Consider the following 48,482-nt stretch of genomic DNA (forward strand, 5'->3'; position numbering starts at 1 on the left):
CGCTACCTGGTCCGATAGTAGAACCTGCATCAAGTCCTGCCCCAAAAAGTGAAACTCTTTACCGGGCAGACGGAACTCCTGTCATTTTACAGGCGGCGCCCACTACGTCTGCTGCTATTGCTTCATCCCCTAGCTCAGTTCCTAAGAAAAGATCGATTCGTAGAAATATGGAAAAAGAAAGGGGGGCGTATTTCATTCAACCTTTTTTGGGTGTTTTATTACCTTCTTCTGATATTAGTTTTTCTGGTTTACCAGACCCCGCAGAAATTGAAATAAGCGTGGGACATTCAATTGGATTAAGTTTTGGTCGAAGATGGGATAATTTAGAAGGAGAGTTACATTTTGGTTATGCAAATTGTAGATTTTCAAATCTAGTTTCTTCAAGGGGACCGACTACATTTAAAAGTGATGGGCAACTTGATTTTTTTCAAATAGGTACTCGTATCGGATACGCTATTCCTTTCGGGGATAAAGGCTGGTTTCGAACTGCTGGTGGCTTTGGGTTAGCAAACCGTAGGGATGCCATTAACATAGATGCAACGAATCAATCTTATATTAATTCCGAAACTGCATTCACTTACGACCTTCTTCTTAGCCTTGGTTATGAAGTAGGTATGGGGCTTGATGCATTTCTTGCTTATCGATTGCTCGGAGTTTCAGAAAACGGTAATTTTGATAGTGTGGCAATGCACCTTTTTCAGGTGGGTTTGGGCGCAAATTTCTAGGCTTTTTCACTTTTCTGATTCATTGCCTTGACCATTGTCCAATCTAGGGGTTGCTTATCTCTTTTCACATGAGCAAAAAAGCCGAAGATACCCCGATGATGAAGCAGTACCGCGAGGCCCGAGAGAGCCTGGAGGAGGATACTCTGCTATTTTTTCGCTTGGGTGACTTTTATGAAATGTTTGAAAAAGACGCCGAGCGGGGCGCTGCCTTACTGGGGATTACCCTGACGAAGCGACATGATATGCCGATGGCTGGTTTTCCCTATCATTCGGCAGATGGCTATCTGACTAAGCTGCTGAAGGGAGGCCATAAGGTTGCCATTTGTGAGCAGTTGGAAACTCCTCAAACTGGTAAATTGGTCAAGCGGGGAATTACCCGAATTCTCACCCCGGGAACAGTGCTGGAAGATCAGCAGTTGGATGCGGGACATAACCACTTTCTTCTTGCGGTTGATTTTGACAAGCAGGGTGCCCGTGCTTCCTGGCTTGATTTATCAACCGGGAAATTCGTTCTTGCTCAAAGCGATCGGCCACATGACTTCCTCTCCATTCTAAGTGCATTGGCACCGCGCGAGATTTTGGTCCCGGAGGGAATGAAAAAAAGAGTACAGAACTTAGACGATGGTGGATTACTGGTGCAGGAACTAGATCGATTATTTACCGGTGTTACCCGAACGGAAAGACCCGATTTTGATTTTGAACATCGTTCGGGTGCGAGAGAGGTAATGGAAAGCCTGGGGGTGATGAACTTGGAAGGATTTGGGATTGGATTAGACCATTTGGCCCTAGGGGTGGCCGGCGCTCTTTTGATCTATGCCCAGGATGTATTGAAGGGGAAACCCGGTAATTTACGAAAAATTGAAGAATACCGGACTGGGGAGTCTCTCCTATTAGACCCTGCAACCCAAAGGAATTTAGAAGTTTTTAAAACAGCGGCACAAACCCGCAAGGGATCGCTCCTGGACGCAATGGATCAAACCGTTACCTCTGCCGGTTCGCGACTTTTGGAGAACTATCTTGCGAGTCCAGAGCGCGACTTGGTTGAGATTTATCGTCGTCAATCCTGCGTGGGAGAATTTGCACAGGCTCCGTCAGCAGTGGAGGAGGTTTCTTCAATCCTCAAGTCGGGAAGTGATTTGGAGCGAATCCTAGGTCGTCTACGTAATCGATTGGTTCGGCCACGGGAACTCGGTGGATTACGCTCGACGATTCGGGGATTACCCGGAGTTTCCCGTTGTTTGCTTGCATTGGGGGAACGCTTTCCGGCCATTTTTGAAATCGCACAACGGGTTCAAACTTTTGAGGAATTATGCGCCGTGTTAGATCGTGCCTTGGAGGAGGAGCTGCCTGCGGATATTAAAGTGGATGTAAAAGGCGAGGGCGGTCGGGTCATTCGGGTTGGATATGACAGCGAGTTTGATCAATTACGAGAACTCGGCAGTGGGGGTAAGCGCTGGATTCTTGAACTGGAAGCTTCCGAGCGAGAGAAAACAGGAATTACTAATTTAAAGGTTAAGTATAACGGTGCATTTGGATATTTTATTGAGGTAACAAAGGCAAACCTTCATCTCGTCCCTGCGCATTATGTGCGTAAGCAAACCATGACCAATGCGGAACGCTACTACACGGAAGAATTGCGACAAAAGGAGAAGGAAATTGTCAATGCCGAGGAGCGGGCTGTGGCAAAGGAACAGGAACTTTTTCTAAGTGTGGTGGAACTGGCGTTACAACAGGCAGATGCACTTACCCAAACCGCTCATGTACTTGCCGAGATTGATTTGTTTTCCTCCTGGGGAGCAATCATGCGGGATCGGGATTATTGTATGCCTGAATTTGTGGAGTGTTCCCAGGAACTTGAAATCGTGCAGGGCAGACATCCAGTGGTAGAGTTGGTCCTTAAGCAGGAAAGCCTGGGATTGGCAGGAACCCATGCCTTTGTACCCAATGATTGTCTGCTCTCTTCCGGGCAGGAACAAATTGCTTTGATTACCGGTCCCAACATGGCGGGTAAATCAACTTATATTCGGCAGGTTGCATTAATTACTCTGATGGCACAAGTGGGCTGTTCAGTTCCTGCCACGAGTTGCCGTCTTGGTTTGGTGGATCGAATCTTTTCACGGGTGGGTGCTGGGGATGAACTTGCCCGAGGAAATTCCACATTTATGGTGGAGATGAATGAGACTGCCAATATTCTTAATAACTGTACCTCTTCGAGTTTAATTATTTTGGATGAGATCGGCCGGGGTACCAGTACCTATGACGGACTGAGTATTGCCTGGGCAGTGGTGGAGCATCTTCACGGACAGGGCAGTGATGGGCCGAAGACACTTTTTGCCACTCACTACCATGAACTGACTCGTTTGGCTCATTCTCTCCCCCGCCTCCGGAATTTCTCAGTCGCGGTCAAGGAATGGAATGATGAAATTATATTTGTACGTCAGGTTACGCCGGGCGCATCGGGTCGATCATTTGGGATTCAAGTTGCCCGGCTTGCCGGTTTACCGGACGGTGTGGTGAATCGGGCAAAACAAATTCTTTCCACTCTTGAACAAGGCGATTCTGCCCCGTTACCCACCTCTGACTCTCCTCCAGCGGATATTCAACTAGTGGAAGATCCAAAGGAACCTCAGTCCCCTTCAGGTGAACCGCTTTCATCCAGTAAAAAAGAAAAAAAAGTAAAGTCCGAACCTTCCCAGTTGGAGTTATTTTAAAAGTCGGTGAGATTACTGAACTCAGAAGTGTTGGGAGAAGGTGGCGTGCCCATAATTCTCATGCATGGACTACTCGGATCATCTAGGAATTGGCGTTCTGTGGCAAAGGAACTTACCAATGGTTCCGCGTTGCATTGCTTAGATCTTAGAAATCATGGAAATTCCTTTCATGACGAGGATGCCTCTATTCGGGCGATGTCAGATGATTTGCTTCATTATATTAAACACCATCATTTTTCTGAAGTAATTCTTTGCGGACATAGCTTGGGAGGAAAGGTGGCCATGCATTTTGCATGTGGTCATTCCTCGCTTGTTACGAAATTAATCATCGCAGATATTGCCCCCCGATCTTACCCGCCCGAGCACCATATTCCGACGCTCGATTCTTTACTTGGCCTTGATTTATCCTCTCTCTCTTCAAGAAAAGAAGCAGACGAGCTTTTATCTTCATCCATTTCGCATTGGGGTTTTCGTCAGTTCTTACTGACCAACCTTGTTCAGGAAGGGGAGGGGTTTCGATGGAAAGCAAATATTCAGGTATTACGAAACTCGATTACGGAACTCTCTTCAAATCCTCTCCTTGCACAGGATCGATATGATCGACCCACATTATTTATTCGCGGTGGGAAGTCTGGCTATTTACGCACCGAGCATATCCCCGAAGCCAAGCAGTATTTTCCCCATTCCCAGTTTGAAGTTCTTCCCCTTGCGGGGCATGATGTTCATGTGGAGGACAGACCGGGTTTTCTTGCCGCGTTTCAAAATTTTTTGTTTAGCGCTTAAATCGGATATCTAAGGGATCGAGGTGGGAGGCTCCATGGGAGGGTAGGAACGAATGAAAGTGCGGTTTTGTGTTCCATTCCTTTTCATATATTTGAGCGATTGAATCCGCCCGTTTTTGGGAAAAGCGAGTGGTCGTCCATGCTAATACTGCTCCCCCAAAACCACCACCCGTTAGCCTTGCACCATGCACCTCTTCTTCCTTGTCCAGTAAATCGACGAGGAAATCAAGTTCGGGAAGGCTGTTTTCAAAAAGATTGGCTGAACTGTGGTGCGATGCAGTTAACAATTTTCCGAGTTGATCGATACTATTTCCATTTTGTAAACCCTGGGTAAATTGGTTCACTCGTTCCTGTTCGGCAACCACATGGCGGGCCCGCTTTTTTAAATTTTCGGCCATTTCAGTCTGTTCGAGCAATGTAGTGCTACAATGTGCCAAGCAACTCAGGCTCGAATCTTGTTTTTGAAGTATTGAAAGTGCATCCATACATTCCTGATTCCTCGTGCCATAAAGCGAATCAACCAAGTCATGTTTAATTCCGCTGTCAAAGATCCAAAAACTGGTATCCTTTGGAAGGGACAGGGTGGAGAAGTTTTCATTGGAACAATCAATTCGTACCAACTGATCTAACTCTCCGAATGCAGAGGTTCCCTGATCTAACATACCACAAGGTAATCCCACCCATTCATTTTCTGCCCGCCTTCCAATTGTGACCAGTTCCTTTTTTGTGACCTGCTTACTGGCCAATTGAAGAAGGCACTGTGCGGTAGCGAGTTCCACTGCGGCACTTGAACTCAATCCTGCCGACATGGGCAGGTCAGTGCTAAGGATCAAAGAAAACCCATGCGTGGGTGCGAATTCCATATCCTGAAGAACCTGTACTACACCGAGGCAATAATTCGCCCAACTTTGTTTCCCGGATTGTTTTTCAAGTTGATTGATCGAGCCGGATATTTGGCTTCCCTTAAAACTCTCGCTAAACAAATGAAAGGAGGAATCTTTTGTAGGTTGAGCAATTGCATAAATTCCTGCATTGATTGCCGTTCCTAAAACCAACCCACCGTTATAATCTAAATGATTTCCCAAAAATTCAATTCGGCCCGGTGCGAATGCTGCAACTGCGTCATTCATTGATTCCGTCATTAATCTTTTTGCTTCCTCGATTGTAAGGTTTTTCATTTTTTTGTTTAGCTAATTACCCAAAAAAAACTCACGGTTTCCCGTGAGTTTTAAAAGGGGTATATTGGTAAAGCAATTAGATAGCTGCTTTGAGCTTTGCGCCTGGCTTGAACTTAACAGACTTGGATGCCTTGATCTTGATCTTTTCACCAGTTTGTGGATTGATGCCTGCACGAGCAGCACGCTTCACAATTGAAAAAGTACCAAAACCGATTATTTGAACACCTTTTTCTTTGTCTTTTTTCACACCAGCTGTGATGCAGTCAATCACTGTATTTAATGCAGTATCAGCAGCTGCTTTAGTTGTGTCCTTGCCTAACTTTTTTTGTATGGCTTCGATTAATTGTCCTTTATTCATTTATTTTCCTTTTGTTGGAAGTATTGTTAGATGAGTTATACAACCTAATTGCTCTGTGTTTTCGAGCACGTGGTCAAACTTTTTTTACAAAAAACCTTACTTTTTCAACGATTTAGCCTTTTTTTGTGTCAAAATTGGCTTCATCACTCGGTTTTAGCATTCCTTGGGCACCATAAACTGCAACCTCCAGTAATTCTTTTAACGCCTCCGTTTTGGAAATATCCTCTTCGTGGGATCGTTGTTCAGCTCGCTTGATCAGTTGACGGGCCATTTGCCTGGCCATGGTTTGCTCCGCACCTAAATTCACAAATATTTGGGCGATCTGTTGGGTTTCGTCTTCTTGATTCATAGCGGTTGAATTCTTCCTTCGCTGATTCCCTCCAATGTTAAGCCTTCACCTTCCAATGAATCGATTCCATTCTCATGAATCAGTGCCATGCCGATGGGTTTTTCTCCGTCCTGTACAATGAGACTCTTTAAAATTCCACATTTTTTCCCATCGGCAAATAACGAGGTTGGAAGACTTGGTAATTTCTGACCATTCCATAAAACGGGGACGGTCAATCTCCTTACCCTTCCCATTGCATGGATTCTCGCCATTACTTCCTGTCCCAGGTAGCAACCCTTATTAAAATCGATCGCATCCACTTCTAATCTTCCTTCCTGGGGAAGTTCATCGGGACCGATTTCATTTGGAATCGAGGCTAGGCCAAAACGAATCCTTTGTTTTTCAAGACATTCCCATGTGGCTTCTCTCGGCATCCATCCATCGGGCATTGTATCTGAAATGGGTCGCAAAAGAGAGTATGCACACGGGCTAATCGCAAAATCTTCAAAAAGGTATCCGTTATCGAATTGTACAAAATTTCCTTTTTCCGGTCTGTTTACTTCTTTAAATAGCGCAGATAACTCTTCTTTACTACCCCAAACGGTAATGAGTTCCCAGTCATTAGACTCGTTCGAAAATTCAACTTCATCCGCCACGATATTTTCTTCAAGTAGAGAATTTATTTCTGTTCCCTCGCAGCCCCGACTAACAAGAAGAAATTCTTCCTCTCCCAGCCGGAAGAAGAAAGAATCTGCCAGGACACGACCGCGGGTAGATAACCGTAAGCCGTATCGAATTTCACCCTTGGATAGCCTTTTGAAATTGATGGTCCATTGGCTTTGTAAATAGTCTTCCGCATCCTCTTCCCTTACCCGAATTACTCCTTTGGGGTATGTTTTGTAAAAAAAAGTGTTCATAAAGTGGTTAATTCTAAAAGTTTAGCTTGTTCATGCAAGCTCCTCATTTATGGTTCTTCTCTGTGGATAAAGTAACAAATCTAAGAATTACCAACTCTGAAGCTCTGCCAGCTCCGATTGAATTGTGCGAATCAATTCCTCGTACGCCCGAACAAAATTCATTTGTTCGCCAATCAAGGGAGGATCTTCATCGATTAATTAAAGGAGAGGATCGACGGTTACTCGCCGTGGTGGGTCCCTGCTCAATTCATGACCTCGCGTCCTGTCGAGAATATGCAGACCACTTTGCCAAGCTCGCAGGCGAACTGAAGGATCGCTTACTTTTAGTCATGAGGGTCTATTTCGAAAAACCCCGTACCACTGTGGGTTGGAAGGGGCTCATCATGGATCCGAAGTTAAATGGGACTTGTGATATTCCGGAAGGACTGCGCATCGCCAGACAATTCCTGGGTGAAGTTTTAGATATGGGAATTCCCACTGCTACTGAGTTGCTCGATCCAATCACTCCCCAATACATTGCAGACTCGCTTTGCTGGTCTGCGATTGGTGCCCGAACTTCTGAGTCTCAGACTCATCGTCAAATGGCATCCGGCTTATCAATGCCGGTTGGCTTTAAGAATGCCACTGCTGGAGATCTGAAAGCGGCGGTGAATGGAATTATTGCGGCCACGAAGAGCCAGACCTTTTTGGGGATTACGGAAGATGGACGAGCCTCCGCGGTAACTACCGGGGGAAACCCGGACTGCCAACTCATCCTCCGTGGGGGAACGAATGGCCCCAATTACCAAGCCGAACATGTACAGGCTGCAGAGGACGCTCTGCGTTCTGCAAATGCACCGGTTTCAATCATGGTGGACTGTAGTCATGCAAACAGTGAAAAAGATCCATCTCGACAACCCATTGTACTTGATCATGTTCTTGCCCAGGTCAAAAACGGAGCAGACTCGATTCACGCGGTGATGATCGAAAGTCATCTCAATGGAGGTGCCCAGGCCTTTCCACGCCCATTGGACGAACTTGAGTACGGAGTTTCCATTACCGACGGATGTATTGACTGGTCGAGTACTGAGGCTTGCCTTCGACGAGCTGCCGATGTAATTGATAAGGCACGATTTTCGTAAAACCTTCTTTTTATCAATCCCCTCAATAATTTAAAATTATGAATGACAAAGCACCTATCCGTGTCGCGGTAACCGGAGCTGCCGGTCAAATCGGTTACTCTCTTCTTTTTCGTATCGCCTCCGGAGCCGTTTTTGGTCCCGATCAACCAGTTGCACTCAACCTGATTGAGATTGAACCTGGAATGAAAGCCCTGGAAGGCGTGTGTATGGAATTGGATGACTGTGCCTTTCCATTACTTCAGGATATCCGTCCCACCTGTGACCTGAACGAAGGTTTTGGCGGTGCTAATTGGTCCCTTCTTGTGGGAAGTGTACCCCGTAAAGCGGGAATGGAACGCGGCGACCTCCTTGGCATTAATGGAAAGATTTTCACCGGACAGGGACAGGCGATCCAGGCCAATGCCGCATCTGATGCCCGTGTCTTAGTAGTAGGGAACCCATGCAACACCAATTGCCTGATTGCAATGAACAATGCACCAGACGTGCCCAAGGACCGCTGGTTTGCAATGACCCGCCTAGACGAAAATCGTGCCGCTGCACAACTGGCGGCAAAAGCGGGCGTGCAAGTATCAGAAGTTTCCAATGTCACAATCTGGGGAAATCATTCGGCCACGCAGTATCCTGATTATTACAATGCTCAAATTAGTGGAAAATCGGCTCATGAAGTTATTGCAGATGATACCTGGGCCCATGTTGACTTTATTCCCACAGTACAACAGCGCGGTGCTGCGATCATCCAGGCCAGGGGTGCATCCTCAGCTGCTTCGGCCGCTAATGCAGCCATAGACACAGTTCGTTCACTCATCACACCTACACCAGAAGGGAATTGGAACAGTGTATGTGTGGCGTCCGATGGAAGTTACGACACTAAGGAAGGCTTGATTACTTCATTTCCGATTCGTTCCGACGGGGAGAAGTGGGAAATTGTTCAGGATTTACCGATCAATGAATTCGCCCGTGGCAAAATTGATGCCTCGGTGAATGAATTGGATGAAGAGCGTACCTTGGTCAGCGATTTGCTACCGGGCTAAGTTCTGCGTAATCCTGAATGAAGTGGTTTTCGAATCACTTTTCAAGTCGATGTTCGTACATTCGAACATCATGGTATTTTCCAAATTTGTACCCTCCTTCATGGAGCAAGCCGGCCACCTGGAAGCCTAATTTTTCATGCAGTCTTTCGGAGCCGGGATTGGGTAGAACGACCAGTCCATATGCCCGATGGACATCGTCCACCTGTTTCAATTCTTGCAGAAGGGCCGCGTAGACCTTTTCCCCGATTCCCTTTCCCACTTGATCTGGGCGAAGGTAAATGCTGGTCATTACTGAAGGCGCATAAGCGGGGCGCAGGTGGAAGCGCAGACTTGCGGCGTAGCCCACCACTTCATTCTCACGCTCTGCCACCATCAATTGATATCGTCCATCCTCAGTAAACTGGGTAAACCAGGTTTTTCTATTTTCGAGTGACATTTCAACCATTTCAAAAGTAACCACCGACTCCATAATGTAGTAGTTTATAATGTCCCGCAAGGCGGGCATATCGGACTCTCGTCCTCTGCGTATAATGGCCATGAAAGGATAAAATAAAAATGGTACCCGGAGAGGGGGTCGAACCCTCACTTCCTTGCGGAAACTGGATTTTGAATCCAGCGCGTCTACCAATTCCGCCATCCGGGCAACTTAGTTATTAAAATGATCGCAACTTAAGTTTTTTGCAAGAACCGAGTTTTACGAATGTGTTCATCCGTCTTCCGACTGGCTTGATCTTGTAACAGGCTTGAAAGGCACCCTGTTTTTTATGACATTGCTAATGCTAATATATTGAGAAGTTAACCTGAAATATTAAAACCCCCAATGTTTCCGAAATTCCTCCATTTTTATAATGGCATGCAAACTCTTATTTCGGTTATACTTAATTTGTGTCTAAAATAAAGTTAATAGAGACCTTAAAGGATTTAAAAGAAAACAGGCGGTTGAGCTCAGAGTCAGAAGAAATTCTAGCTCCTTTTATTGGTCAATCTTTCACGCTGAGTTTTCGATTTTTGAGTTCTTCCCGATCTTTTACTAATCGTCACGATCCTCGGTATTCAAATGGGCAAACCCTAATCGGAGAATTTATAAATTCTAATTTGGAGTGTTCCATTATTTTTTCGCCCGATAAGAATTTATGGGTGGATGGGTTGGATGAAAAGGAAGAGTTCGACTGCGATGTTGTTGTACTCGAGTTGGATAATTTATATCAGCGGGTCCTTTTTGGTCAGTTGTTCAACGAAAAACCAGCTGATTTAACCGATATTGAGGCTGGATCTTTGCCTGAACATTCTTCGATTGGAAATGAAAACCAGCTGATTGATGAATCTAACCTGGATGCGGTTACCGAGGCAGAGACTCTCGTAGAAAATAAGAAAACTGATGGCACTATTGAATCGGTTGATAAGAACGAGACAGTTAGTGATGAAAATTTACCCCCCCCCATATCAGATCTAAAAACCCACGAGGTTGATATTGCTGAAGTTGAAAAAGAGGCTCAAAAAGTTGAATCAGTTGGGGAAGGAAATATTGATTCCCCCATTCCTAAAACTCCCGAAAATAAAGAAGATAGGAAGGAGGTCCAATCTGAGGAGCAGATACAGGTAGATCCTTTGCCAGTTCTTTTAAATCAACCGGTTGATGGAGAAGTACAACCGCCCCCTCTCCCCGGACTTCCGTCAGCAAAAATACAGCGGGAATATGACTATTTTGAAGTGGAACGAATTCGAAATAAACGCTACGAGCATGGTGCTGATTCTCTTACTCCCGAGGAAGAGGAAATTCTTACTCATGACCGTGTCCAAAATGCCAGCTCGCGAAAGAAAAATCTTGTCGAAAGTCAAAATGTCCTGAACAAGGGGGCTCGCCTATTTTTTGGGATCGTTTTTATTTTTGTCAGTCTGAGTTCGTTTTCATCTGACTCGGTTTTTGTGGGCCTTATCCTGTTGGGAGTTTCAGGATATTTATTGAAACCTTTTGTTTCAGATTTAGATTAACTTTAATATCGATGTATTGAACAGTCGTATTTTCGAGGGTCTAGAAAACCTCATGCAAATGAATTAGTAGGAGTACTAGACTCGATACCACTTTTTACGACGTTTGCGGTCCGTTAATTTATTGGCTTCTTTGTCGCCGACGAACACTTCCTTCTTGGGATCCCAAGTTAGCTCACGGCGCAGTTCGTAGCCAATATTGCAGAGTTGGCAAAGAGTCGCGGTTCGGTGACCGGCTTCCACATGTGCCACCGGTAATTCACCGGAGTGAATACAGTCGAGCCAATCATCGTGATGGTTCTTCGGTTGGCGAAGACTAACCGTTGTCTTGAAGTCCTTGATCAAATGTTCGGGATCTGATTTCCAGGGTCCACGGTCCACCCAGATGGTGCCTTCCGTTCCGTAAAAAATGGTCCCACTTTTCCAGTCGGGGGTATTGCCATGAATCACCTCGACCCCATTGGCGTAAATCATTTTAAGGTCCCTAGTACCTTCCTTCGGTGGAATGATTTTTACAGGACCTGTATTATCGGCATCCATGGCCCATTGTCCAATATCGAAGTGATGAGCCCCCATGTCCGCCAGTCCACCATTGCAGTATTCGCGGTATCTTCTCCATGCAGGGAAGTGGTTATGGACATCATCGGGGCAAAGAATTTTGTTATATCCACGAGTGGGGGCGGGTCCTTGCCATGCATCCCAGTCGATTCCATCAGGGATGGGCTCAGTGGGAAGGTTACAGGGGACAGGCGGATTACCCACACAGACACGAATTTTCTTCAGTTCCCCAATCGCTCCACTCCGGATCATTTCTACAGTGCGGCGAAATTTTCCTCCGTACTGTGTCCGTTGTTGGCTGCCAGTTTGGAAAACAATTTTATTTTCTTTAACCGCTTGTGCCATGGCACGACCTTCTTTAATCGTTAGGGAAATCGGTTTTTCACAGTACACATGCTTTTTCGCCCGGGCCGCACGTATGGTTGCTTCACCATGCCAGTGATCCGGTGTTGCAATAAGGACGGCATCGAGAGATTTGTCTTCGAGTAGCTCCAGATAATCATTGGTAATTGTTAATCCCTTCCAGTTTTTACTGGGGGTATTTTTGGAATACTGTTTTTCGATCAGATCCTTGGTGTGCTTAGTGCGAATATCAGCAATCTCAGCAAATCCAGTAATTTGAGCCCGTGGATTACGAACTAGGAAATTAGCATGGCCACGACCCATTTTCCCGGGGCCTATAATGGCTATGTTGATACGGTTATTAGGAGATGATTCTCCTTTAGCCGACCAAATGTGTGAGGGTAAAATAAAGGGAGCGGAAGCGAGCGATGCCTTTTTAAGGAAAGATCTTCGAGTAGTCATAAGCGGGTTCAGTTGTGATTTAATAAATTATTGGATTCGTAATGAAGTAAATGGTGAAAACAGAACCAAGAATTTTAATGATTTCCGCCTAGGTCAACCTTAAGGAATAAATTCCTTCGCAATTTTATTTACAGGTCTTCGAAAAGAATTTCATCTGCGTCTTTCCACAATTGCTCGATCGCATAATTATCTCTTTGTTCCTGGGAAAAGATATGCACCACAAAATCAATGGCATCAATAACCAGCCACCCACTTGGTTGAAATCGATCTTTGGAAAATAATTCAACCTTGTTCTCCTTGAGAGTTTTCTCCACATTATCGCGGAGTGCTTTGATGTGCGGATTCGAATTACCGGTCGCGATAATAAAGCAGTCAGTCAATGTAGACTTCGCTCCAAAGTAGAGAAGTTTTAAATCTTCCCCTTTTTTATCGAGCAGTGCATCACAGGAAATTTTTAGATTTGAAAGCAATTCAGCTTTTTCTTTGGGGATAACAGTGGTCATTTGTAAATTGATTTATGAATGGTTGGGGTTTTGATTAATAAATGGACAGGCGGCGGGCGGAATTAAGTGATCTACTGACCTGCCTGCTTTAAGACGTTTTCTAATTTCAGTGGAGGAGCAGTCAATCAATTCGTTCTTTACGAGTTGGTAGGACAGTTGAGGAATAGCGGGTGGGGTTACTTCTTGCCCATTTCTCGAAAATACAAGGAATTGACAATGCTCGGCCAATTCTTGGTGGAATTTCCACTCTTGTAAGCGATTAAACTGATCGGCTCCCAATAATAGTAATATAGTAGAGTCTGGATATTGGAGCTGCACCTCTTTTACTGTTTCGTAGGTGTAGCATGTTTTCTGTTTCTCAATTTCTAATTTACAAATTTCGAACCCGGGGTTCTCTTGGGCGATTTTTTCCAAGATTTTCAAGCGCGTTTTGGTTGAGAAATATGGTTTTTCGGTACGAAGAGGGGCATGGAAAGCGGGACAAAGGAGGAGAGTGTCAAGCTGAGCCAATTCGATGGCCTGTTGCGCAAGAGAAATATGACCGATATGAATGGGATCAAAAGATCCGCCAAAAAAACCGATTCGCGGAGGGGATGATATCGTGGATACTGACATCTTTTCATTATAAGGATCGACCCTCTGACTTATCGAAAAGCGTAAACATTTGTCCTTTTCTAAAGTAGGTAACTTGTCCGGAAGAGGAGACTACAAGTGCCAATGAATCAGTTACATGAGTAATTGCCGCAGCAGCTGCGTGTCGGGTACCCAATCCACCTGGTAACACGATATCATTTGCTTTTGCCTGAATTAAGCATCCCGCTGATTCGACTACACCATTTCCCCGAACAATAAAGGCACCATCAATAAGCGCTAATTCCTTTATGGTTTCATCCATAAAAGGATTAAGGATACTACGATCCTCTTCATCATAGCCATAAAATGGGTTTAGGATTAAGGGCTTAGAGCGTTTATTTACTTCCTTGTGGTCGCCTAGTATAAACATTGCACCAATCGCCTTTCCTTCGCGTCCGGTGGAGGCAAGATCGGTGGCAATGGCAGTAATTCTTTCCAGGGCCTCCGCGGAAACATCGGGCGGAAGCATTTCTTCACCATGTCCAATAACCGATTCAAATTCTTCATCCACATCGACTACTAAAACGGTGTCTAGTTGTCCGCTGTTTGGAATTCCTCCAATACAACAAACCCGATCTTGAAAACCGAAAATATCCCGTGTGAGTCCAAGCAGTATGGCCGCTCTGAGTTGAGATAATCGGGCCCGTGAAAGGGCTCGAACCGCCAATATTGCATCGGCGCGATGGTGAGCACGGTCGTCCTCGGATACATCCTGTCCGGCAAGGACCACATTAAATCCAGAAAAGGTCATCCGTGGAGCCAGACTGGGTGGGAAAACATCGGCAAAAATAAGAATGGTTGAACATTCTGCCGCTTTCGCAATCTTGGCTGCTTCATCGGTAAGCAGTTTGTTGAACTTGGTTCTCCTTCTTGCCGGACGGTCATCAGTCCCGGCAAAAGCCTTTCGGACTGCACTTCGGAATTCGGTCTTGCCACGGGCCATCCAAAGCTGGTCCATGACGGTACTATCTTGAAAGGATCGAGCGAGAGCGGCTAAAAATGAAAGATAGTTTTTTGCTTTTTCATTTGCGAGGAGAAGAAATACAAAGCGAACATCTTCGTAGCTGTCTTTCCCTTCAAAACTAAGACCGGTCGGGCATCTTCCGATTGCCAGTGCATAAGGTCTTTTCATGGGGACCCGGGCGTGGGGTAATGCGACACCTTCGCCCAAGTAACTCGTTAATGACTTTTCCCGGTCGACTAATTCTTTCAGTACTTTTTTTCGTTTGGCCGGAGTGGGTAACAGGGTGGTGAAAGTATCGAGTAATTCAGAATATGCTGAAGTTAAATCGTTGCTGGTTAAATCGACAATTCGATTTACCGAAATATAACGGTCAATATGCATCTTTCAGCGAAGGAAAGAAGACGAGTACAGGACTCGTTTTGGGGAGGGCAAAGGCTTGATTACTTCTCCCACTCAAGAGCACCGCTTTTTAATTCATATACTAAACCCGCAACGAGCACAAAAGTGAAGAACAGCATGGGGCCTAATATTGGAATTCCTGCGGCAACTAGATCACGATGAGTAAGAACCCATGGAATGAGAAAAACCACATCAATATCAAATAAGATGAACAACATCGCAGTGATGTAAAATTTAACCGAGTATTTTGTTTCGCCTTTTGACTCTGATGCCAATCCACATTCATAAGGAGAATCTTTAATTTTACCAGCGATGGCACGTTGGCCAAATAGATGGCTGGCAAAAAGAATACCAAAACCCATTCCAATCGCTAAAAGAATTTGGATGAGTACTGGTAGATAGTCTAAAAGAGTCATGCTTATTGCATGGAATGGAATTGGTCTAAAGGCAAGAATATTTCTTACGAAATTACGGGTTTGATATATATTTCAACAGGCTTGCAAAATTAGATTAGGATGAATTAGTATAATAACATGATATCTTCTTCTCATAAACATTCTCTGCGGCGTACCAAACAACGAGGTTTTACTCTTGTTGAAATTCTCATTGTTTTGGCTTTAATCGGCATTGTTGCCGGTCTGGCAATGTCAAACTTGGGAGAAATCTTTGGTGGTGGAAAAGTAAAGGCAGCCCAGACTTGGGTTAACAGTACTGGTGAGGCCTATGTGACTAGCTATTTTGCACTAGTCGGGGAGTATCCGAAGAGTCTCGCCGATTTAAAGACACCTCCGGCGGGCACGCCTCCATTTGTAAAACGATCTTCAGATTTACAGGACCCTTGGGGGAAAGATTACATTTATCAATACCCCGGGACTCACAATCCGGGAAGTTTTGATATTTCTACTACTGCACCAGACGGTACTGTTTTAGGGAACTGGGATACCGGGAAGTAATTTGAAACCGGTACCCAAGGCGTACCGAAAGCGAGCCTTTAGCCTAATAGAGGTACTGCTTGTTCTTGCTTTGGTGGCAGTTTTAGTGGGCATTGTAGCGGGGAATGCCGGAGCTTTTATTCAGGGGAGTAACTTTGAACCCCCTGAGCGAGTATTAAAAAAGGCAGTGCTCGACGCGGTGTATAATGCGAGTGAGAGTAAGCGAGCGGCTTACTTGAGTTATTTTGAAGAGAATGCAACTTTCATCGTAACCGACTCATCGGGGCAAGTTTTAGCTGAGCATCGAGTCTATAAGAAGTTAGATGATAAAATAAGAAAAGAGGAATCGCTTATGCCGCAGGTCATATTTCATGCCGTTGGCCCATTAGCGGGAGAAGAGGGAGGAACTTCTCAATACGATGAACGCGACCTAGTACTCAATCGGGTCTTTTTTCATTCGGGTTCATGTGTACCATTTACTGCCGAGATTGATTTTAGGGATGAAACGAAAAAGTTAGAGTTTGATCCTTTTTCGGGGTATGTGTTGAAAAGCAAGGAATGAAATATTCTTTCCATCCCAATACTCATGGAAATGGGTTTATGCTGATTGAAGTATTAATTGCTTTAGCACTTTTTGGTTTGTCTGCGGTTTTTTTAGTGGACGGTGCATTTATTGCATCCCGAACAATTCGGGTGATGAAAGACACTCGAGAAATGGAGCAGGATCTTCTCTGGGTGCGTGGGGAAATTTTTAAGGAGTCAGACTATGAGAAGATAAAAGACGGCGGTGATATACAGGCGTTATCCATGGGAGAGATTAGATGGGAGACGGAGGTAGAGATGACTAATGTTTTAGACGTCTATCAGGTTACATTATCTCTTGAATATGAAGGGAATGAAGACCTGGGGGTTGAGTCAGGAGAAAGGATTTCTCAAATGTATGTTTTTCGCCCGTCATGGAGCAAAAATGGGGATTTCTCAACAGAGCGAGAACGATTATTAGAAGATAAAAGGGATAAAATTAGAGAGATCCAGGAAGAAAGGAGAAGGCAATGAGCAGAAAGCGAGGCTTTTCCATGATCGAAGTCTTGTTGGCCTTGACAATTGGAGGCTTGGTTTTAATGGCGGCCACCTCTCTGTTAATTACCATTTCGAGAGCCTGGGCGGAGAGACCCGCAACTCGCGATGCGTTTGATGCCCATGTAAACGGAGTGGCCCATTTTCTTACCGCTGTATTAGAGGAAGCTACTTTAGCCACCTTAAATCGCTCTGGAGATGATGTCATTGATTTGCAACGACCCGTTGGATTTTCTGAATCCGATGACCCATTGATTCATTTTTACTTAAGGGAAGCACCCCCACTTTTAGTCTGGCCGACTGGTTCTGCGAGCCGTGTACATTGTTATTTTCAGTTTACAGAGGGAGAGGGGTTAAGTTTTTTATGGTTTTCTGAACTTCAAGAACTAGAAAAAAATAAGGAGGGAAGAATGGAGCTTGAAGATGAAGATGATCTTTTTAAAACCGTAATAAGTCCCTTTTGTGCAGAAATTTTTTATTGCTACTATGGGGATGAAGATGCGGATGCGGACGATATTAAGGAGTGGGAAATTGTGGAAGATTTGGAAGAAAATGTACAATCGGCAAAATTTAGGATTCCTGCATTCATGAAGCTTGTGTTTAAGTGGGAACAGGAAGACCTGGAAAGAACTATTACGCTCCCGATTAAAAGAATTTCTCCCAATGGAATTGAGGAGGAGCCTTTATAATGATTACGGGGCGAAAAGGCTCGATTCTGGTTTTTATTCTTGCATTAATTGTACTACTTTCGGTGTTGTGCATGCGACTAATGCAGGAAACTGTCCAGGAACTCCGTCATGTGAGCCAATTTCACCGACGAGATGATTTAAGAATGCACGCCTATTCTGCGCTGGATGTATCTGTCGGGGTACTCAACGAATTTATGCTGGTGGAGAGAACATTATATTCTCCCTCTCAAGGGTGGGGGAATCCCCTTAGTTATTCGGAGATTTCTCCTCTCGATCCTACGGTTAAATGGTCGATCTCATTGGTGGATGAATCGGGAAAGGTTCCAATATCAACAATCGCGGAAAAAGATTTAGTCTCTCTCTTTTCGGTTATGCGTGCGGAGGGTGATTCCTTGGTGAATGAAGATGATGGGCAGCCTTTCTACGATAGTTTGATGGACTGGCAGGATGCGGATGAGGAGGAAAGAGATGAGGGGGCAGAGGATGATTACTATGAAGATCTTGAATTCCCTTACTTTACTCCCGGTAAAAAGATTCAAAATTTCGAGGAATTTCGTATGGTAAAAGGCTTTGCGTATGATCCAGATGATCCTGATGAATCCGGTCTCTTTTATACAGCCGAAGGAAGTGAAACGATTCACCTGAAAAATTTTCGCGAAAGTTTTTCATTTTTCCACAACGGTCCGGTCAATATAAACACCGCCTCTCCTTATTTGGTTAAATTTTTGTGTGGAGATGATGATAGCCTATACGATGAGGTAATTGCGGGGCCAAGTAGTTCTTCAGGAGATCCTTATTTCAAGAGTATGAACGATCCAAAACTTGCCCAGTTGAGGAGCAATCGTTCAATTAGCACGAGCACCACAGCAAGTGTTTTTCGCGTATTGGTAACAGTTACAAAAGGGAAGGCAAATTTTCAGTTGCATGCTATTCTTGCAAGCGGGAATGCTGCTCAGCCCAAATCGCAGGGTAGGGGAGCAAAGGTTGCCCCCAAGCCAAGAAGTCCGCAAAATACTAAAATGCAATATCCATTTCGAATTCTTTCTATTCGAGAAAACGAGAATTTGATCGACTGAATATGGATTTAGCATTATAAAAAAAGAACCATTTCTATGGCGGAAACCCCTGAAAAATCATCCGAATTTCCTGTTGGAGAACTTCGAGAATTCACCCTTCGAATCCCTGGTGAACACTTTTTTTGTGATACAATTTCTTTCCCCACTTCGCTCAAGGCCGAAAAATATCAGGATTTTGCAGAATTTGTCTTGAGCGAGGGAGGGCTGTCTCCTTATCCTGTCGATCAACTAGCGTGGGGTTATCAGGCAGATGAGGAGCAGAGGAAAATATTTATATTCGGAACCCCTCTTGCAAAACTGCGCCAAATAGGTTGGCAGAATCTCGAATTATTTCGACGCGTTTTTCCTTCTTTTATCTCTCTGCTCGGAAATGAATACCCTGAACCAACAATTGTATTTTTGCTTTTTGAGGAAACTTTAACTGCGGCATCTTTTCAGGAAGAATGTAGTGTGCCTGACTTGCTGTATTCTGTTGCTTTGGATCCGGAAGAAGGGGACGAGTCGATCGAGGATGCGCGAGGAAAGCTTTTATCTCTTTTCGATTTGGAGAGATACGAGATCAGTAAAGATATATTGGTTGCAGGTGAGGTCGAAAGAACAAAGGATGGTTTTTTTAAATTTGAGCATAATTGGTTGGTGGGGAAAGATTCAGATCTTTCCTTGGATCAGGATGTATTACTTTCGGCCGATGAACTTTGGACGAGCGACCTTCGGCAGCGTGAATTTATCGATGTCGAGCAAAAGAGAAGAAATCAGGCTAGAGCGAGATGGAAGGGGATTCTTGTTTGGAGTGTGGGCATGGCGGCAATGCTACTCGTTTTTGCTGGAATTAAGATTATGGGCGTCAAGTTGGAGGAAAGAAAATTACTCAGTCAAAAGTACGCGGAGGAAGTTCCATTGGTCATCGAATCACAAAAGCTTCTCGAAAAACTTCGTCAAAATAAACTGGGTGGAATTGATCCGTTTGGTGCTTTAATAAGAGTTGCCGTTCACAGAGGCGGTATTGCGGGGGATCCTAATTTGTGGTTTTCTTTGGCTCACTTCGAGAGTAGGAACGAGGTTAGGTTGGAAGGTGAGGGCAAAACGATTGAAGCCATTAACACCTTCATAAAAAGTCTGGAGAAAAACAACATTGCCAATATCCGAGTGAGTCGCTCCGGGGAGGAAATGAGGGAAATTAAGAGTGGCGGAGGCAAGACAACTTTTGAAATAGAAATTAAAATAGTAGAGGAAGGAAAGGTTAAGTCCGCTTACTTATCCACAGATTCTTCGGGGGGGAATTTATTAAATAAGGGATGAATGTCTTGAAAAAACTATTTTTTAAATTAAACGACCGTGAACAAATTCTTTTGTTGTTTTCTCTATGGATCGTTGTCCTGGTCTGTTTTTTTAAGTTTTTCGAGTCGGGTCTGTCACTTTATCAGGAATGGGGCTTAACCGAACAAATGATTGCGGGGCACCAGACAGTTATCAATTTGAAGCCAGTAATTGATCAAGCTTTGGAAGCACAAAAATTGGAACAGGCAAACAAGAGTTACGATAAAAATAATCTGAGTAACCGAGTATCCACGCTCGCTGATAAAGTTTTTCCACAACGAGATTATCGCGAATTGGATACTGATGAAAGAGAACGGTATTCCCAGCACAAGGTGAGGATTAAATTTGCTCGATCGAGTTATGAAAATGTGAACGAATTTGCAGATTTGATCAGGCAGGAGAGCCCTTATATGTTTCTCAGTGAAGTTAAGATTGAACCAAACTATCCACCTAAATCACGACCATATGATCCGACCACATACGACGCAACTTTTGTGGTAAGCTCGGTGGAGTTTGTGAGCCAATAAAATAATGCCCATTTATCATGTCTAAAAACAAGAGTTTAAAATTTTTGATATCACGATCGTTCGCTTTGCTGTTGATTGGTTTCTTATTTGAAGTCCACGGCCAGGTGCCGGTGAACGATCTTCCTGCTGCCCCAGCGCCATCTACTGGCCTTGTTGGGGCACCGGAGGGATTTGATGACCTTGGCTTAGGCGTCTTGGCGGACCCCGTTGAACTGCGCCTGGTGGATGGACTCGAAGAGCCTTTGGAAAGACTTCGTTTACGAGATCAGGATACAAATATGATTTTGGATATGATTCAAGTGCTCACAGATAAGTACATTTTACGTCCTCAAAATCTTCCCCAAGTGAAAGTTAATTTTGATAGTTTTAGTATTTTGACAAAAAGAGAAACATTACTCGTTTTGGATAGTTTGTTGGCGATGAATGGTATTGGAATCAGTAGGATAAATGATCGAGTATACAAGGCTGTTCCCGCAGCGGGCATGAATGTTCATGTGCCTATTTGGCTGGAAGGCCCTGCCTCTTCAATCAAGCCGAGTCAAAGAATATACATGAAGATGTTTCATCTCGAATATGCTCCAGCGGTGGAGGTGCGTGAGCAATTAATTCCATTCTCTACCCCAAATGTGGGAGCGTTACTTCTTTTTGAAAAGGCAAACAGTATATTGGCGACTGATTCTTTACTGAACCTCCAGCGCATGGAAAAGTTGTTGGTTTCTATTGATCGTCCCATTAGTAGAGAAGAGTTGGGGACTGAATTTTTTATTCATGATACACTCCACGCAGGAGCTCGTGAATTGGAGACCAAATTAAAAACTATGATAGAGGGTAGTTTTAAATCATTTATTGGCGGAACGACGCAGGTGGATTCGGACGAAAGGACAGGAAAGCTTATTGTTGTGACCCGGACGGAAAATCTGGAAACGATTAAATTCATATTAGCAACTTTGGACGCTCCGGTTAAGATGAAAACCACAAGCAAGCTTTTTAAACTGCAGCATGCTGAGGCAAAAGATATTCAATCTATTCTTGATGAAGTAATCAAAAAGCAACAAAGCATAAAGCAGAAGGTTCAGGGGGGGAAAAACATAAGGCCTACTGCCAACAATTCAAAGTCCGGTGCAAAGCCTCCAACCCCAGGTGGGCAAAATTCTGCAGCCCCGGGCGCAAATCAAACAAATTCTTCCTCTGGTGAAGCCGAGGGTTCTCATGAATTTAGTGATTTTATTACCATTTCTGCAGATGAAAGAAGTAATGCAATTCTGGTTTATGGAACCAAGGCGGACATAACTGAAATTGGGATGATGATTGAATCGCTTGACCAACCACTCCCCCTTGCCCGCATTGATACTATTTTTGTAATGGTCGATCTAACTGAGCAAAACCAGCGAGGAATTGATGCTCTCTTTAGCAATCTTGAGTGGTCTAAATATTCCAGAGGAGCAAGAGGGGAAGGTTTATTCGGAGAAACTGCCACAGCCAATGAGTCGCTTACTTTACCGTCCGGCGAAACCGCAACAAGGCAAGTTCCAATTGAATCAAATAATTTTCAGGGAATAATGGGAATACCAGGTCTAAATTCTGCGATTCCTTTCGAAATGTCGGACTGGGAATTAACTGGTGTTCGGTGGGATCAAATTTTTGCTCTTTCTTCCGAACGTAATGATGTAAGGATCTTTTCTACGCCCTCGCTTATGGTTTCTCATAATGCACCAGAGGTCCATATTTTGATCGAGGATGAACGAAATATTGTGATACCAACCTATTATGGGAATACTTCAACGGATGGTACGAGCAGTACCGGAAATGCGGAGAAAATTACCGCGAAGACATCACTTGAAATTAAGAAGCCAAAAATAGGACTTCCATTAATTGATGAAAATGGAACTATTATATCGAAGGGCTCTATTTTTATGGAGGTAGAGGTGAAGGCAGAAAAGTTTGATGAAACTCAGAGTAATACTTATCAAGGTCAGTCTTTACCGGCTAAAAAAATACGAGAAGCGAAGTCTTTTGTGACGATTAGAGACGAAGAAATCATTGTTTTGGGTGGACTGCAAGAGGTACAGGTTGATTCAACAGAATCTAAATATAACCTGTTAAGTGATATTCCATATTTTGGTGATAAGTTTTTCCGACCACAAACGATTAAATATACACCCACCGAATTGCTCATTTTTCTAAAGCCCACAATAATGAAGCCCGGACGAGATAACACACTTAAAAACATCAGATCCATTGACGAGAGAATTGATAGTGAATACGCACCCAAATTCCGCTCCCCATCGGGTCGAATTTTGGGTATGCCCAATATTGATGGAATCCAACAAAATAATACATCTTCTCCAGATGTGCAGTCCAGCAAGCCTTCATTTTAAATGATGTTCATTCAATTTAAAACTTTCCTTTGCTTAGGGATTTGTTTTTTCTGTTCCAATTCGCATGGACAGAAAATCAATCCATTTGAGCGACCCGGTTCCAGGCAGCCCAAACCTCCTCCTATTATTCGGCCTGCCCCCCCTCCACCAGCTCCTAAATCAATTAATCCAAATATTGAACTACGGGGAATTTTTAAATTTCGGGACGAATGGCACTTCAGCCTTTTTAATCGAGGCACTAACAAGGGGGCGTGGCTTAAGATTGGGGAAAGCTTTGATGAGGGGAAGGTCGAGATTGAAGGGTTTAATCCTGAGACAGATGAATTGAAATTAAGAGGCGGAATGTCTCTAACATTAAAGAATTCAAATAAGAGCGTCCTTCCAGTACCGAGTGGACAACCGGTCAAGAAACCTTCTAAGTCCCAACGGGTAGTAACTGCACCTCGGCTTCCTTCGCCTGGTGCGAGGCCTCGTACGATTACTATACCAGCACGTGTGAATTCACCGCCCAAAAAGTAGTTAGATGGTCAATCAGAATGGAAAAGATGAAGGTATCCGCGAGGGGGGAGCTGGAACTGCTGAAGAGGAAGAACAGCAGGACATGGCTTTTGATTTTAACCATACTTTTGAGGACATGGATTGGTGGCCAGAATTGGCTGATCTCGATCGTTTAAATATTCTAAGTTCTCCCAAGGAGGATCGTGCCCGCTTACTTGCATCGAAGTATTCGAGACCAGTGGCTGAAATAATGATCGAGATTGGTAAGAAAACTGATCTTGATTATCATGAGGATTTTGAAATGCCGGAAAATCCGACGAAACTCCTCCCCATGAGGTTGATCCATAATTATTGTTGCTTACCCACGGAGATAAACAACAAGGATAAACTTTGCCTTGTAACTCCTTGGCCACCGACTGAGGTTATGAGCAGATGGGTATTTGCTGTTTCTGGAAGAAAGCCATTGTGGAGTCTTGGTTCCCCCGAAAAAATTTCTCGGGCGATTACAGAAAATTTTGGAATCGGGGCAGACAGCCTCGATGAAAGTGATTTAGAGGATGAGAGCGATGAAGATTCCCAAGATGATTTGGAGGATCAAAATGCCGCAATTATTCGCTTTGTAAATGAGGTTATCCAACGAGCTATTGTTGATCGAGCAACTGATATTCATTTTGAACCACATAAGGATACTCTTCAAATACGCTACAGGATAGACGGACAATTGGTGCCAGTTCGCGTTCCGGATAACTTGAGAAGTTTTCAGGACGCTATTATTTCCCGAATCAAGATTATGAGCGGGATTAATATTTCCGAAAAAAGAAGACCTCAGGGTGGTCGTATAACTTTTTCACAAGGCCAGAGTGATTTGGATATTCGGGTATCCACTTTACCTACTTTATATGGAGAAAGTATCAGTCTACGACTGTTAAATGAAAAGTCGCAGCCACTATCAATGCGAGAGTTAGGACTTTTGGATGACGATGAGCGAAATATTGTGGGAGTATTGGAAAAACCACATGGGATTGTCTTAGTTACTGGACCAACAGGTTCTGGTAAATCAACTTCTTTAACTGCTTTTATTCGACGTATTCATAAACCAGAACGCCGAATTATGACGGTGGAAGACCCAGTTGAATATGAAGTGGCAGGAATTAATCAGACACAAGTAAACTCTGAAATTGGTTTTACATTCGCGAGTGCATTACGAGAGATTTTGAGGCAAGATCCGGATGTTATTATGGTCGGAGAGATTCGGGATCGCGAGACTGCTGATATTGCAATCCGTGCTTCTTTGACTGGTCATTTGGTCCTGAGTACGCTTCATACGAACGATGCACCCGGTGCAATTACTCGATTAATTGATATGGAGATAGAACCTTTCCTTATTGCTTCTTCTGTTGAGATGGTAATTGCTCAAAGATTAGTTCGGAGGCTTTGTCAAGAATGTGCCAAGCCAACAACTAAGTCGGAAAGAGAAGTGATTGCATCCCTTGCCTTGCTTGAGGCGGAAGAGTCTGAAATCAAAAATAAAGACAAAATCATGCAGGCTGTGGGTTGTCCACATTGCCAAAATTTGGGTTATCGTGGGCGTGTGGGGATATTTGAATTGATGAGAATGAGCGATCCAATTCACAGTTTGGTAATTAAAAGTGCCTCTGCGCCTGACATTAGAGAGGTCGCATTGGCAGAAGGAATGAGTACATTACAGGGAAGCGGTTGGAATCAAATTAAGCGCGGATTAACCAGTATTGAGGAGGTAATTCGGTACGCAGATGGTTTTGTGGAAGAAACTCCCACGGAATCATTTTCGTCTGCTGATGCTTAGTGTTTAAACTACTCCAATCTCGGGAACTTATCTCTTAATGGCCAAATTCAAATATGTTGCAATCGATTCAAAGGGGAAGACCCTGCCTGGTGAGATTGCAGCGAATGATGCAAAGCAAGCACGCCAAAAAATTAGGCAGAAAGGATTAACCCCTCTTCAAATTAAGTCAGTTTCTGGGGGAGGGTTAGAAAAAGATAAAAAGAAGACGAAAAAAATATCTAGTTCTAAAAAGAAGGCTTTCAATGAAACGAAAAAAGGAGTTCGTGGAAAAGGGGAGAAGATTGGTTTAGAATTTCTCAAAAGATTATTAGAATTACATAGCAGCGGAATGCCGGTTGCTGATGCAGTTAAACTGCTCAATCAGCGACTATCAGACCCTGGGCAAAAGGAGATTGCAGGTGTTTTATGGAAGGAATTAGCGGAAGGGAAAACATTGTCTCGAGCAATGAGAAACTTACCTGAATATTTTAGCGAATCCTCCAGTTTCGTAATTGAGGCAGGAGAGGCGACTGGAAATGTTTCTCCCATATTAAAAAAAATTATTTCTCACTTGGAGGAGAAAAGAGAAATAAAATCGAAGGTTCTTGGCAGCATGGCGTACCCAGTATTTGTGGGTTTGGTTGCATTTGGGGTCGTTTTATTCTTTCTCTTTTTCTTACTGCCTCAAATCGAAGAAATGCTTGCATCCCTTGGCGGTGAGTTAAACCTTATGGCACGAGTTTTGATCAATGGTTCAAACTGGGTACTCGCAGTGGGGCCATTCGTTCTGATTGGTTTATTAATTGCCTCGGGAACTATAATTCAATGGAGTAAGACAGAAAAAGGGGGGATGACTTTTGACCAAACCATGCTCAAACTCCCACTCTTTGGGAATATTATATATCTGTCTGAAATGTTCCAGTTGGCAAGTTTGCTTTCCACTTTGATTTGGAGTGGGATTGGCTTAACTGAAAACTTGCGTTTGTGTGAGAAAACAATTCGCAATCGATATATAAGAGCCCGTTTTCGCTCGGCTCGGGCCTTGGTAAATGAAGGGAAATCTCTTCCCGAAGCTCTGCGTAAATTTAAACTTATGCCATTAATGCAGCTCGATATTCTTGAAGTGGGTGAGCGAACTGGAAATCTGGGTAACAGCATGGAAGATAGTAGCCATTCATTTCGTGAACAATTAACGAAGAAAATAAAGACAATGACGACATTAGTTTCCGGAGGTGCTCTCGGCTTCGCTTTTTCTTTAGTCGCCTTAGTTGCAATATCAATTGTAAGTAGTATTTTTCAGGTCAGTAAAAGTATTAGTTATTAAAAATGTATTGTACTCAGTTAAAACTCTCCCTGTTCAGTCTCAGTATTCTCCTTAATTGGCTTTTTTTCGGTTGTACCCAACAAGAAGATGAAATTGAAGTTTCATCTTCACGGGAATCAATTACTCTTAATAAAGAAGCAATGCGTGGAAGACATGTATTTAAAGATGGTTCAATATATGAGGGAGAATTAGTGAAGGGTAAGCCAAATGGTTTTGGTACCCATAATCTGGTAAACGGAGATATCTTTGAAGGGCAACATACAGATGGTTTTGCACATGGACATGGTACAATGAGGTATAAATCTGAATCTAAATTAGATCGATATGTCGGGAATTGGAGAAGTGGGAAAAGGTATGGTTTTGGTACATTAATATTGGAAGATTCTTCTCGATTGGTCGGGGACTGGAAGAATGATAATCTTAATTATGGTGAATACCAAAGTTCAAATGGAGTAATAATGTCGGGGAAATGGAATAAAGATTATTTAGAAGAGGGCACGATGAGGTTAGAGGATGGTGCTGAATACTCCGGAAGTTTTGCAGGGGAGGGAGTTTTTTCTTATGGTAGTTTACTCTCGATTAATGGAGATCATTATACGGGAAGGTTTCAAAAAAACATATATTGGGGAAAGGGCATGTTGAGAACTGCAGATGGAAGTATTTATACCGGGGCATTTAAAGAGGGGGAATTTTCTGGATACGGTATTTTAACTGAAAATGACGGTTCGGTTTACTCGGGTGGATTTTTATCCGGAGTGCCCAATGGTCAAGGAGTTCAGACCGATCAATCCGGAGTTGTATACAGTGGATCTTGGTCAAATGGAGAGAAACAGGGTGTTGGTACCCTCGATTTTGGGGATGGTACAAGTTATACTGGAAAGTTTCTCCAGGGATTGGCAATAGAAGGATTTTACGACTGGGGAGAAGGAGTTTTAACAAATTCATTCCAAGATGAAAATGGGAATTGGATTGATCGAGAATAGAGTTTACTAGTAGGGTAGGAAAGATTCGTTGTTGCCAAGTGTAGTTTTTTTCATCTAAATTATTATAAATTTCTTTTATGAACAGCCCAACATCATTAAGCATAAAATTTTGGGGGACGCGCGGAAGTATTCCATGTCCTGGTCCTGATACGATCAAATACGGAGGTAATACTACTTGCTTTGAAATTTTCTGTGGTGATAAACGAGTGATTATTGATGCTGGCACTGGTATTCGTTTATTGGGTAAGAAAATTATGATCGAAGAACAAAATCTGCTCGATGCTGATTTATTTTTTACTCATACCCACATGGATCACATCCAGGGATTACCATTTTTTGCTCCTCTGTATAATCCCAACAGCAATGTTCGCCTCCACGCGGGTCACCTTGCAGGAGATAAATATGATTTACACGGCATTATAGGGACAATGCTTATGAAGGACCCAGTCTTTCCAGTCCCCAGCGCTCTCATTGAAAAAGCATGTTCATTTAACGACTACGATTGCGGGCACGAATTTTCTTTAGAGGGCGGTATTACAATTAAAACCGGTCAATTAAATCACCCCAACGGAGCCTGTGGCTATCGAATTGAATTTGCCGACAAGGTCATCGCAATTTGTACCGATACTGAACACTTTGAAGATCGGATTGATGAAAATGTGGTTACCCTTGCTAAAAATGCCGATATTATGGTGTACGACTCTGCTTACACCAATGAGGAGTATCAAAATTTTAAAGGTTGGGGGCATTCAACTTGGCAGGAAGCACTAAAGGTATCCGAAGCTGCTAATGTAAAACAGACATTACTCTTTCACCACGATCCTTCCCACAATGATGAAAAAATGGATCAAATCGCGAAGGAAGTTTCTTCTCTTAGGGATGGAGTTCGTCCTGCCATTGAAGGCGAAGTAATTACAATTTAATCTCTTTCCTACTTGGAGTTGTTGAGATCGTAGAGGGGGGCTGAATCGGGTAAGATGTCCTTAATCGTACCGAGCCCTTGTTTATTAATAATCAATCTCTCAGGTTTGGAGTGTAAAAAAATATTTCCATTCCCCAAAATTCTTGCATCCATCCATTTATTAGGTTTCAGGTGAACGATTCCATTTCCTTGGTGTATCAGGGTTGCTCGTTCTACTTCCAATTCATCGGCAATGAACGATCCATTTTCAGAGACTTTTACTTCCATCTCTTCACTTATATTTCCTTTGAGTAAAATGTTACCAGATCCCTCGTGGATTACATTTAATACTTCGGCAGCTAGGTTATCAATATGAAGTTTTCCGGAACTTGCCATAAATAAGGAGATTTTTTTGGCTCTCAGATTTTCTGCTGTCAGATTACTTTGTCCGAGGAGACGAATTTCACGAATCTCTTCAACCGAAACTACGATTTCAACTGGATAAGTTCTTTCTGCATTGAGTCTTATAAATGGTAACCGACGAGCGATATTATAGGTGTTATTTGCATCGATAAATAGTGTCTTCCTGGAAACCTCAGTTTTAATCGATTGAATAATCTCTGTATCTGCATAAACAGACGCTTCCCTCAAACGTTTGCCCTTTACCAAAAAAACATCAACATTTCCATTTACTTCAATTTTATCAAAGAAAAATAATAATTTCTTTTTTGATTCAAGTTCCCCCCGAAGGAGGCTAGCAGCTAAAAAAAAGAATATAAACGCGAACAGTTTAGAATTTCTTTTTTCCATACTTTTTCTTTCTTCCGTACTTCTTTCCCCCTGAGTAACCCCCGGTCTGGGCAGTTTTAAGGTTTTTCCCACCTTCCTTGAGAAAAGAGATTTGATCGCGCAGCAGAGCGGCTTTTTCAAACTCCAATTTCTTTACTGCTGCGAGCATGTCTTTCTCTAGTTCCTTAAGGAGTTTGCGAATATCTTCCTTTGAAACATTTTCGGAAACCGCTAATAAATCTTCACTCTCTTCTTTCTTGGAACGTAAACTTTCTTGTAGAGGTCGAATCACGCTCTGGGGAGTAATACCATGTTCTTCATTATATGCCATTTGCTTGTCTCTTCGATATTGGCAAACTTGAAGTGTCCTGGTGATCGACTTGGTCATTACATCTGCGTAAAAGATCACTCTTCCTTTTTCATGCCTTGCAGCCCTTCCGGCAGTTTGGATCAAGCTGGTCTCGCTACGAAGAAAGCCCTCTTTATCTGCATCCAGCACAATGACCAATGCCACTTCCGGTAAATCTAAACCTTCCCGTAATAGATTGACTCCTACCAGCACGTCGAAAGTTCCAGCTCGAAGACTTCTGAGAATTTCTACCCGTTCAATTGCATCAATATCAGAGTGTAGGTATTCGACTTTTATTTCGTGATCTCTTAGGAATTCGGCTAAGTCCTCAGTCATTCTTTTGGTTAAGGTGGTCACCAAAATTCGATAGCCCTGTTTGACCACTTTTTTGATTTCCCCGATACAGTCTTCCACTTGTCCTTTTATCGGACGTATTTCCATTTCGGGATCAAGTAGACCAGTGGGGCGAATAAGCTGTTCCATAACCACTGACGACTTTTCGAGTTCAACTGCAGCAGGAGTGGCCGAGACATAGATAGATTGGCCGGTTACACTTTCAAACTCTTCGGGTTTAAGTGGACGATTGTCCAAGGCAGACGGGAGGCGAAATCCAAAGTCCACAAGTTTCTGCTTTCTTGAAAGGTCCCCTTTAAACATTCCCCCAATTTGAGGAATTGATGCATGACTTTCATCAATAAAGAGAAGAAAGTCTTCGGGGAAAAAGTCGATCAGACACCATGGGCGCTCTCCTGGCTTTCTTCCCGATAAGTGCCTTGAATAATTTTCAATTCCATTGCAAAAGCCAATTTCTCGAAGCATCTCTAAATCATATTCAGTACGCATACGGATACGTTGGGCCTCCAGTAAAAGATTGCTTCCTTCAAAATGTTTAACTTGTTCTTCGAGTTCTTTTTCAATTGCCTTACACCCAACCTCCAACTTGTCCTTAGTCGTAACATATTGTGTCGCCGGGTACACTCGATATGAATCATATTTACGAATTGTTTCTCCTGAAATTGGATCAATTTCACGAATGTCCTCTACTTCATCCCCCCAAAATTCCACGCGAATTGGATTGTTTGCATAGGCAGGAAATAAATCGACTACATCTCCACGAACTCGAAACCGACCGGCTTTTAATTCCATGTCATTGCGATTGTACAATGCTTCGACCAATCCTTCGAGTAAGTTATCTCTACCCAGGTCTTGCCCTTTGGTTATTTCAATAGATAATGCCTCAAAATCATCGGGTGAACCTAATCCATAAATACACGAAACACTGGCAATAACGATGACATCGCGACGGCTAATTAATGAACTGGTCGCTGCCAGTCGTAAGCGTTCAATTTCTTCATTAATAGAGGAGTCCTTTTCGATAAATGTATCGGTCGAGGGGACATAGGCTTCGGGTTGATAGTAATCATAGTAACTTACGAAGTATTCTACGGCATTATTGGGAAAGAAAGCTTTGAATTCTGAATATAATTGAGCAGCTAAAGTTTTATTAGGAGAAATAATTAATGCCGGCCGTTGTAAATCCTGGATCACATTGGCCATGGAGAAAGTTTTTCCTGATCCAGTAACACCCAAGAGGGTTTGGTCCATGTTGCCCTTTGATATTGATTCCACGAGTCCTTTTATGGCCTGCGGTTGATCACCCATTGGTTGATAATCCGATTGTAATCGAAAATCCATATTACCCCCTTATTCAGTACAGGAATTCAGCCCGGATTACTCGGGTAGTATCCAGTCTCGCCTTCGGATTTGCCAATAATGGCAGCGGCACAACTATCACCCAGTACATTGACTGCAGTACGAGTCATATCGAGGAGCCGGTCGACGACAAAAACGATACCCACTCCGATCGAAATGGTAGCATCCGGAAAACCCACCGCGTGTAAAATTACTATGATTGCAACGAGACTGGCTGAGGGAATCCCGGCAACTCCTATTGAGGTGAGTAATGCCATGATTACAACTGTGGATTGAGTAACCCATGTCATTTCCACACCAAATAACTGGGCGAGGAAGACCACCACCACGCACTCAAAGAGTGCAGTTCCATCCATATTCATAGTTGCCCCGAGAGGAAGTGTGAAGCTAGCAATTTTTTTGGAAACCCCTGCTCGTTTGGTTATACAATCGAGGGTAACGGGAAGAGTTGCTGATGAGGAGGCGGTTGAAAAGGCAGTTAGTAAGGCAGGAGATAGCGCTTGAAAGTGTTGGAAGAAATTAATCTTTCCAAGAATTCGAAGTAAAATAGGCAGAACCAGGAAGCTATGAATTGCCAGTCCAAGAAGAACCGTTAGAGCAAATGTCCCCATCACGGAAATGGTTTCAATCCCAACCATCATCAGGGTAGGGGTTACTAAGCCAAACACACCGTAGGGTGCAAAAGAGATTACAAAATTCGTAATTCCAAGAATGGTTGAATTGAGACCTTCCCAAAATATGGTCTGGCTTTGTTTGTATTTTCCGGGAAGCCGGGCAATAAAAAAGCCAAAGAGTAAACTAAAGAATATCAGACCGAGAAGTTGACCCTCCACTGCTGCTTTAAAAAGATTTTGGGGAATCATTCTTTGAAAAATTTCAAGAATGCCTTTCATGCCTCCATCGGCATGCTCAAATGCCCGTTCCACCTTTTGAGCTTCAAGGGCACTTTGTCCGGAAAGCATTTTTTCACGAATTTCTGGATCCACCTGTCCGGGTTCGATTAAATTGACGCAAAGTAATCCCACGACCACAGCGAGGAGTCCGGTCAGGGAGTAAAAGAAAAGTGTTTTGAGCCCTAACCGTCCAAAGTCTTTATCTTCTCCAATCTTGGCAACTCCACAGATTATCGAAGTCATGACAAGCGGAATAACAACCATTTTAAGAGCGTTTAGAAATAGACTTCCCACAAAATTGGTAAAGTAGTGAAGATTCTCAAACCACGCCGGTTTTTCTATTGTAGATTCAGTGGTGAAATTTGCCCATAAGCCAATTGAAAATGCAAGGAGTAGGGCGATCAGAATTTTCCAGTGAAGTGCGAGCTTTTTCATAGGTTCATTTAATTTATAAATAAGCTATTGAGCAAGGAGATGTTTACCATGGTGGGGTCGGTAACCACCTTGTGAGCACCGCTTGCGAACAGTTCCGTTTCCGTTCTCGTCGTGGAGAGCCCAAGTGCTTTCATTCCGCCAGAAATTGCTGCTTCTATGCCGTGTGTACTGTCTTCCAATACCACGCAGTTTTCTGGAGCTTGATTGATAATTTGAGCCGCTTTCAGAAATACCTCAGGATCCGGTTTTCCACGAGTTACATCTTCCGAACAGACTGAACCGGAAAAAAAATGACCAATCTTTAACTGTTCGAAGGCAAGAGAAAGATTGTTCTTCTCAGTCGAAGTTCCAATTACACAGGGAATTTCCTCTCTTGCCAATGATTGAAGAAGTGTACGAACTCCCTCCAAGATTGGAATTCCCTCAGCTTTTCCCAAATCTCGGTATAATTCTTCTTTCCTTTTTCCCCATAACGAAATTTCATCTTTATTTTGTGTCCATTTTAGGATCTGGGGGATTATAATTTCATTTCTCTTTCCAAATCCAAGAACAAAGTGGTCTTTCGGTAGGCTGAGACCGAGTTCATTGGCGAGCATCTCCCAGCTTTTCTCATGCAAAGATGCTGAATTAATTACTACTCCATCCCAATCAAAAATTACCCCCCCTAATGCCATGCTATTTACTCAGCAGTCTCGTCTCTTGTATCGGGTCCGATTTGTAAGGTCCTTTTTAGGCTTTTGAAAAACCCTCCTTCTTTCTCAACGGTCTTTGGTTTATCTTCAATTGTGTCTTCCACTAGAGTTGAATTTTTTTCTAGAATAGGGGGCAGGGGAGGAGCAATGTTTTGATCTTTCGGACGAAGGAAATCAGGTAAGGGGGACTGGACTTCTGGATCCTCAGTGGTGGGGTAAACATCTTCTGTAACCTTGATCGCAGTTGCTCTTTCCCCCAGAATTTGGTTCAGGAGGTCACGGGTTAAAGTAACTTCTGCATTATCAAAGCCTAGAAGCTTCTCTTGTTTTGAAAGAGTTTCGCCTAAGATAACCATTGCCTCATCAGTACGCTGGGCGAGGTAGTGTAATTTACCAATTCTAAATAATGTATTGAGAGTCATTGGATCCTTCTCACCCATAATTGCCCTCTCAATGGCAAGGGCTCTTTCGCTGATTGAAAAGGCACTGTCTTCTTCTCCTAACTCTAGATGTAAGTCAGCTAATTCATTCATGGATCTTAGAGTCTCGGGGTGTTCGTGGCCGTATTTTTCCTGCAAGCGTTGATAGACGGTGTATTGTGCCTTCTTTGCCTCTTCGAGCATATCAAGCTTTCGATAAATTTCGGCTGTTGCATTGAGGGTGTTGAGAGTTTCCGGATGCATCGAACCGAGTTCCTCTTCTTTAAGCTTTAGTATTTGAAGGTACTGTTCGAGTGCTAGATTGAAATCATTTCGAGCCGCTGCAATATTGGCCAGAGAATCCATTGCTCCCAACGTATCAGGGTGGCTTTGCCCTAGTGCCAACTGTAATTTTGATACAATTTGAGTCGAGAGGTCCTGAGCATCATCTAATCTGCCTAGTTTTCCTAAGCATTCCACTAAAACTTGTCCTCTTCGTAAACTCTTGGGGTTGTTGGCTCCAAAGCGTAGTCTCGAGCGTTCGTAGGTATTTCGAGCGAGGCTTTCCGCCTGTTGAATCTTGTCACTCGCCAGGTAAATCCTGGAAAGTTCGGTCATACAACGAAGCAACATTGGATCGTCTTGCGTACGATTCTGATCATTTAAGAGGGATAATGATTGGGTACAGCGATTTTCTGCCTGTTCTAATTTACCAATTCTACGATAGACAATGGCCAGGTCGATTTGGGCATCAATGACATCATTATGGTTCGCTCCCAATGATTGAGTTCTCCTTTGAAGGAGTTCTTCAAGCATTGGCTCTGCCTCGACATAATTTCCAAGGGCTTCATGCACCATGGCAATTTCGTTCATTGCATGTAGCCGAATAGTCAGATTTAACTGATCCGGACGATGATAAAGAGTTAATACCCGTTCAAGTTCAATTTCGGCTTTTTCATACGATCGAATAGATCGGTATGTCTGCCCCAGGCATAGTCTGATTTTAGCTTCTATTTCCGGTTTTTCTGCGAGTTCGTTGGCCCTTCTTGATCCTTGGTCCAGCATTGTTTTTAGTAATTGTGTATCCATTCCCGCGGTGTTTTGGGGGTCAAGGGATATGAAAAGATTTTGAACAAAAGCAGTGATAGTCTGCGTTTTTGCCAACTCTACCATTGCTAATTGTTTTTCAATTTCAGCATTTGCCCGGGCTATTTTAGCCTGTTGTTGTTGAAACATCGCATATACAGCAAGTGAAATTGCAGAGATTGCTAGAATGGCGGAAACAAAGGCAATTCGTGCGAGCCTTTTTTGCCTAGCCAGTAAATCCCTCTGTTTGAGATCATCAAGTCCCACCCCAATCAAACCAGCGACTAATTTAAGCAAAGAATTTTTCTCGCCGTCTGCTGTTTCTCGTAAATCGGCGGCGGCTGGTTCATGTTTTTGATCGGTAATTTCACCCTCTGCATTTACTAGTCTTCTCGCAGCGAGGGGAATACACTCATTTTTACTTTCACCCTTTGCATCTTCGGACATAGGCTCTCCTGAAAGGATTAGGCAGAGAACGCGATTTTCTTTCCCCATCGCTTTGAACATTCGAATCTCTTCATTTACCCATCGTGATTGAACTGCGTGGGGAGAACATAAAATGATAAGATGGGATGAGTCCTTAAGAGCCTGTTCAATCAGAGGACCCAGCTGTGCTGCACCTGCCAATTCATCTCTGTCTCTGAATATAGGATAAAGTCTACCAGGGACAGTGCCAAAAGGGCTGTTTTGCCCAATCAAATGTTTTGGTACTCTAAAGTCTTCTAATTTCTTACGCAGCCAACGTGCTTTTTCCTCATCTTTGTGAGCATAAGTTAGAAATGCCCTATACTTAAAAGTAGAACTCATATGACAACGAACTACTAAAGCGGAGAAGGAACTAAGATTCCCTCTTTACCAAGTGGGGCTATGATTGAAATCTTGATGAAACTTGATTCCAATCAAGCACATTCCAAAATGCAGCAACATAATCAGGTCGTCGATTCTGATAATTCAAGTAATAGGCGTGCTCCCATACATCGAGTCCAATTAGCGGAGTACCTATATCGTCAGCGATTCCTTCCATTAGTGGGGAATCTTGATTGGGAGTAGATGTAATTGTTAAAGTTCCGTCTGATTGCTGGATAAGCCAAGCCCAACCAGATCCAAATCGAGTCAGCGAAGCTTTTAAAAAGGTATCTTTCAATGCATCAAGATTACCAAAAGTTGCTGAGATAGCTTCATTCAATGCACCATCTGGTAAGCCTCCGCCTTCCGGAGATAGACTTTCCCAGAAAAAAGAATGATTAGCATGTCCACCGCCATTGTTTCTAACTGCACCACGAATCGACTCGGGTAGGGAAGAAATATCTGAAATTAGATTATTAATTTCCATTTTTGAGAGATCATCATGGCCTTCGAGGGCAGCATTTAAGTTATTAATGTAGGTCTGGTGATGCTTCCCGTGATGAATTTCCATTGTCCTTGCATCGATGTGGGGTTCGAGTGCATCAGTCGCAAAATGGAGGTTTGGTAATGTAAAAGTCATAATCGTTTTAATTTATGGATTAAAGTTATTTGAAATTAATAAATTTATGAAAAGCCAACATTAATAAATAATTTTGCGGAAGCAATGATTTTTAAGTGTTAACTTGTCGTTTTAATTGGAAAAATTTCTGAATAAGGCTTTTACATTCTAACTCTAAAGTTCCCTTGAAAACCTTTGGTTTATGATTTGAATGTGGAAGTTCATGCAAAGATGTGGATCCGCCCAAGCCACCCATTTTGGGATCTGTAAATGCGTAATGGACTTCCCCCATGCGAGATATTATTGTTGCACCTGCACACATGGGACACGGTTCTTTAGTGACAAATAACTGACATTCATTTAACCGCCAATCGCCTACGAACTTTGCTGCCTGGGTAATGGCAATCATTTCAGCATGGGCACTCGGATCTTTTTGTTGCCGAGTTTGATTGTAAGCAGAAGCAATAATTTCATCCTTGAAGACTATAACAGCACCGATAGGAACCTCATCTGCATTCCACCCATTAATCGATTGGTTGTAGGCATGCTGCATATAAAACGATGCGTTTCTCTCTAACTGACTCGGGAAAAGCTTGGTGAATGGACAATTTTGTTTGGTTGGCATTAGGGGGATTTACAATTTACTACGGCAATTAATCTAAATTATAATAGAAGGTCGAACTTGACGAAATCCTAAAAGATGGTGTTATGAAGCTTTTATATTAAATTTATGTCTGGAGAAGAAGTTGTTGAAGTCGAGGGTAAAATCACCGCAGTTTTACCAAGTACAATGTTTAGAGCAGAACTTGAAAATGGTCATCAAGTACTCGCTCATATTTCCGGAAAGCTGAGGAAACATTTTATCAAAATTACAGTGGGCGATATTGTTAAGATGGAAATGAGCACGCAGGATTTGCAAAAGGCAAGAATTGTGTATCGCTTAAAGAATGCGGAGGTAAATCGTAATGCGCCGATCCGAAGCTTTGGTCCACGAGGTAAGAGAAGATAATTCTTTTTCATTTTTTCACTCAAAATAAGTTATTATGAATATTATTGAATCGATCGGTCGTACACCTTTGGTGGAACTTACTAAATTAACGAAGGATTGTGGCGCTCGCATATTTCTTAAGTCTGAGTTTTTTAATCCGCTCGCAAGCGTAAAAGATCGAATCGGTGCTGCGATGATTGAGGCTGCTGAAAAAGACGGCTCATTAAAACCAGATAGCGTAGTAATTGAACCCACTTCTGGAAATACAGGCATCGCGCTTGCCTTCGTTTGCGCGGCGAAGGGATATAAATGTATTCTTACAATGCCCGAGACTATGTCCAAAGAAAGAAGATTGCTTCTTCGATTGTTGGGAGCTGATATTGTTCTTACACCAGGGCCAAAAGGAATGGGGGGAGCGATTTCAAAGGCGAGTCAATTAATGGAGGAGCATGGAGAAAACGGTTTTATGCCTCAACAATTTAACAATCCTGCGAACCCCGAAGTTCACCGCAAAACAACTGCAGAAGAAATTTGGTCAGGGATGGAAGGCAAGATTGATTGTTTTATTTCTGGAGTGGGAACTGGAGGAACAATTACTGGGGTGTCCGAGGTGATCAAGAAGCGCAACCCCGATATGATTTCGGTTGCAGTTGAACCGATTGAAAGTCCTGTAATAACCCAGACAAGAAATGGGGAGGAAGTTAAGCCGGGTCCACACAAAATCCAAGGCATTGGTGCAGGATTTGTTCCCAATAATCTCAATTTGGACATTATCGACGAGGTTGAACTGGTAAGTAGCGATGACGCATTTGAGATGGCCCGTGAGTTAAGTTTAACTGAGGGTGTACTAGGTGGAATTTCAACTGGTGCCACGGTAACAGCAGCACTCAGAATTGCAAAACGACCTGAGATGGCAGGGAAAAATATTGTCGTGGTTGGTGCAAGTTGTGGGGAGCGTTATCTTTCGACTCCACTTGCTGCACAAGCTGCATCTGAGGTTATGGATGCAGTGGCGGAAGAGTAGGATCCAATAGTGCTACAGTAGAACCGATTTTCAGGGTTTTTGCTCACCTGAAGACCTTCTTCTTTTGTAATGAGAGCTTTAGTTCGAAGAGTTCTTTCGGCCACTGTATCGGTGAATAGTCAAACCGTTGGTGAGATTAATCGAGGACTCTTAGTTTATTTGGCCGTTCACAGGGACGATGAAGATTCTGATTTGGGATGGATCAGCCAAAAAATTTTGGGAATGAGAGTTTTTGAGGATGATGCGAAAAAAATGAATAATTCATTAGTAGAGAAAGGGTACGAACTAATGGTGATTAGCCAATTTACACTTTTTGGATCCCTTCGAAAAGGGTTTCGACCTTCTTTTAATCATGCGGCAACTCCAGAGTTTGCGGTTGGTCAATATCGTAAGTTTTTACAAATAATAAAAGAAAAATTGAATGGTAGGGTAGCATCCGGAGAATTCGGAGCAGACATGAAAATTCTTTCAATTGACGACGGTCCAGTAAGTTTATGGCTTGATTCAAAAGAGAAGAATTATTGATTGATTCAATATCCGTACTTAATAAGTGGTGGAATTGACATTTGTTGTGGGCTAACATTATTTGATAATGTTAGGAGAAATTGAACTGCTGTTTTTTCTTTTGAACAGAACAAAGCGAGTCTTTATCAATTGTAAAATGATATTGAATTTCGTGTATAAGATTTTAATAATAAGATCGAAGGGTTCTTGCATTAGAATAACGAATTAACTTACTATAAAATCTTGAGATTATTTATTTCACATATTATTTTCTTAGCTTTCCTATTTTTTAATTTAGGGTGTGGGGGTTTGAAGGATAATCAAGTTCCAAAGGTCCATCAGGCTTGGGATGCCCGTTATCATTACGACTTGGAGAACAGAAGGATGATTTCAAAATATGACAACAAGAAAATTGGTCGGTCCATCGGTAGAGATGAGTGGGGTAGGATTGATCATGATCGTTACTGGGTTATGAAACCATTTAAGGGAGAAAATCTCTTGGAGATAAATAAATCTAAACTTAATTCAGAACGAGATCTTCGATGGGAGGAGGCAAACAGTAATTTAATCGAAGCAAGAAAGATCGAATTGGCGCAGATCTCAACAATTGATGGGGAGGGAGGTACGGAATCATTAAATGAGGACTCTGAAATAGAAACTACTGAAAGCGATGAATTTCTTCCTGCTCCATTTTTGCCTCAGGGCATTGATATGGAGCCAAGTGAGCCCATGAATACAGATTTTAATGAAGGTATACCTCAATTGCCAGAAGCTGGTTTAGGTGACCCCAATGATCTGGATACACAAGAACCACCCTCTCCCTTTGCTCCTTTGCCGCCTCTTTAATATAAATGTATAAATTAGGATACATTTTAAATATTCTCACCCTTGCTATGGGTACGGTTGCATTATGGCAGATTTTTTCTGTGCAGGCAGAGAATGAATTTTTGGAAAAAGAAATTTCTGATTTTAATTCTAAAGTCCAAGATATTACGCTTGCTGTAGATGAGGCAAAAAAAGGGCAGTCCGACAAATTTGCACGAGAAAAAAGAAAAAATGCAGAATTAGAAGCGAATGAACAATCGTCGGTCGGAGAGATTACTGATCTGAGTCGTAAGAAGAAAGAGATGAGTATCATTTTAGAGGAAAAAACTAAGAAGGTCGAAGAATTGTCTTCCTCGATACAAAAAGCCAAAATAAGTCTAGCAGGGATTGATAAGGAAATCGACCGATCGAGGAGTACTTTACGCTCGATGACTCTCCTCGTTCCCAATTTACAATCCTCCCTTGTATCTTTAGAAGATGATATTTCTCAGAAGAAAGATCGAATAATGGAATTAGAAAAAAAGATTTTGTCTTATGATAGAGAGACGGATCTATTAAAAGAGCACTTTGAATTTACGGTATCTGCATTACAGAAAGATTTCTACGAACATCCTTGGTTGGAAAAAGGTGAACGAGTAAGCGTCTCGTTTTCTAGCTTAGATTTAGAAACGGGAATGATTATGCTACCGATCGGGAAAAATCATGGACTGGAGCAGAGCATGAGGTTTGCCGTTCGAGGAAATGGAAAGTCGATTTGTCAGATTAAGATAAATAAAGTCGCATTTGATCATTGTATTGCAATGATTATTCCATTGTTAGGAAACCCAAAAGAGTTACTGGAAGTTACAAACCTTGACCTTATATATCTTTAGAGTTTTCACCTTTTTGGGGGTGCTTGGTCTGTTTGCTTACATGCTTTTTGGTCCAAATGCTTCGAATTCATTATCTCAGGATCTCGAACTCGTTCAAAAAAAACACGCGGAACTCACCCTTCAACTTGATTTGGATAAAAACGAATCGAATCTTGCTTTATCTGCCTTGTACAGGAGTCGTGTCGACTATCGAGATAAAGAAGAAGAAACCTTATCCAAGATCAAAGATTTGCAAGGGGAAGTGGATGGATTTACTCCTCGACTCGCAACTATTGAAAAAGAGATTAAGGAAAAATCTGATGAGCTTTCTAAATTAGACCAAGAAATTTCTTCTGCTCGCGAACCAATTGACAAGATTGTGATGCAAATCCAACCGATTGAGGAGAAGAAGAAAATAATAGAAAAAGAGAAATTAAAACTTCAAGAAACTCTGTCTTTGGTCGCTCAGGAGGCAGAGCAGATAGAAAATAAGTTCAACTCTCTGGAGGTTAAGCGGAATTTAGCTTCAGATAGTTTTGAGGAAGAACGGAGTAGACTGATGAAAGGAATCAAGAAACCTCACCATCTGTATTATGCGGTTGATAAAGAGATCGTAGTAGCAAATCGTGCTCCGTCTGGTAAGGGAATCTTTATTAATAACGGATATATCGATGGGTTTCGCGATAATATGGAGTTCATTACCCGAAATGAAAATGCAACATCTAATTTATCTTTTCGCTTAAAGGCGACATTAGTACAAAAAAACTTTTCTTTTTTGAAGTTTATGGATCAATTACAAGTGAAGGATTCATCTTTTGCTTCGGAAGGGCAGACTTTAATAGTAACAAGAAGTGGTCAAATTACAGAAGAAAGGAATCAAGTTGATCAAAACATTACTCTTGAATAGTGTGAAAAAAGTTTCCATCTCCAGTTTATATTATTTCTTGCTAAATTTTTTTAATTACCCCATCCTTCGCTTTTCTTATTAACTTTACTTGTGGATACCCCCCCCGAAGATACTACTGACGAACAGCTTGCTGATCTTATAGCAGATCCGGATACTACCGATCAATCTGATGCAAATGAAGATGTTTCAGCAGGTTCTGTAGAGGTTGGTATTCCTCCGCAATTAAATCAAGAAGGCGATGGGGTTGATAGTAGCGAAGAATCTTTCAGCATCAATGATTTTGATGAAGACTTCCATGCAGATAAGCCTCCTAGTCAAGATGTCGAAAAAGAAGCCAGTGTAGATTTGCCAGATGAGGAAGTACAAAATGCAGATAGTACTGAAGACCATCAAAGTCCAATCATTGAAAATAATAATAAACCCAACTCGAGCCAAAATGGAGATGGGGATGTTGCACAATTTCGGCAGACTTTGGCTAGCTTATCTAGGCAGCTTGAATTAGACCGTCTTGCATTTTTACATAAATCTCTTCAAGACTCAGGAGAGCAATTACCCAGTCTCAATGAGATCGCATCCGATATTACTGGTAAAAGACTTATTAAACCAAGTGGCGATCTAGATCAATATGGGAAACGCCCTGCGGCAAGGTTGGAAGGTTGGCTCTCCGGTTTGTCATTTGGGGTAAGTAAGCGGGCAAAGAAATTTTCTAAGTAGTATTAAATTGATATAGATTTCATTGAGTGAAGCAATGAAGCCTAAAACGAATGATACAGTAGATTTCTCAGTTATTATTCCCGCCTATAATGAACAAAATTATATCGGTGCAGTTCTAGATAGACTCTTCAATGCGATTGCTGAAATAAAAAATCTTACGGGAGAAGTTATTGTGGTAGATAATAACTGTTCCGATCAAACTGCAATTTTAGCAAAAGAAAAAGGGGCAAGAGTCGTTTTTGAACCGATTAATCAAATCTCCAGAGCACGAAATGCAGGGGCATGTGTTGCAAGGGGAAAATACTTATTTTTTGTCGATGCGGATACCCAGATCTCAAACGAATTACTTTTGCTCTCTTTGCAAAGGCTAGAAGGGGGGGAATGTGGAGGAGGAGGTTCCACGGTTGTATTTGATTCGAACCAAAATCAATTCTTTTTTGGTTCTTTTATGCCTTATTTCTGGTCTTGGATATCGAAGACTTTTAAATTGGCCGCCGGTAGTTTTATTTTTTGTGATAAAAAAACTTTTTTTGAAGCAGATTGTTTTTCTGAAAAGTTGTTTGCAGGCGAAGAAATATTATTTTCGATCAATTACAAAAAGCGTTGTAAGAAAAAAAGTCTAACCTTTGAAATTGTAGAAGATTTTCCAGTCGTTACATCCTCGAGAAAATTGGTCTGGTTTAACCCTTTGCAAATTTTATTTACGATCTTAATCCCTCTTTTCTTTCCTTGGGCCCTACGATCGAAAAGGTTTTGTAGTTTTTGGTATCGAAGACCGGTTAATTAGTTCGAAAGTTCTAATCGCATGGATAGCGCAAATCCCATCTTTGTCGAATTTTGTCTAAGGTCGAGATAATGGAAAGGCTTTCCTGTAAGGGCATAATTGGACTTTCTTTTTTTCCATCTAATAGTAATTGGCTAAAGTGTTCTATTTCATAATTGAACCCATTTCCTATAAATGGAGATTCAATTTTTCGAACCTTACCCGTTTTCCATTCTGTAATAGTCATAACCTGCGGTTTCCAACATTGTTTGTGAATTCGAATACTCCCCTCGGTACCTGAAATAAAAGCTTCCTGTCTAGTGTCTGCTTGAATTGATGAATGTAGCAGTGCCATACTACCGTTTGGATATTTGAAAATCATTGAGGCTTGTTCATCAACCCCAGTCCTTCCATTGGTCCATTCGGTTACGAACGACTCGGGAGTCCCGTTAATCATGAATGACAGGGAGATTGGATAGATTCCAACATCCAGGAGAGATCCACCCGCAAGGTCGGGGTTAAATAACCGACCTACTGGATCGATATTCTCTGGCCTAAAGCCAAAATCAGCCTGGATTGTTCTCACTTCTCCAATTTCTTTATTTTTCAGGATATCTCGAACTTTTTCCATTAGGGGAGGGAACCTTGACCACATTCCCTCCATTAATAGAACATTTTTTTCTTTTGATTTTTGAATCATAAGCTCAACTTGATGAGCATTTACCGCAATTGGCTTTTCACATAGTACTCCTTTGCCATTTTCCAGGCAAAGCAGGGTATTACTGACATGCTCTGTATGGGGAGTGGCAATATAAATGGCATCAATAGATTTATTTTCTGCTAATTCTTGGTAGGAGGAGCAGGGCAGCGGTATATTCCATTCGTGAGCAAACATTTCAGCAGATTCCTTCGTCCTCGAACCTATTGCGTGGAGTTTGGCATTTTTCGCATTGCTTACTCCCTCTGCAAATGCTCTTGCTATTCTACCTGTTCCTAGAATACCCCATCGAATCTTTTTGCTCATGGATCTGTTAGAATCAATTTTTTCATTACAAGCAATCTTTAACAAATTCTATCCTGACGGTCTTGGTTGACGAAAATGTATAATTATTCAAATAACTAATGTATGTCATTTAAGTCCTATTATTCTATTTTTGAGTGTACGCCTATTATTTTATTTTTTGCTTCTATTTTTTTATTGAGTTGCTCTGTGGAAGACCTCGCTCCTCAGCAATCAGATTCCAATCAGACCACCCTAGCGGACAGCGTTGCCATAGAATCTGTTAAAAGTTTGTCGAATAATAAAATACTGAGTAGTGAAGTTGTTGAGTTTTTAGATTCGTTATTGCAAAAACGATTGAATGAAATTGTTCCTAAGATCGTTCAATCACTTCCCGAACCGGGAAAGTTCGATTATGACAGGTTAGAAAATTCTTTTTTGAAAATGCTTATTAATAATAAAAGCACTGATCATTCAAAGAAATACCAATTCTTGTGCGACGAGAACGAGCGTTGGATTTATCGTTGTAATCAAGAAACAGGCGAAATTGAGTGCTTTAGTATGAGTTCTAATAAGTTACGCTTGCTCTCGAGCACTAAGTAAGCAAATTTTAGATTGTTTATTCTGATGAAATTAAAAATAGAAACTTTTTTTTTACTCTTCTTTTCTTCAATCTTGTTCTATGGCTGTGGGAACAAAGAAGGATATAGCTATCGGTCAAAAGAATTGAACCGTTCCAAAAAACCAATTGCGACTGTAGAGAAAGCCTGGTTAGCCCGTCATCAGTATGACCATGAGAGAAGAATGCTGATTCCTATGATTGGAGGTACGAGGTGGGGAGCGGTGCAGGAGTATAAAGAAGATGGTACGCTCGAATATAAGGATTGGTGGATAAGGGATGTGAAAATAGAGGATTTAGAAGCTCGGCCGAGCACTAAGCTAAAACGACCCGAAAAGACGAATAACAACAAACCAATTACACTTGAAAATATTGATTTAGATAGTTTCCAAGGTACTTTACAGGCAGAGCCAACCTCGACTAGTGAACCTGATGCGATTCCGACCGAATTACCCTCGAATCAAGAAGATCTTAACATTGAAAATACAGAACTGCCTGTGGGGGAGTCTCCGTTTCCCGCGTTGCCATTTGATAGTGCTCCACCGTTCCAGGAAATCAACCCTGCTTCGGACAACCCCTTTGCTCCACTTCCTGATGGCTTGCCCCCTTTGGATCCAATTAACGATGGGGGAAATGTTCCTCCGCCTGACCCGTTTGGGTTGTAATAGTAATCAGTATTGATTTAATTTGATTTCTCCGGTTCCAAAAAGAGGAGGGGGATCGTAGTTTTCATCGTTACTAATTTCTGAGGGCGAGTCTGTAAAAACTTTCTTTTCATTAGTTCGTGTAATTTTTGGGGTGGGTAATGGTTTGCTTTTCTTGAGTGATTTTTCAGTACTCTCGGTTGGCGGTGTACTTTTCAGTGTTTTCTTTTCTGCGACACCAATATTTTTGAGCCAAACTCGACTGACCTGGATGCGAGTATTTTCGCCAATGACCTTCTTTAGCTCTGCCCATGTGATATCTGCATAGCAACCAGCACCCTTCGTTTTCCCACTCCCTACTTTCCTGGGTGTTCCATTTTTATTTAAAGTTTTAGGCATTACTATTCGTATTAAAAAAAAAGTTCATAATCAAAGATAATTTAATTTAGTATATTATTATTGAATTTAAATAAAAGGACTCATTAGTATGTATTTATGAGGAAAAAACCTGTAAATAACATAAAAGTACCCGCGAAGGCAAAAAAGCGTGCTGCTCAAGTTAATATGATGCAAAGAAGCAGTGATGAGATGGGGAAATTTGACAACACCTCTGCCACTTCGATTTCAATGGGTATAACCGCAGTAATGGGTTTGGGGATAGAGATAGGTTTTTATTTGTTTGTGTTATTATTTAGAATTTCAACGAGTACCCAAATAATCTCCGATTATTTTTATGAACGCGGTTGGGTACCCTATGTCCTTACCTATTTGGCATGCTGGTCATTCGCTATTTTATTCCTCAAAAGAAAGAAGCTTAAAGGTCAGCTTAATATTATGCAATTTAAGCTATTACCTGAAGACATTAGCCAAGATATAAAAGTAGAAAATCTGCCTCAATTTGCTGCCCACATTAGCCGACTTGGTTTTGATCCGAGGCAGAGCTTTCTTCTCACCCGAATATTTCGGGGACTTGAGCATTTTAGTGTGAGAAAGAACCATACTGAAACTGCGGATATGTTAAAGTCGCAGTCGGAGATTGATGCGACTATGGTCGATTCCAGTTATGTTTTAATTAAGGTTTTTATCTGGGCAATTCCTATTCTTGGTTTTATTGGCACGGTGCTAGGGATCAGCGATGCGGTTTCTAGTTTTGGTGGCGAAATGGGAGCCGCCGCGGATATTGAGGTGATAAAGGAACAACTTGGCCAAGTAACAGGAGGTCTAAGCGAGGCATTTGATACTACCTTGGTGTCATTAATTTTTAGTCTTTGGGTTATGTTTCCGACTAGCGTTATGCAAAAAAACGAGGAGGACTTGCTCAATAAAGTGGATGAGTATTGCAATGAGTATTTCTTGAAACGCTTACGTGAACCTCACGGAGAAGTTGGTTCTGCTGGATCAGGAGAGACCATTGAGCGAATTGAAAATCTCCAAGCCTATCTTCTACAACTTCAAGAATCTCAGAGTGTTGTTGCCCAGCAAATGACACAAGTTGCGAATCAATTTAATCAAATTATGGAGAATGCTTCTATTGAGGAAGGAAACGGATCATAGCAAGTTCTAATAGTTTAAATTTATTTATCCATTGAAAAAGAAAAAGGCAGATTTACAAATCTCACTTTTCCCATTTCTTAGCATTTTAGCCTGTGTAATTGGGATTTTAACTTTGATGATTACTGCAATTGTAATCGCTCAAATCGACCCTGAGGCGGTAAATGAGAAGATAGAAACTGCATTGGAAGAGGATGATGAATTTCAAAAAGAAATTGCAGAAAAAAAGAAGGAAATTCAAAATCTAAAAGAAGAAATAAAAGATATTAAGGAAAATCCGAGGCAAAAAATTGATCCTAAACTGAAGGACCGGCTTAAAAAAGAAATTTTGACATTAGCAAAGCAGGCGGAAAAGAGACAAATTGAAGATAAGCAGAGTAAGATAATTCTAGGCGAGGTCGTAAAAATAAAAAGTGAATTGGCTAAGTTGATGAAAAACTTGGAGGTTGCAGAAGACGAATGGGAGTTGATGAAGGAACCGGAGAAATTGGCGACGATGGTCATAAAACAGGCTGGATCTGGTAATGGAGGTGATTTGGAACCAACTTTTATCGAATGTCACGAAAGGGGAATCAAGGTATATGATAAGAACGGTAAGTCTTTTGAAGTATTAACAGATCAAATCTCCAAAAATACCAAATTAAAAAGTGTTATTCAAAAAGTGGCGAAGGAAGGCCCATATCGAATATGGAGGAGTTCTCAGGGAACAGAAATGGATGCTCGTTTCGTACAACGTGATGGTAGTAAAATTACCTTAAAAGATAAGCAGGGCAGAGAGATTAAGCTTACAGCTCTTCAGTTGGCACCGAGTTCGAGAAGGGCGATTTATAAATACGATGAGGCAAGAAAATTAAAATTACCTGATCCAGAAGCGCGTTACATAATTTTTCTGTTACGATCAAAAGGTTTTTCTTCTTGGTATAGAACTACTTTAATTTGTGAGGCTATCAGGTGTAAGTTCGGTCAAATCCCTCTAGACGGAGATGGTGAAATTGACCTTTCCCTTTTTCTTGGATCGTGAGAAAGAAAAAGAAAGAAGATATCGGCAGCCTTGATTCTTTATTGGATACAATAACTACTGTCGTTGGAATCCTCATTATTCTGCTTATTGTGGTTCAACTTGGAGCCGGCTCGGCAGTGAAGAGGATTGTAGATGAGAAGAAGGAAGAAAACTCGATCGAACTGATGGAGTTGGCAATGAAGCAATTTGAGGATCAGAAAAAAAATCTCAATGAAGAAAAGAAAAGGTTACAACTTCAACAGGCTTCTCAGAATAAAGATCAACAAAAACTGATTGAGGAAATTAGTGAGTTGGAAAAAGAGTTATCTGATAAAAAAAAAGGCATGCCCCCTGTCCCTCCACCACTCCAAAACCTTCGCCAAGAGAAAAGTAAGCTCTTTAATCAAAAAAATTCAATCGAAGTAAAATTTCGAAAAGTGAAGGGTCTTCTTTCTTCGGGTACAGAACAAAATTCAAAATCTATGAGCAAAGATATCAGCCTGCCAGATCCAAAGCCAGCAGTTCCTGGTTCAAAACCTTTTCGATTTTTGTGTCGAGAGGGAATGATCTATCCAATTAATGAATCAATGTTGTACGCTCGTATAAAATCTGCACTTACCAAGTCCGGACCCAAGCCAAATAAAGATGGAGAATATGAAAGTTCAGCTTTCATAAATTTCATTCATTCACAGAAGATTAGTACTTCCTTTTTTACAGTTAAGGTTAGTGTAGATGGAGGGAAGG

Annotated in this window: 51 protein-coding genes and 1 tRNA gene; 32 read left to right on the forward strand and 20 right to left on the reverse strand. The window is 42.2% G+C overall.

Features of this window, described 5'->3' with window-relative positions; genetic code table 11:
* The 3 genes from ACKPQ5_RS07850 to ACKPQ5_RS07860 form a co-directional block, all read left to right on the forward strand.
* The coding region (locus ACKPQ5_RS07850; RefSeq protein ID WP_407678551.1) for an outer membrane beta-barrel protein at positions 1–725 on the forward strand (725 nt) is incomplete at its 5' end.
* A 68-nt stretch (positions 726–793) separates the two neighbouring features.
* Positions 794–3,436 carry a DNA mismatch repair protein MutS gene (gene mutS, locus ACKPQ5_RS07855; RefSeq protein WP_407678552.1) on the forward strand — a complete coding sequence of 881 codons (2,643 nt, stop codon included), beginning with the start codon at positions 794–796 and terminating at the stop codon, positions 3,434–3,436.
* Between the two features lie 6 nt (positions 3,437–3,442).
* Positions 3,443–4,219 (forward strand): alpha/beta fold hydrolase, encoded by a 777-nt coding sequence (locus tag ACKPQ5_RS07860; RefSeq protein ID WP_407678553.1) that lies wholly within the window; start codon positions 3,443–3,445, stop codon positions 4,217–4,219.
* On the opposite strand, the gene galK is transcribed toward ACKPQ5_RS07860, so the two are convergent.
* From galK to ygfZ, 4 genes are all read right to left on the reverse strand, one after another.
* Positions 4,209–5,396, reverse strand: coding sequence for a galactokinase (gene galK, locus ACKPQ5_RS07865; RefSeq protein ID WP_407678554.1), 1,188 nt, complete (start codon positions 5,394–5,396; stop codon positions 4,209–4,211). The two genes, ACKPQ5_RS07860 and galK, sit on opposite strands and share 11 nt — an antisense overlap.
* Positions 5,397–5,472: 76 nt before the next feature.
* Positions 5,473–5,754 (reverse strand): HU family DNA-binding protein, encoded by a 282-nt coding sequence (locus ACKPQ5_RS07870; RefSeq protein WP_407678555.1) that lies wholly within the window; start codon positions 5,752–5,754, stop codon positions 5,473–5,475.
* Positions 5,755–5,866: 112 nt separating this feature from the next.
* Complete coding sequence (locus ACKPQ5_RS07875) at positions 5,867–6,103, reverse strand: hypothetical protein (protein WP_407678556.1); 237 nt, start codon at positions 6,101–6,103, stop codon at positions 5,867–5,869.
* On the reverse strand, positions 6,100–6,999 hold the full coding sequence (gene ygfZ, locus ACKPQ5_RS07880; RefSeq protein ID WP_407678557.1) for a CAF17-like 4Fe-4S cluster assembly/insertion protein YgfZ: 900 nt from the start codon (positions 6,997–6,999) through the stop codon (positions 6,100–6,102). Before ygfZ ends, ACKPQ5_RS07875 begins: the two co-directional genes overlap by 4 nt.
* Before the next feature lie 62 nt (positions 7,000–7,061).
* Between ygfZ and ACKPQ5_RS07885 the strand changes: the two genes are divergently transcribed.
* Positions 7,062–8,120, forward strand: coding sequence for a 3-deoxy-7-phosphoheptulonate synthase (locus ACKPQ5_RS07885; RefSeq protein WP_407678558.1), 1,059 nt, complete (start codon positions 7,062–7,064; stop codon positions 8,118–8,120).
* A 38-nt stretch (positions 8,121–8,158) separates the two neighbouring features.
* A complete protein-coding gene (locus tag ACKPQ5_RS07890; protein ID WP_407678559.1) occupies positions 8,159–9,151 on the forward strand; it encodes a malate dehydrogenase in 993 nt (330 codons plus the stop codon).
* 34 nt (positions 9,152–9,185) lie between these two features.
* On the opposite strand, the gene ACKPQ5_RS07895 is transcribed toward ACKPQ5_RS07890, so the two are convergent.
* Both ACKPQ5_RS07895 and ACKPQ5_RS07900 read right to left on the reverse strand, forming a co-directional pair.
* Entirely contained in the window at positions 9,186–9,737 is a 552-nt protein-coding gene (locus ACKPQ5_RS07895; protein ID WP_407678560.1) for a GNAT family N-acetyltransferase, read from the reverse strand.
* A tRNA-Leu gene (locus ACKPQ5_RS07900) sits at positions 9,708–9,794 on the reverse strand. Before ACKPQ5_RS07900 ends, ACKPQ5_RS07895 begins: the two co-directional genes overlap by 30 nt.
* 242 nt (positions 9,795–10,036) lie before the next feature.
* Here ACKPQ5_RS07900 and ACKPQ5_RS07905 point away from each other — a divergent pair.
* Complete coding sequence (locus tag ACKPQ5_RS07905) at positions 10,037–11,143, forward strand: hypothetical protein (protein ID WP_407678561.1); 1,107 nt, start codon at positions 10,037–10,039, stop codon at positions 11,141–11,143.
* Positions 11,144–11,218: 75 nt separating this feature from the next.
* Here the strand turns inward: ACKPQ5_RS07905 and ACKPQ5_RS07910 are convergent, their stop codons facing one another.
* The 5 genes from ACKPQ5_RS07910 to ACKPQ5_RS07930 form a co-directional block, all read right to left on the reverse strand.
* Positions 11,219–12,502 carry a Gfo/Idh/MocA family protein gene (locus ACKPQ5_RS07910; protein ID WP_407678562.1) on the reverse strand — a complete coding sequence of 428 codons (1,284 nt, stop codon included), beginning with the start codon at positions 12,500–12,502 and terminating at the stop codon, positions 11,219–11,221.
* Between the two features lie 128 nt (positions 12,503–12,630).
* Positions 12,631–13,005: a ribosome silencing factor gene (gene rsfS / locus ACKPQ5_RS07915; RefSeq protein ID WP_407678563.1), complete on the reverse strand. Its 375-nt coding sequence runs from the start codon at positions 13,003–13,005 to the stop codon at positions 12,631–12,633.
* 12 nt (positions 13,006–13,017) lie between these two features.
* Positions 13,018–13,620 carry a nicotinate (nicotinamide) nucleotide adenylyltransferase gene (gene nadD / locus ACKPQ5_RS07920; protein ID WP_407678564.1) on the reverse strand — a complete coding sequence of 201 codons (603 nt, stop codon included), beginning with the start codon at positions 13,618–13,620 and terminating at the stop codon, positions 13,018–13,020.
* Between the two features lie 7 nt (positions 13,621–13,627).
* Positions 13,628–14,983 (reverse strand): diadenylate cyclase, encoded by a 1,356-nt coding sequence (locus ACKPQ5_RS07925; protein WP_407678565.1) that lies wholly within the window; start codon positions 14,981–14,983, stop codon positions 13,628–13,630.
* Between the two features lie 59 nt (positions 14,984–15,042).
* Positions 15,043–15,417, reverse strand: coding sequence for an NADH-quinone oxidoreductase subunit A (locus ACKPQ5_RS07930; RefSeq protein ID WP_407678566.1), 375 nt, complete (start codon positions 15,415–15,417; stop codon positions 15,043–15,045).
* 117 nt (positions 15,418–15,534) lie between these two features.
* On the opposite strand from ACKPQ5_RS07930, the gene ACKPQ5_RS07935 reads away from it, so the two are divergent.
* The 13 genes from ACKPQ5_RS07935 to ACKPQ5_RS07995 all read left to right on the forward strand — a co-directional run bounded on the left by ACKPQ5_RS07935 (position 15,535) and on the right by ACKPQ5_RS07995 (position 28,529).
* Positions 15,535–15,954: a type II secretion system protein GspG gene (locus ACKPQ5_RS07935; protein WP_407678567.1), complete on the forward strand. Its 420-nt coding sequence runs from the start codon at positions 15,535–15,537 to the stop codon at positions 15,952–15,954.
* 1 nt (position 15,955) lies between these two features.
* Positions 15,956–16,495: a prepilin-type N-terminal cleavage/methylation domain-containing protein gene (locus ACKPQ5_RS07940; RefSeq protein ID WP_407678568.1), complete on the forward strand. Its 540-nt coding sequence runs from the start codon at positions 15,956–15,958 to the stop codon at positions 16,493–16,495.
* Complete coding sequence (locus tag ACKPQ5_RS07945; protein WP_407678569.1) at positions 16,492–16,989, forward strand: type II secretion system protein; 498 nt, start codon at positions 16,492–16,494, stop codon at positions 16,987–16,989. The genes ACKPQ5_RS07940 and ACKPQ5_RS07945 overlap by 4 nt, the downstream gene beginning before the upstream one ends.
* The gene (locus ACKPQ5_RS07950; RefSeq protein WP_407678570.1) at positions 16,986–17,699 is read left to right on the forward strand and encodes a PilW family protein; all 714 of its coding nucleotides are present in this window, start codon (positions 16,986–16,988) and stop codon (positions 17,697–17,699) included. Before ACKPQ5_RS07945 ends, ACKPQ5_RS07950 begins: the two co-directional genes overlap by 4 nt.
* Complete coding sequence (locus ACKPQ5_RS07955; RefSeq protein ID WP_407678571.1) at positions 17,699–18,775, forward strand: type II secretion system minor pseudopilin; 1,077 nt, start codon at positions 17,699–17,701, stop codon at positions 18,773–18,775. Before ACKPQ5_RS07950 ends, ACKPQ5_RS07955 begins: the two co-directional genes overlap by 1 nt.
* 36 nt (positions 18,776–18,811) lie before the next feature.
* Complete coding sequence (locus tag ACKPQ5_RS07960; protein WP_407678572.1) at positions 18,812–20,074, forward strand: hypothetical protein; 1,263 nt, start codon at positions 18,812–18,814, stop codon at positions 20,072–20,074.
* Between the two features lie 5 nt (positions 20,075–20,079).
* Positions 20,080–20,619 carry a hypothetical protein gene (locus tag ACKPQ5_RS07965; protein ID WP_407678573.1) on the forward strand — a complete coding sequence of 180 codons (540 nt, stop codon included), beginning with the start codon at positions 20,080–20,082 and terminating at the stop codon, positions 20,617–20,619.
* A 110-nt stretch (positions 20,620–20,729) separates the two neighbouring features.
* Entirely contained in the window at positions 20,730–22,997 is a 2,268-nt protein-coding gene (locus ACKPQ5_RS07970) for a secretin N-terminal domain-containing protein (RefSeq protein ID WP_407678574.1), read from the forward strand.
* Positions 22,998–23,516 (forward strand): hypothetical protein, encoded by a 519-nt coding sequence (locus ACKPQ5_RS07975; RefSeq protein WP_407678575.1) that lies wholly within the window; start codon positions 22,998–23,000, stop codon positions 23,514–23,516.
* 4 nt (positions 23,517–23,520) lie between these two features.
* Complete coding sequence (locus tag ACKPQ5_RS07980) at positions 23,521–25,320, forward strand: GspE/PulE family protein (protein ID WP_407678576.1); 1,800 nt, start codon at positions 23,521–23,523, stop codon at positions 25,318–25,320.
* Between the two features lie 37 nt (positions 25,321–25,357).
* A complete protein-coding gene (locus ACKPQ5_RS07985) occupies positions 25,358–26,623 on the forward strand; it encodes a type II secretion system F family protein (RefSeq protein ID WP_407678577.1) in 1,266 nt (421 codons plus the stop codon).
* Between the two features lie 2 nt (positions 26,624–26,625).
* Positions 26,626–27,606, forward strand: coding sequence for an MORN repeat-containing protein (locus ACKPQ5_RS07990; protein WP_407678578.1), 981 nt, complete (start codon positions 26,626–26,628; stop codon positions 27,604–27,606).
* A gap of 77 nt (positions 27,607–27,683) precedes the next feature.
* Positions 27,684–28,529 carry an MBL fold metallo-hydrolase gene (locus ACKPQ5_RS07995; RefSeq protein ID WP_407678579.1) on the forward strand — a complete coding sequence of 282 codons (846 nt, stop codon included), beginning with the start codon at positions 27,684–27,686 and terminating at the stop codon, positions 28,527–28,529.
* A gap of 8 nt (positions 28,530–28,537) precedes the next feature.
* Here the strand turns inward: ACKPQ5_RS07995 and ACKPQ5_RS08000 are convergent, their stop codons facing one another.
* The 7 genes from ACKPQ5_RS08000 to ACKPQ5_RS08030 all read right to left on the reverse strand — a co-directional run bounded on the left by ACKPQ5_RS08000 (position 28,538) and on the right by ACKPQ5_RS08030 (position 36,973).
* A complete protein-coding gene (locus ACKPQ5_RS08000) occupies positions 28,538–29,317 on the reverse strand; it encodes a GIN domain-containing protein (protein WP_407678580.1) in 780 nt (259 codons plus the stop codon).
* Positions 29,298–31,340, reverse strand: a complete 2,043-nt coding sequence (gene uvrB, locus ACKPQ5_RS08005; RefSeq protein ID WP_407678581.1) for an excinuclease ABC subunit UvrB — start codon at positions 31,338–31,340, stop codon at positions 29,298–29,300. The genes ACKPQ5_RS08000 and uvrB overlap by 20 nt, the downstream gene beginning before the upstream one ends.
* 26 nt (positions 31,341–31,366) lie before the next feature.
* Positions 31,367–32,686: a dicarboxylate/amino acid:cation symporter gene (locus tag ACKPQ5_RS08010; RefSeq protein ID WP_407678582.1), complete on the reverse strand. Its 1,320-nt coding sequence runs from the start codon at positions 32,684–32,686 to the stop codon at positions 31,367–31,369.
* A gap of 8 nt (positions 32,687–32,694) precedes the next feature.
* Complete coding sequence (locus ACKPQ5_RS08015) at positions 32,695–33,360, reverse strand: HAD family hydrolase (protein ID WP_407678583.1); 666 nt, start codon at positions 33,358–33,360, stop codon at positions 32,695–32,697.
* Positions 33,361–33,365: 5 nt separating this feature from the next.
* Positions 33,366–35,690, reverse strand: coding sequence for a tetratricopeptide repeat protein (locus ACKPQ5_RS08020; protein ID WP_407678584.1), 2,325 nt, complete (start codon positions 35,688–35,690; stop codon positions 33,366–33,368).
* Between the two features lie 58 nt (positions 35,691–35,748).
* Positions 35,749–36,369 (reverse strand): superoxide dismutase, encoded by a 621-nt coding sequence (locus ACKPQ5_RS08025; RefSeq protein WP_407678585.1) that lies wholly within the window; start codon positions 36,367–36,369, stop codon positions 35,749–35,751.
* 91 nt (positions 36,370–36,460) lie between these two features.
* Positions 36,461–36,973: a nucleoside deaminase gene (locus ACKPQ5_RS08030; RefSeq protein ID WP_407678586.1), complete on the reverse strand. Its 513-nt coding sequence runs from the start codon at positions 36,971–36,973 to the stop codon at positions 36,461–36,463.
* A 105-nt stretch (positions 36,974–37,078) separates the two neighbouring features.
* Between ACKPQ5_RS08030 and infA the strand changes: the two genes are divergently transcribed.
* The 8 genes from infA (at position 37,079) to ACKPQ5_RS08070 (ending at position 42,948) form a co-directional block, all read left to right on the forward strand.
* Positions 37,079–37,357, forward strand: a complete 279-nt coding sequence (gene infA / locus ACKPQ5_RS08035; protein WP_407678587.1) for a translation initiation factor IF-1 — start codon at positions 37,079–37,081, stop codon at positions 37,355–37,357.
* A 34-nt stretch (positions 37,358–37,391) separates the two neighbouring features.
* Positions 37,392–38,360, forward strand: coding sequence for a cysteine synthase A (gene cysK / locus ACKPQ5_RS08040; protein WP_407678588.1), 969 nt, complete (start codon positions 37,392–37,394; stop codon positions 38,358–38,360).
* Positions 38,361–38,429: 69 nt separating this feature from the next.
* Positions 38,430–38,885, forward strand: a complete 456-nt coding sequence (gene dtd, locus ACKPQ5_RS08045) for a D-aminoacyl-tRNA deacylase (RefSeq protein WP_407678589.1) — start codon at positions 38,430–38,432, stop codon at positions 38,883–38,885.
* A 288-nt stretch (positions 38,886–39,173) separates the two neighbouring features.
* Positions 39,174–39,710: a hypothetical protein gene (locus tag ACKPQ5_RS08050; protein WP_407678590.1), complete on the forward strand. Its 537-nt coding sequence runs from the start codon at positions 39,174–39,176 to the stop codon at positions 39,708–39,710.
* 5 nt (positions 39,711–39,715) lie between these two features.
* Positions 39,716–40,561 carry a hypothetical protein gene (locus ACKPQ5_RS08055; protein WP_407678591.1) on the forward strand — a complete coding sequence of 282 codons (846 nt, stop codon included), beginning with the start codon at positions 39,716–39,718 and terminating at the stop codon, positions 40,559–40,561.
* Positions 40,542–41,447, forward strand: a complete 906-nt coding sequence (locus tag ACKPQ5_RS08060; RefSeq protein WP_407678592.1) for a hypothetical protein — start codon at positions 40,542–40,544, stop codon at positions 41,445–41,447. The genes ACKPQ5_RS08055 and ACKPQ5_RS08060 overlap by 20 nt, the downstream gene beginning before the upstream one ends.
* A 90-nt stretch (positions 41,448–41,537) precedes the next feature.
* A complete protein-coding gene (locus ACKPQ5_RS08065; RefSeq protein WP_407678593.1) occupies positions 41,538–42,161 on the forward strand; it encodes a hypothetical protein in 624 nt (207 codons plus the stop codon).
* 34 nt (positions 42,162–42,195) lie between these two features.
* The gene (locus tag ACKPQ5_RS08070; RefSeq protein WP_407678594.1) at positions 42,196–42,948 is read left to right on the forward strand and encodes a glycosyltransferase; all 753 of its coding nucleotides are present in this window, start codon (positions 42,196–42,198) and stop codon (positions 42,946–42,948) included.
* 10 nt (positions 42,949–42,958) lie between these two features.
* On the opposite strand, the gene ACKPQ5_RS08075 is transcribed toward ACKPQ5_RS08070, so the two are convergent.
* Positions 42,959–43,948, reverse strand: coding sequence for a Gfo/Idh/MocA family protein (locus ACKPQ5_RS08075; RefSeq protein ID WP_407678595.1), 990 nt, complete (start codon positions 43,946–43,948; stop codon positions 42,959–42,961).
* A gap of 174 nt (positions 43,949–44,122) precedes the next feature.
* On the opposite strand from ACKPQ5_RS08075, the gene ACKPQ5_RS08080 reads away from it, so the two are divergent.
* Complete coding sequence (locus ACKPQ5_RS08080) at positions 44,123–44,527, forward strand: hypothetical protein (protein WP_407678596.1); 405 nt, start codon at positions 44,123–44,125, stop codon at positions 44,525–44,527.
* 24 nt (positions 44,528–44,551) lie between these two features.
* Positions 44,552–45,208 (forward strand): hypothetical protein, encoded by a 657-nt coding sequence (locus ACKPQ5_RS08085; protein ID WP_407678597.1) that lies wholly within the window; start codon positions 44,552–44,554, stop codon positions 45,206–45,208.
* A gap of 6 nt (positions 45,209–45,214) precedes the next feature.
* Here the strand turns inward: ACKPQ5_RS08085 and ACKPQ5_RS08090 are convergent, their stop codons facing one another.
* A complete protein-coding gene (locus ACKPQ5_RS08090; protein ID WP_407678598.1) occupies positions 45,215–45,586 on the reverse strand; it encodes a hypothetical protein in 372 nt (123 codons plus the stop codon).
* 96 nt (positions 45,587–45,682) lie between these two features.
* Here ACKPQ5_RS08090 and ACKPQ5_RS08095 point away from each other — a divergent pair, with 96 nt between their 5' ends.
* The 3 genes from ACKPQ5_RS08095 to ACKPQ5_RS08105 all read left to right on the forward strand — a co-directional run.
* Entirely contained in the window at positions 45,683–46,741 is a 1,059-nt protein-coding gene (locus tag ACKPQ5_RS08095; RefSeq protein ID WP_407678599.1) for a MotA/TolQ/ExbB proton channel family protein, read from the forward strand.
* Between the two features lie 115 nt (positions 46,742–46,856).
* Complete coding sequence (locus ACKPQ5_RS08100) at positions 46,857–47,759, forward strand: coiled-coil domain-containing protein (RefSeq protein WP_407678600.1); 903 nt, start codon at positions 46,857–46,859, stop codon at positions 47,757–47,759.
* A partial coding sequence (locus ACKPQ5_RS08105; protein ID WP_407678601.1) for a hypothetical protein occupies positions 47,756–48,482 on the forward strand: 727 nt, incomplete at its 3' end. The genes ACKPQ5_RS08100 and ACKPQ5_RS08105, both read left to right, overlap by 4 nt.

The sequence above is a fragment of the Candidatus Seribacter sulfatis genome, assembly GCF_964187635.1.
GTDB classification, from domain to species: Bacteria; Verrucomicrobiota; Verrucomicrobiia; order Opitutales; family Seribacteraceae; genus Seribacter; species Seribacter sulfatis.

Excerpts from the sequence above, each read along its gene's own strand:
- mutS (WP_407678552.1), top strand. The coding sequence starts at position 794 with ATGAGCAAAAAAGCCGAAGATACCCCGATGATGAAGCAGTACCGCGAG.
- galK (WP_407678554.1), bottom strand. The coding sequence starts at position 5,396 with ATGAAAAACCTTACAATCGAGGAAGCAAAAAGATTAATGACGGAATCA.
- ACKPQ5_RS07870 (WP_407678555.1), bottom strand. The coding sequence starts at position 5,754 with ATGAATAAAGGACAATTAATCGAAGCCATACAAAAAAAGTTAGGCAAG.
- ACKPQ5_RS07875 (WP_407678556.1), bottom strand. The coding sequence starts at position 6,103 with ATGAATCAAGAAGACGAAACCCAACAGATCGCCCAAATATTTGTGAAT.
- ygfZ (WP_407678557.1), bottom strand. The coding sequence starts at position 6,999 with ATGAACACTTTTTTTTACAAAACATACCCCAAAGGAGTAATTCGGGTA.
- ACKPQ5_RS07890 (WP_407678559.1), top strand. The coding sequence starts at position 8,159 with ATGAATGACAAAGCACCTATCCGTGTCGCGGTAACCGGAGCTGCCGGT.
- ACKPQ5_RS07910 (WP_407678562.1), bottom strand. The coding sequence starts at position 12,502 with ATGACTACTCGAAGATCTTTCCTTAAAAAGGCATCGCTCGCTTCCGCT.
- rsfS (WP_407678563.1), bottom strand. The coding sequence starts at position 13,005 with ATGACCACTGTTATCCCCAAAGAAAAAGCTGAATTGCTTTCAAATCTA.
- nadD (WP_407678564.1), bottom strand. The coding sequence starts at position 13,620 with ATGTCAGTATCCACGATATCATCCCCTCCGCGAATCGGTTTTTTTGGC.
- ACKPQ5_RS07925 (WP_407678565.1), bottom strand. The coding sequence starts at position 14,983 with ATGCATATTGACCGTTATATTTCGGTAAATCGAATTGTCGATTTAACC.
- ACKPQ5_RS07930 (WP_407678566.1), bottom strand. The coding sequence starts at position 15,417 with ATGACTCTTTTAGACTATCTACCAGTACTCATCCAAATTCTTTTAGCG.
- ACKPQ5_RS07935 (WP_407678567.1), top strand. The coding sequence starts at position 15,535 with ATGATATCTTCTTCTCATAAACATTCTCTGCGGCGTACCAAACAACGA.
- ACKPQ5_RS07945 (WP_407678569.1), top strand. The coding sequence starts at position 16,492 with ATGAAATATTCTTTCCATCCCAATACTCATGGAAATGGGTTTATGCTG.
- ACKPQ5_RS07950 (WP_407678570.1), top strand. The coding sequence starts at position 16,986 with ATGAGCAGAAAGCGAGGCTTTTCCATGATCGAAGTCTTGTTGGCCTTG.
- ACKPQ5_RS07955 (WP_407678571.1), top strand. The coding sequence starts at position 17,699 with ATGATTACGGGGCGAAAAGGCTCGATTCTGGTTTTTATTCTTGCATTA.
- ACKPQ5_RS07960 (WP_407678572.1), top strand. The coding sequence starts at position 18,812 with ATGGCGGAAACCCCTGAAAAATCATCCGAATTTCCTGTTGGAGAACTT.
- ACKPQ5_RS07975 (WP_407678575.1), top strand. The coding sequence starts at position 22,998 with ATGATGTTCATTCAATTTAAAACTTTCCTTTGCTTAGGGATTTGTTTT.
- ACKPQ5_RS07980 (WP_407678576.1), top strand. The coding sequence starts at position 23,521 with ATGGTCAATCAGAATGGAAAAGATGAAGGTATCCGCGAGGGGGGAGCT.
- ACKPQ5_RS07985 (WP_407678577.1), top strand. The coding sequence starts at position 25,358 with ATGGCCAAATTCAAATATGTTGCAATCGATTCAAAGGGGAAGACCCTG.
- ACKPQ5_RS07990 (WP_407678578.1), top strand. The coding sequence starts at position 26,626 with ATGTATTGTACTCAGTTAAAACTCTCCCTGTTCAGTCTCAGTATTCTC.
- ACKPQ5_RS07995 (WP_407678579.1), top strand. The coding sequence starts at position 27,684 with ATGAACAGCCCAACATCATTAAGCATAAAATTTTGGGGGACGCGCGGA.
- ACKPQ5_RS08000 (WP_407678580.1), bottom strand. The coding sequence starts at position 29,317 with ATGGAAAAAAGAAATTCTAAACTGTTCGCGTTTATATTCTTTTTTTTA.
- uvrB (WP_407678581.1), bottom strand. The coding sequence starts at position 31,340 with ATGGATTTTCGATTACAATCGGATTATCAACCAATGGGTGATCAACCG.
- ACKPQ5_RS08010 (WP_407678582.1), bottom strand. The coding sequence starts at position 32,686 with ATGAAAAAGCTCGCACTTCACTGGAAAATTCTGATCGCCCTACTCCTT.
- ACKPQ5_RS08015 (WP_407678583.1), bottom strand. The coding sequence starts at position 33,360 with ATGGCATTAGGGGGGGTAATTTTTGATTGGGATGGAGTAGTAATTAAT.
- ACKPQ5_RS08020 (WP_407678584.1), bottom strand. The coding sequence starts at position 35,690 with ATGAGTTCTACTTTTAAGTATAGGGCATTTCTAACTTATGCTCACAAA.
- ACKPQ5_RS08025 (WP_407678585.1), bottom strand. The coding sequence starts at position 36,369 with ATGACTTTTACATTACCAAACCTCCATTTTGCGACTGATGCACTCGAA.
- ACKPQ5_RS08030 (WP_407678586.1), bottom strand. The coding sequence starts at position 36,973 with ATGCCAACCAAACAAAATTGTCCATTCACCAAGCTTTTCCCGAGTCAG.
- infA (WP_407678587.1), top strand. The coding sequence starts at position 37,079 with ATGTCTGGAGAAGAAGTTGTTGAAGTCGAGGGTAAAATCACCGCAGTT.
- cysK (WP_407678588.1), top strand. The coding sequence starts at position 37,392 with ATGAATATTATTGAATCGATCGGTCGTACACCTTTGGTGGAACTTACT.
- dtd (WP_407678589.1), top strand. The coding sequence starts at position 38,430 with ATGAGAGCTTTAGTTCGAAGAGTTCTTTCGGCCACTGTATCGGTGAAT.
- ACKPQ5_RS08055 (WP_407678591.1), top strand. The coding sequence starts at position 39,716 with ATGTATAAATTAGGATACATTTTAAATATTCTCACCCTTGCTATGGGT.
- ACKPQ5_RS08070 (WP_407678594.1), top strand. The coding sequence starts at position 42,196 with ATGAAGCCTAAAACGAATGATACAGTAGATTTCTCAGTTATTATTCCC.
- ACKPQ5_RS08075 (WP_407678595.1), bottom strand. The coding sequence starts at position 43,948 with ATGAGCAAAAAGATTCGATGGGGTATTCTAGGAACAGGTAGAATAGCA.
- ACKPQ5_RS08085 (WP_407678597.1), top strand. The coding sequence starts at position 44,552 with ATGAAATTAAAAATAGAAACTTTTTTTTTACTCTTCTTTTCTTCAATC.
- ACKPQ5_RS08090 (WP_407678598.1), bottom strand. The coding sequence starts at position 45,586 with ATGCCTAAAACTTTAAATAAAAATGGAACACCCAGGAAAGTAGGGAGT.
- ACKPQ5_RS08095 (WP_407678599.1), top strand. The coding sequence starts at position 45,683 with ATGAGGAAAAAACCTGTAAATAACATAAAAGTACCCGCGAAGGCAAAA.
- ACKPQ5_RS08100 (WP_407678600.1), top strand. The coding sequence starts at position 46,857 with ATGATTACTGCAATTGTAATCGCTCAAATCGACCCTGAGGCGGTAAAT.